This is a genomic window from Streptomyces caeruleatus (assembly GCF_001514235.1).
Taxonomy (GTDB): Bacteria; Actinomycetota; Actinomycetes; order Streptomycetales; family Streptomycetaceae; genus Streptomyces; species Streptomyces caeruleatus.
Genome location: NZ_KQ948928.1, coordinates 1 through 57,671 on the forward strand (window position 1 = coordinate 1; position 57,671 = coordinate 57,671).

At 70.9% G+C, this 57,671-nt stretch carries 37 protein-coding genes, 1 tRNA gene and 1 pseudogene (1 of these 39 running past the window's edge); 25 read left to right on the forward strand and 14 right to left on the reverse strand.

From position 1 onward, the window contains the following. The first annotated feature begins 107 nt into the window (after window positions 1–107). Together AQJ67_RS15700 and AQJ67_RS15705 are read left to right on the forward strand one after the other, a co-directional pair. Window positions 108–770 (forward strand): DegT/DnrJ/EryC1/StrS family aminotransferase, encoded by a 663-nt coding sequence (locus AQJ67_RS15700; RefSeq protein WP_062719388.1) that lies wholly within the window; start codon window positions 108–110, stop codon window positions 768–770. Between the two features lie 76 nt (window positions 771–846). Beyond that, a tRNA-Thr gene (locus AQJ67_RS15705) sits at window positions 847–922 on the forward strand. Window positions 923–980: 58 nt separating this feature from the next. Here AQJ67_RS15705 and AQJ67_RS15710 read toward each other — a convergent pair. Further along, complete coding sequence (locus AQJ67_RS15710; RefSeq protein WP_062719389.1) at window positions 981–3,725, reverse strand: SpoIIE family protein phosphatase; 2,745 nt, start codon at window positions 3,723–3,725, stop codon at window positions 981–983. A 378-nt stretch (window positions 3,726–4,103) separates the two neighbouring features. Between AQJ67_RS15710 and AQJ67_RS15715 the strand changes: the two genes are divergently transcribed. The 9 genes from AQJ67_RS15715 (at window position 4,104) to AQJ67_RS49275 (ending at window position 18,460) form a co-directional block, all read left to right on the forward strand. After that, window positions 4,104–9,578, forward strand: a complete 5,475-nt coding sequence (locus AQJ67_RS15715; RefSeq protein WP_107122889.1) for a HAMP domain-containing protein — start codon at window positions 4,104–4,106, stop codon at window positions 9,576–9,578. A gap of 244 nt (window positions 9,579–9,822) precedes the next feature. Then, the gene (locus tag AQJ67_RS15720) at window positions 9,823–10,503 is read left to right on the forward strand and encodes a response regulator (protein ID WP_062719391.1); all 681 of its coding nucleotides are present in this window, start codon (window positions 9,823–9,825) and stop codon (window positions 10,501–10,503) included. Window positions 10,504–10,664: 161 nt separating this feature from the next. Then, the gene (locus tag AQJ67_RS15725) at window positions 10,665–13,409 is read left to right on the forward strand and encodes a DNA translocase FtsK (protein ID WP_062719392.1); all 2,745 of its coding nucleotides are present in this window, start codon (window positions 10,665–10,667) and stop codon (window positions 13,407–13,409) included. A 281-nt stretch (window positions 13,410–13,690) separates the two neighbouring features. Continuing rightward, window positions 13,691–14,521 carry a helix-turn-helix domain-containing protein gene (locus AQJ67_RS15730; protein WP_062719393.1) on the forward strand — a complete coding sequence of 277 codons (831 nt, stop codon included), beginning with the start codon at window positions 13,691–13,693 and terminating at the stop codon, window positions 14,519–14,521. A 94-nt stretch (window positions 14,522–14,615) separates the two neighbouring features. Beyond that, window positions 14,616–16,088, forward strand: a complete 1,473-nt coding sequence (gene rimO, locus AQJ67_RS15735; RefSeq protein ID WP_062719394.1) for a 30S ribosomal protein S12 methylthiotransferase RimO — start codon at window positions 14,616–14,618, stop codon at window positions 16,086–16,088. Next, window positions 16,085–16,849, forward strand: a complete 765-nt coding sequence (gene pgsA, locus AQJ67_RS15740; RefSeq protein WP_062719395.1) for a CDP-diacylglycerol--glycerol-3-phosphate 3-phosphatidyltransferase — start codon at window positions 16,085–16,087, stop codon at window positions 16,847–16,849. The genes rimO and pgsA overlap by 4 nt, the downstream gene beginning before the upstream one ends. After that, entirely contained in the window at window positions 16,846–17,391 is a 546-nt protein-coding gene (locus tag AQJ67_RS15745) for a CinA family protein (RefSeq protein ID WP_062719396.1), read from the forward strand. The genes pgsA and AQJ67_RS15745 overlap by 4 nt, the downstream gene beginning before the upstream one ends. A 109-nt stretch (window positions 17,392–17,500) precedes the next feature. Next, window positions 17,501–17,881, forward strand: coding sequence for a helix-turn-helix domain-containing protein (locus AQJ67_RS15750; RefSeq protein WP_030046881.1), 381 nt, complete (start codon window positions 17,501–17,503; stop codon window positions 17,879–17,881). 300 nt (window positions 17,882–18,181) lie between these two features. Next, window positions 18,182–18,460 (forward strand): hypothetical protein, encoded by a 279-nt coding sequence (locus AQJ67_RS49275; protein ID WP_079055980.1) that lies wholly within the window; start codon window positions 18,182–18,184, stop codon window positions 18,458–18,460. Here the strand turns inward: AQJ67_RS49275 and AQJ67_RS15755 are convergent. The 3 genes from AQJ67_RS15755 to AQJ67_RS15765 form a co-directional block, all read right to left on the reverse strand. Continuing rightward, window positions 18,408–19,172 (reverse strand): SDR family NAD(P)-dependent oxidoreductase, encoded by a 765-nt coding sequence (locus tag AQJ67_RS15755; RefSeq protein WP_062720029.1) that lies wholly within the window; start codon window positions 19,170–19,172, stop codon window positions 18,408–18,410. The genes AQJ67_RS49275 and AQJ67_RS15755 overlap by 53 nt on opposite strands. Before the next feature lie 32 nt (window positions 19,173–19,204). Next, complete coding sequence (locus tag AQJ67_RS15760; protein WP_062719397.1) at window positions 19,205–20,086, reverse strand: DNA-formamidopyrimidine glycosylase family protein; 882 nt, start codon at window positions 20,084–20,086, stop codon at window positions 19,205–19,207. A gap of 95 nt (window positions 20,087–20,181) precedes the next feature. Further along, the gene (locus AQJ67_RS15765) at window positions 20,182–25,194 is read right to left on the reverse strand and encodes an ATP-dependent helicase (RefSeq protein WP_062719398.1); all 5,013 of its coding nucleotides are present in this window, start codon (window positions 25,192–25,194) and stop codon (window positions 20,182–20,184) included. A gap of 269 nt (window positions 25,195–25,463) precedes the next feature. On the opposite strand from AQJ67_RS15765, the pseudogene AQJ67_RS15770 reads away from it, so the two are divergent. From AQJ67_RS15770 to AQJ67_RS15780, 3 genes and pseudogenes are all read left to right on the forward strand, one after another. Then, a pseudogene (locus AQJ67_RS15770) lies at window positions 25,464–26,309 on the forward strand (AraC family transcriptional regulator); the annotation flags it as partial. Window positions 26,310–26,325: 16 nt separating this feature from the next. Further along, window positions 26,326–27,057 carry an AzlC family ABC transporter permease gene (locus AQJ67_RS15775; RefSeq protein ID WP_062719400.1) on the forward strand — a complete coding sequence of 244 codons (732 nt, stop codon included), beginning with the start codon at window positions 26,326–26,328 and terminating at the stop codon, window positions 27,055–27,057. Then, entirely contained in the window at window positions 27,054–27,362 is a 309-nt protein-coding gene (locus AQJ67_RS15780) for an AzlD domain-containing protein (protein WP_062719401.1), read from the forward strand. The genes AQJ67_RS15775 and AQJ67_RS15780 overlap by 4 nt, the downstream gene beginning before the upstream one ends. A 6-nt stretch (window positions 27,363–27,368) precedes the next feature. Here AQJ67_RS15780 and AQJ67_RS15785 read toward each other — a convergent pair whose 3' ends face one another. Beyond that, entirely contained in the window at window positions 27,369–28,325 is a 957-nt protein-coding gene (locus AQJ67_RS15785; RefSeq protein ID WP_062719402.1) for a hypothetical protein, read from the reverse strand. 362 nt (window positions 28,326–28,687) lie between these two features. On the opposite strand from AQJ67_RS15785, the gene AQJ67_RS15790 reads away from it, so the two are divergent. Further along, window positions 28,688–29,758 carry a 3-oxoacyl-ACP synthase III family protein gene (locus AQJ67_RS15790; protein WP_079055981.1) on the forward strand — a complete coding sequence of 357 codons (1,071 nt, stop codon included), beginning with the start codon at window positions 28,688–28,690 and terminating at the stop codon, window positions 29,756–29,758. Window positions 29,759–29,779: 21 nt separating this feature from the next. Here the strand turns inward: AQJ67_RS15790 and AQJ67_RS15795 are convergent, their stop codons facing one another. From AQJ67_RS15795 to AQJ67_RS15805, 3 genes are read right to left on the reverse strand one after another with little or no spacing between them, the layout of a single operon-like run. Next, window positions 29,780–31,201, reverse strand: a complete 1,422-nt coding sequence (locus tag AQJ67_RS15795) for an aldehyde dehydrogenase family protein (protein WP_208614977.1) — start codon at window positions 31,199–31,201, stop codon at window positions 29,780–29,782. 20 nt (window positions 31,202–31,221) lie between these two features. Next, the gene (locus tag AQJ67_RS15800; protein WP_062719404.1) at window positions 31,222–32,601 is read right to left on the reverse strand and encodes an aldehyde dehydrogenase family protein; all 1,380 of its coding nucleotides are present in this window, start codon (window positions 32,599–32,601) and stop codon (window positions 31,222–31,224) included. Continuing rightward, a complete protein-coding gene (locus AQJ67_RS15805) occupies window positions 32,601–33,695 on the reverse strand; it encodes an acyl-CoA synthetase family protein (RefSeq protein WP_062719405.1) in 1,095 nt (364 codons plus the stop codon). Before AQJ67_RS15805 ends, AQJ67_RS15800 begins: the two co-directional genes overlap by 1 nt. 224 nt (window positions 33,696–33,919) lie before the next feature. On the opposite strand from AQJ67_RS15805, the gene AQJ67_RS15810 reads away from it, so the two are divergent. After that, window positions 33,920–35,239 carry an MFS transporter gene (locus tag AQJ67_RS15810; RefSeq protein WP_062719406.1) on the forward strand — a complete coding sequence of 440 codons (1,320 nt, stop codon included), beginning with the start codon at window positions 33,920–33,922 and terminating at the stop codon, window positions 35,237–35,239. A gap of 88 nt (window positions 35,240–35,327) precedes the next feature. Here AQJ67_RS15810 and AQJ67_RS15815 read toward each other — a convergent pair whose 3' ends face one another. Beyond that, complete coding sequence (locus tag AQJ67_RS15815; protein WP_062719407.1) at window positions 35,328–36,569, reverse strand: cytochrome P450; 1,242 nt, start codon at window positions 36,567–36,569, stop codon at window positions 35,328–35,330. A gap of 191 nt (window positions 36,570–36,760) precedes the next feature. Between AQJ67_RS15815 and ccrA the strand changes: the two genes are divergently transcribed. From ccrA to recX, 9 genes are all read left to right on the forward strand, one after another. Continuing rightward, window positions 36,761–38,125, forward strand: coding sequence for a crotonyl-CoA carboxylase/reductase (ccrA, locus tag AQJ67_RS15820; protein ID WP_062719408.1), 1,365 nt, complete (start codon window positions 36,761–36,763; stop codon window positions 38,123–38,125). Then, complete coding sequence (locus AQJ67_RS15825; RefSeq protein WP_063807329.1) at window positions 38,122–39,822, forward strand: 3-hydroxyacyl-CoA dehydrogenase family protein; 1,701 nt, start codon at window positions 38,122–38,124, stop codon at window positions 39,820–39,822. The genes ccrA and AQJ67_RS15825 overlap by 4 nt, the downstream gene beginning before the upstream one ends. A 77-nt stretch (window positions 39,823–39,899) precedes the next feature. Continuing rightward, window positions 39,900–41,483 carry a histidine ammonia-lyase gene (gene hutH, locus AQJ67_RS15830; RefSeq protein WP_062719409.1) on the forward strand — a complete coding sequence of 528 codons (1,584 nt, stop codon included), beginning with the start codon at window positions 39,900–39,902 and terminating at the stop codon, window positions 41,481–41,483. Further along, window positions 41,480–48,703 carry a type I polyketide synthase gene (locus tag AQJ67_RS15835; RefSeq protein ID WP_062719410.1) on the forward strand — a complete coding sequence of 2,408 codons (7,224 nt, stop codon included), beginning with the start codon at window positions 41,480–41,482 and terminating at the stop codon, window positions 48,701–48,703. The genes hutH and AQJ67_RS15835 overlap by 4 nt, the downstream gene beginning before the upstream one ends. Next, window positions 48,700–49,530 (forward strand): SDR family oxidoreductase, encoded by an 831-nt coding sequence (locus AQJ67_RS15840; protein ID WP_244190468.1) that lies wholly within the window; start codon window positions 48,700–48,702, stop codon window positions 49,528–49,530. The genes AQJ67_RS15835 and AQJ67_RS15840 overlap by 4 nt, the downstream gene beginning before the upstream one ends. Window positions 49,531–49,755: 225 nt before the next feature. Next, window positions 49,756–49,950: a DUF3046 domain-containing protein gene (locus AQJ67_RS15845; RefSeq protein WP_062719411.1), complete on the forward strand. Its 195-nt coding sequence runs from the start codon at window positions 49,756–49,758 to the stop codon at window positions 49,948–49,950. A 60-nt stretch (window positions 49,951–50,010) separates the two neighbouring features. Next, window positions 50,011–51,297 carry an AI-2E family transporter gene (locus AQJ67_RS15850; protein ID WP_079056012.1) on the forward strand — a complete coding sequence of 429 codons (1,287 nt, stop codon included), beginning with the start codon at window positions 50,011–50,013 and terminating at the stop codon, window positions 51,295–51,297. 354 nt (window positions 51,298–51,651) lie between these two features. Beyond that, window positions 51,652–52,776 (forward strand): recombinase RecA, encoded by a 1,125-nt coding sequence (gene recA, locus AQJ67_RS15855; RefSeq protein WP_062719412.1) that lies wholly within the window; start codon window positions 51,652–51,654, stop codon window positions 52,774–52,776. 3 nt (window positions 52,777–52,779) lie between these two features. After that, window positions 52,780–53,736 (forward strand): recombination regulator RecX, encoded by a 957-nt coding sequence (gene recX, locus AQJ67_RS45130; protein ID WP_079055983.1) that lies wholly within the window; start codon window positions 52,780–52,782, stop codon window positions 53,734–53,736. 202 nt (window positions 53,737–53,938) lie between these two features. Here recX and AQJ67_RS15865 read toward each other — a convergent pair whose 3' ends face one another. The 5 genes from AQJ67_RS15865 to AQJ67_RS15880 all read right to left on the reverse strand — a co-directional run. Beyond that, complete coding sequence (locus AQJ67_RS15865; protein ID WP_425264160.1) at window positions 53,939–54,364, reverse strand: rhodanese-like domain-containing protein; 426 nt, start codon at window positions 54,362–54,364, stop codon at window positions 53,939–53,941. 56 nt (window positions 54,365–54,420) lie between these two features. Next, window positions 54,421–54,990 carry a cupin domain-containing protein gene (locus tag AQJ67_RS15870; protein WP_425264158.1) on the reverse strand — a complete coding sequence of 190 codons (570 nt, stop codon included), beginning with the start codon at window positions 54,988–54,990 and terminating at the stop codon, window positions 54,421–54,423. A 101-nt stretch (window positions 54,991–55,091) separates the two neighbouring features. After that, a complete protein-coding gene (locus tag AQJ67_RS50680) occupies window positions 55,092–55,178 on the reverse strand; it encodes a putative leader peptide (RefSeq protein ID WP_313960178.1) in 87 nt (28 codons plus the stop codon). Between the two features lie 143 nt (window positions 55,179–55,321). Then, on the reverse strand, window positions 55,322–56,998 hold the full coding sequence (locus AQJ67_RS15875; RefSeq protein WP_062719415.1) for an FAD-dependent monooxygenase: 1,677 nt from the start codon (window positions 56,996–56,998) through the stop codon (window positions 55,322–55,324). 177 nt (window positions 56,999–57,175) lie between these two features. Beyond that, window positions 57,176–57,671, reverse strand: partial view of an amino acid ABC transporter permease gene (locus AQJ67_RS15880; protein WP_062719416.1) — the 3' portion only. 437 nt of this gene lie beyond the right edge of the window; the window shows 496 of its 933 coding nt (coding positions 438–933); its start codon lies beyond the right edge, outside the window; it ends in the stop codon at window positions 57,176–57,178.

The window sequence follows — 57,671 nt, forward strand, 5'->3', positions numbered from 1 at the left end:
AAAAGGGTTGGTCCCGGAACTTCGGTTCCGGGACCAACCCTTTTTTGTTGTGCGTCACCTGAAGTTCACGTTGCGCAACCAACATCCCCCGTATGGGTACTGCTGCAATGCTCAGGGCCGCCGGCGTCGGAGTCGGTGATGAGGTTGTCGTACCGGCCTTCGGGAACGTCGAAGTCGCCGAGGCTGTGGTCCTGGCCGGGGCGCTGCCGGTCTTCGCGGACATAGATCCGCTGACGTACTGCCTGGAGGCCGCCGCTGTGGAGGCGGTCGTGACTCCGCGGACGGCGGCCGTCGTCGCCGTACACCGATTTGGTCGGTCGGCCGATATCGCGCGGTTGCATGGGATCGGCCAGCGGCATGGGCTGTTGGTGTTGGAGCAGGGCGAGTCCGAGGTTCCGTACGACGAGATTGCTCAGCGCAGGCAGCGGGCCTCGTATCTGGACGCGAAGTTGAAGGGTGTGCAGACGCCCGATGGTGGTGACGGGCACACCTATCAGCAATATGTCGTGCGGGTGCTGGGGAATGGGCGCCCGGATCGCGATGCCTTCGCCCGTGCCGTGCGGGCCAAGGGTGTTGAGTGTCGAGTGCCGGTGAAGACGCCTGTGCATCGGCTGCCTGAATATCGGCGCTGTGTGGCGCTGCCGGAGACCGAGCGGGCCGCTGATGAAACGTTGGCTCTGCCCGTCGATGCCGCTCTGACCAAGCGGGATATGCAGCGGATCGTGTCCGCCTGCAACGCGCTCGGAGGGCTGCTCCAGCCGGCCTTCTGATGGGTTTGGGAGCACGGGTGTGTTCGGGGTATGATCTATTCCGTTGCCGCGAGGGGAACTTCGCAAAAGGCAGCAGGCCCCTATAGCTCAGTCGGTAGAGCGTCTCCATGGTAAGGAGAAGGTCAACGGTTCGATTCCGTTTGGGGGCTCCACACAGAAGGCCCCGCCCATTTGGGCGGGGCCTTTCTCATGCCCTTCTTCCCCTCTTCGTCAGTCCTTGTGGATGCCCGGGACGCGCATCGCCAGGATGGCCATGTCGTCGGACGGGGCGTCCGAGGCGAAGCGTTCGACCGCGCGCATGATGCGGGCCGCCACCGCGCCTGCCGTGAGGCCCGTGCAGGTCGTGAGGACGTCGGTGAGGCCGTCGTCGCCCAGCATGCGGCTGCCCTCGCGGCGTTCGGTGACGCCGTCCGTGACGCACAGCAGGACGTCGCCGGGGTCGAGGGTGACCGTCTGCTCGTAGAGCTCCAGGTCTTCCATGACGCCGAGGAGCGGCTGGGGTTCGGCGGCCGGTTCGACCGTGCCGTCCTGGCGGAGGCGGAGGGGGAGCGGGTGGCCGGCGCAGACCACCTTCAGTTCGGCGCTGCCGTCCTCCTGGGGCCTCAACTCGCCGTAGAGGAGCGTCAGGAAGCGGCTGCGGGCGCCCTCGTCCAGGATCGCGGAGTTCAGGCGCTCCAGGACCGCCGGGCCGCTGAGGCCCTCGCGGGCGAGGAGTCGGAGCGCGTGCCGGGCCAGGCCCGTGACCGCCGCGGCGTTGGGGCCCGTACCGCAGACATCGCCGATGGCGAAGCCGTAGGCGCCGTCGCTGATCGGGAAGAGGTCGTAGAAGTCGCCGCCCACCTCGTTGCCCTCGCCGGCCGCGCGGTAGATGACCTCTACCTCGACGCCGGCGATCTCGGGGAGCTCGGGCGGCAGGAGGCTGCGCTGGAGGGACTGGCTGATGGCGGTGCGCTCGGAGTAGAGGCGGGCGTTGTCGAGGGCCAGGGCGGCCCTTCGGGAGAGGTCCTCCGCCAACTCCAGGATTTCCTGGCGGAAGTGTTCGTCCGTCGGTTTGCCGAGGGTCAGCATGCCGATGACGCGGTTGCGGGCCACCAGCGGCAGGACGACCGTCTCGCCGCCGACTGCGGACGCCGTGGCCAGCGTCGGGCCGATGCCCGCGCTGATGCGTCCGATGGGCTCGCCGAGGCCAAGGCTGCGCATGGAGGTGCGCAGGGCCGCCTGGTGGGCCGACTCAGCGGGAGCGGACCAGACGCGGGCGCCCGGGGTGGGGACCGGGTCCGGTGGGGCGATCTTCGACAGCAGGGACTTAATGCCGTCGATGAGTTCCTCGTCCTCGTGGAGGACGTAGGACAGGTAGGGCTCGGAGGCCTGGTCGGCGATCGTGTAGACCGCGCACCAGGTGGCCAGGGTCGGGACCGTCATCTGGGCCATGAGAGCCAGGGTCTGGTCGCGGTCCAGGGTGCCGGCGAGGAGGTCGGAGGCTTCGACGAGGAAGCTGAGGGAGCCGCGGCGCAGGCGTTCCAGTTCGCCGAGGCGGGCGGATTCCACCGCGAGCGCGATGCGGTCGGCGGCGAACTGGAGGCGCAGCGCCTCCTCGTTGGAGTATCTGTTGGGGGCCTCGGCGGCGACGCCGAGGGAGCCGGTGAGGCGGCCCTCGACCTTGAGGGGGACCGTGACGACCGAGCGCATGCCGGTGCCCCTCAGCAGGGGGACGGCGCCGGGGACCATGGTGAGGTCCTCGTGGACGGCCGGCATGCGGGCCGAGCCGTAGCGGCCGGGGCCGGCTTCGACGGGCACGCGCGCGAAGCGCTGGCGGGCCGAGGGCAGGCCGGTGGAGGCGCGGACCTCCAGTTCCGTCTCGTCGTCGGTCGCGAGGAGCAGGAACGCGGAGTCGCCGTCCAGCATGTCGCGGGCGCGTTCGACCGTGCGCTGAAGGAGGCCGTCGAGGTCGTCCGGGGCCGGAGAGCCGATGAAGACCTCGAACGGGTCGGTGCTCTGCGCGTCGGAGGAGGTGTCGGAGGCCGGGATGCGCAACGGGGTCTGCAGGACCGCGCGTTCGTGGTCGCGGACCAGGAGGCAGACCGTGGAGGGTTCGCCTCCTGTGTCGCGGACGCGGAGGTGGGAGGCGTAGACCGGCGTGACGCGGCCGTTGGCGGCCCTTATGCCGTAGCTGCCTTCCCAGCGGGAGAGTTGGAGTGCCTCGGCGATGCCCGTGCTGGTGCCCGGTGTGTGCGGCCAGGCCGCGAGGTCGGTCAGGGGCTTCCCGGTGACCTGCTCCGCGGCATAGCCGAAGAGATCCTCGGCGTCCTCGTTCCAGGACGAGATGGCGCCCGTACGGTCGATCTGGACCACTGCGACGCGGACGCGGCCGTCGGCGAGGGGGAGGAGGTCGGAGGGCAGGGACGGGCCTGCGGCGCGTGTGCCCACGGGGCGTTCGGGAAGGTCCAGTTGGAACCAGACCTGCTTGTGGGTGGGCGTGTACTCGACGCCCCAGCGTCCGGACAGGGCCGCGCACAGCTGGAGGCCGCGGCCGCCCTCGCGGTCGGGGCTGCCCATGTTGACGGGGGAGCCCTGGAGGGGGATCTCGCGCTCCGGATACCGGTCGGCCACCTCGATCCGTACACCGTCGTCACTGCGCAGACACAGAACGTCCGCGGAAGTGCCCGCGTGAACGACGGCGTTGGTCACCAGCTCGCTGGTGAGGACGACGGCGTCGTCGACGATGTCGGCGAAACCCCACCCCTGGAGGGTGTCGCGAACGAACGAGCGGGCGCTCGCCACCGATCGCCCGACGGGATCGAAGCTGGCTGCCGCGCGCGCGGTGATCACAGAACTCCTCGGCCGGTTGTCGACGTGCAGGGCTCCGAGGCCGACCGGCTCGCGCCGCTGCTGCGGCATCTGCGTGCCCGTCGGCCGGTCCGGGGGTTGTCCCCCCGGGATCAGTCCGGTGGTCATGTCCGGCTGTCCCTCCGATGCCCGCTCGTACTCCTCCTGTCACCGCCCAGGCCGGACGGGACCGGCACGGCTGGACAGCCGCATGCAAGGTTACTTACCTTCGCCGTCCATGCGGATGCCGGTCTGCAGTGTTTCCGTCCGGAGGGTGTGCGGACGATGTGCGAAGCTGCCGAACTGTTATGGCCGGGTTCAGCCAGGGTGAAACACTGGGCAAGCTTCTTGTGAAGGTCCGGGCAGGCTGGGTGACATTCGCGTACCGCGGGCAGCAGCCCGTGGAGTGGCCTGGTATATCCGGCAGGAATACCCAGCAGTAACGGGTACGCCGAGCGGTAGCACCCGAGCACAGCAGTAACGGTCGACCCCTGCGGGAGGGACACAGTGGAGTCTGGCGCAGCGACGCGGGGCACTAAGACGCGCGCGAAAGGCGGACAGTCCCTGAGGAACGAACGCAAGACGCAAGGCGGTACCACTGCGGTGGACACGGCTGCCCTGAACCGGCTGCTGGCGGCCCTGGTGTCGATGCGGGACGGGAACTTCCGGAAGCGGCTCACGGTGTCCGGGGACGGCGTGATGTCGGAGATCGCCGCCGTTTTCAACGAGGTGGCCGACCGCAATCTCCACCTCACGGGTGAGTTGTCGCGGGTACGGCGCATGGTGGGACGTGAGGGCAAGCTCACGGAACGGCTGGAGACGGGTGCCTGTGAGGGCTCCTGGTCGACCGCCATCGACAACTCCAACGCGCTCGTCGACGACCTCGTACGGCCCGTCTCCGAGGTCGGCCGGGTGCTGTCCGCGGTGGCCGAGGGTGATCTGTCGCCGCGCATGGAGCTGCGGACGCAGGCACCGGACGGGACCGGGCATCCGCTGCGGGGTGAGTTCCTCAAGGTCGGGCGGACTGTAAACAACCTTGTCGATCAGCTGTCGACGTTCACCGACGAGGTCACGCGCGTGGCCAGCGAGGTGGGGACCGAGGGCAAGCTCGGCGGGCAGGCACGCGTGCGTGGCATGTCGGGTTCGTGGAAGGACCTCACGGACTCGGTCAACACGATGGCGTACCGGCTGACGGCCCAGGTGCGGGACATCGCGCTCGTGACCACGGCGGTCGCCAAGGGTGATCTGTCGCGGAAGGTCACCGTGCACGTGGCCGGCGAGATGCTGGAGCTGAAGAACACCGTGAACACGATGGTGGACCAGCTGTCGTCCTTCTCGTCCGAGGTGACGCGAGTCGCGCGGGAGGTCGGTACCGAGGGCGAGCTGGGTGGTCAGGCACAGGTGCCGGGTGTGGCCGGCACGTGGAAGGACCTCACCGATTCGGTGAACCTCATGGCCGGCAACCTGACGGCGCAGGTACGGGGGATCGCCCAGGTGACGACGGCGGTCGCCAACGGTGACCTGTCGCAGAAGGTCACGGTGTCGGCGCGCGGCGAGGTCGCGCAGCTCGCCGACACGATCAACCAGATGACCGAGACGCTGCGGATCTTCGCGGACGAGGTCACGCGCGTGGCCAACGAGGTCGGCGCCGAGGGCCGACTCGGTGGCCAGGCGAACGTGCCGGGTGCGGCGGGGACATGGAAGGACCTGACGGACTCGGTCAACACGGCGTTCCGGAATCTCACCGGACAGGTGAGGGACATTGCCGCCGTCACGACGGCCGTGGCCAACGGTGATCTGTCGCAGAAGGTCACCGTGGACGTCTCCGGCGAGATGCTGGAGCTGAAGAACACCGTGAACACGATGGTGGACCAGCTGTCGTCGTTCGGTTCCGAGGTCACGCGCGTGGCGCGTGAGGTCGGTGTCGAGGGTGAGCTCGGCGGGCAGGCACAGGTGCCGGGTGCGGCGGGGACGTGGAAGGACCTGACGGACTCCGTCAATACGGCGTTCCGGAACCTCACCGGACAGGTGAGGAACATCGCGCAGGTGACCACGGCCGTGGCCAACGGTGATCTGTCGCAGAAGGTCACCGTGGACGTCTCCGGCGAGATGCTCCAGCTGAAGAACACCGTGAACACGATGGTGGACCAGCTGTCGTCGTTCGCCGACCAGGTCACGCGCATGGCCCGGGACGTGGGCACCGAGGGCCGGCTGGGCGGGCAGGCGGTCGTACCGGGTGTGGCGGGTACGTGGAAGGAGCTCACCGACTCCGTCAACGGAATGGCAGGAAACCTTACGGCCCAGGTGCGCAACATCGCGCAGGTGACCACCGCCGTGGCTCGGGGTGACCTGTCGCAGAAGATCGACGTCGATGCGCGCGGTGAGATTCTGGAGCTGAAGAACACCATTAACACGATGGTCGACCAGCTCTCCGGATTCGCCGACCAGGTGACCCGGGTGGCCCGTGAGGTGGGTACCGAGGGCCGTCTCGGCGGGCAGGCGCAGGTACCCGGCGTCGCCGGTGTGTGGCGGGACCTGACCGACTCCGTGAACGGAATGGCAGGAAACCTTACGGCCCAGGTGCGCAACATCGCGCAGGTCGCCACCGCGGTGGCCCGAGGTGACCTGTCGCAGAAGATCACCGTGGACGCGCGCGGCGAGATCCTGGAGCTCAAGAACACGCTGAACACGATGGTGGACCAGCTGTCGTCGTTCGCGGAGGAGGTCACCAGGGTCGCCCGCGAGGTGGGCACGGAGGGACAGCTCGGTGGTCAGGCCGAGGTGCAGGGTGTCTCCGGCACCTGGAAGGACCTCACCCAGTCCGTGAACTTCATGGCGAACAACCTGACCATCCAGGTGCGTCAGATCGCCGAGGTCACGACCGCGGTCGCCAAGGGTGACCTGTCGAAGAAGATCACCGTCGACGCCAAGGGCGAGATCCTCGAACTCGTCACGACCGTCAACACGATGGTCGACCAGCTGTCCAGCTTCGCCGAGCAGGTGACCCGCGTGGCCCGTGAGGTGGGCACCGAGGGCATCCTGGGCGGCCAGGCGCATGTGCCGGGTGTCACGGGCATCTGGAAGGACCTCAGCGGCAACGTCAACCTGATGGCCAAGAACCTGACCATGCAGGTGCGGAACATCTCCCAGGTCGCGGCGGCCGTCGCCAACGGAGACCTGACGCGGACGGTGACGATCGAGGCGCGCGGCGAGGTCGCGCAGCTCGCCGACACGTTCAACACGATGGTGAAGACGCTGAGTTCGTTCGCCGACCAGGTCACCAAGGTGGCCCGCGAGGTGGGTACGGACGGCATCCTCGGTGGTCAGGCGCATGTGCCGGGTGTGGCGGGCACGTGGAAGGACCTCACCGAGTCCGTGAACCAGATGGCGTCCAACCTGACCGGACAGGTGCGGAACATCGCCATGGTCACGACCGCCATCGCCAAGGGGGACCTGACCAAGAAGATCGACATCGACGCTCGGGGCGAGATCCTCGAGCTCAAGACGACGATCAACACGATGGTCGACCAGCTGTCGTCCTTCGCCGAGGAGGTCACCCGAGTCGCCCGTGAGGTGGGCACGGAAGGACAGCTCGGCGGCCAGGCACGCGTGCGTGACGTCGACGGCACCTGGCGCGACCTCACCGAGTCCGTGAACGAAATGGCAGGAAACCTTACTCGGCAGGTGCGAGCCATCGCGCGCGTGGCGACCGCGGTGACTCGAGGCGACCTGAACCTGAAGATCGACGTCGACGCGTCCGGCGAGATCCAGGAGCTTCAGGACTACATCAACAAGATGATCGCCAACCTGCGCGACACCACGATCGCCAACAAGGAGCAGGACTGGCTCAAGGGCAACCTCGCCCGGATCTCCGCGCTGATGCAGGGCCGCCGGGATCTGGAGGACGTGGCCTCGCTGATCATGAGCGAGCTGACGCCGGTGGTGACCGCGCAGCACGGGGCGTTCTTCGTCGCGATGCCGCTCCTGGACGGCAAGGACCTGGCGGCCGAGAGCGAGGACCAGTACGAGCTGCGGATGCTCGGGTCGTACGGCTACTCGATGGGTTCCATGCCGACGTCCTTCCGGCCGGGTGAGGCGCTGATCGGGACGGCCGCCGAGGAGAAGCGCACGATCCTGGTGGAGAACGCGCCCAGCGGCTATCTGAAGATCTCCTCCGGGCTCGGCGAGGCGCCGCCCGCGCAGGTGATCGTCCTTCCGGTGCTGTTCGAGGGCAAGGTGCTCGGCGTGATCGAGCTGGCCTCCTTCACGCCGTTCACGCAGATCCAGAAGGACTTCCTCAACCAGATCGCCGAGATGATCGCGACCAGCGTCAACACGATCTCGGTCAACACCAAGACCGAGGTGCTGCTGAAGCAGTCGCAGGAGCTGACCGAGCAACTCCGCGAGCGGTCGGCCGAGTTGGAGAACCGGCAGAAGGCCCTCCAGGCGTCCAACGCCGAACTGGAGGAGAAGGCCGAGCTGCTGGCCCAGCAGAACCGGGACATCGAGGTGAAGAACACCGAGATCGAGGAGGCGCGGCAGGTCCTGGAGGAGCGTGCCGAGCAACTCGCGGTCTCCATGCGCTACAAGAGCGAGTTCCTCGCCAACATGTCGCACGAGCTGCGTACGCCGCTCAACTCCTTGCTGATCCTGGCCAAGCTGCTCGCCGACAACGCCGAGGGCAACCTCTCGCCGAAGCAGGTCGAGTTCGCCGAGACGATCCACGGCGCGGGCTCGGACCTGCTCCAGCTGATCAACGACATCCTGGACCTGTCGAAGGTCGAGGCGGGCAAGATGGACGTCTCGCCGACGCGTATCGCGCTCGTCCAGCTCGTGGACTACGTGGAGGCCACCTTCCGGCCGCTGACCGCGGAGAAGGGCCTGGATCTGTCCGTACGGGTCTCTCCGGAGTTGCCGGCCACGCTGCACACCGATGAGCAGCGGCTGCTGCAGGTGCTGCGCAACCTGTTGTCGAACGCGGTGAAGTTCACCGACTCCGGGTCGGTGGAGCTGGTCATCCGGCCCGCCGGGATGGACGTGCCGCAGAAGATCCGGGAGCAGTTGCTGGAGGCCGGTTCGCTGACCGAGGCGGACGCGCCGCTGATCGCGTTCTCCGTGACCGACACCGGCATCGGGATCGCGGCCAGCAAGATGCGGGTGATCTTCGAGGCGTTCAAGCAGGCGGACGGCACGACCAGCCGCAAGTACGGCGGTACGGGTCTGGGGCTGTCGATCTCGCGGGAGATCGCCCAGCTGCTCGGCGGGGAGATCCACGCGCAGAGCGAACCGGGGCGTGGCTCGACGTTCACGCTGTATTTGCCGCTGCACCCGAGCGAACTGCCTCCGCACGGCTACCAGCAGCAATTGCCGCCCTTGGACGCGGGCGCCCTGGTGGCCTCGGCAGCCGAGCTCGCGGAGCTGGCCGACGTGGAGGTCGAGACGCCGGCGGAGGTGCGGTCGTACCGGGAGACGCAGAACGGCGCCGCGGCGCTCTTCAGGCGCCGCCGCAGGGCGGCGAGCGAGCTGGAGCAGCGGCCGGCGCAGCAGGAGCAGTGGTCGCCGGCGGAGCCGGCCGCGGCGCCGCAGTCCCGCCCGGGCATCCGGTTCGGCGGCGAGAAGGTGCTGATCGTCGACGACGACATCCGTAACGTCTTCGCGCTGACCAGTGTCCTGGAACAGCACGGCCTGTCCGTGCTGTACGCGGAGAACGGCCGAGAGGGCATCGAGGTCCTGGAGCAGCACGACGATGTCGCGGTTGTCCTGATGGACATCATGATGCCCGAGATGGATGGGTACGCCACGACTACGGCGATCCGCAGGATGCCGCAGTTCGCCGGGCTCCCGATCATCGCGCTGACCGCCAAGGCGATGAAGGGCGACCGGGAGAAGGCGATCGAGTCGGGTGCATCTGATTATGTGACCAAGCCGGTCGATCCTGATCATCTGCTGGCGGTGATGGATCAGTGGATGAGGGAGCAGTGACCGGAGCCGACAGTGTTCACGCGGAGTTGCTGACTCAGTGTGCTCGAGGCCGTGTAGAAGTGCGGGATTCGGGGAACCTTCTGGTCTCCTGCTGCGTTTCTGCTACGTGCACAGTGACATCGCGGTGACAGGGTGTGGCGACAGGCGGGGTGCGGCTACCATGACCGGCACGAGGGCGGGCGGCGTAAGGGAGTCGTCCCCTGGGGCGGAGCCCGGTGCACTGCCGGGGCGAGGAGGGCGGGCCATGGTGCAGAAGGCCAAGATCCTCCTGGTCGATGACCGGCCGGAGAATCTGCTGGCGCTGGAGGCGATCCTCTCTGCGCTCGATCAGACCCTGGTGCGGGCATCGTCCGGGGAGGAAGCGCTCAAGGCACTTCTGACGGACGACTTCGCGGTCATTCTGCTGGACGTCCAGATGCCGGGAATGGACGGTTTCGAAACCGCGGCGCACATCAAGCGGCGGGAACGGACCCGGGACATCCCGATCATCTTCCTCACCGCGATCAACCACGGCCCGCATCACACCTTCCGGGGTTACGCGGCGGGCGCGGTGGACTACATCTCCAAGCCGTTCGACCCGTGGGTGCTGCGGGCGAAGGTCTCGGTGTTCGTCGAGCTGTACATGAAGAACTGCCAGCTGCGTGAGCAGGCGGCGCTGCTGCGGCTCCAGTTGGAGGGCGGCGGCAAGGCCGCGGGCGGCGACTCGAAGGAGCCGGCCGGGCTGCTGGCCGAGCTGTCGGCGCGGCTCGCCGCCGTCGAGGAGCAGGCCGAAGCGCTGTCCAAGCAGCTCGACGACGAGTCGGCGGACGCGGCCGCGGTGGCCACGGCGGCCCATCTCGAACGCAAACTCACGGGGTTGCGGCGGGCGCTGGACGCGCTGGAGCCGGGCACCGGGAGCACGTCCTCGGTCACCTCGCAGAACTGACATCGAGGGGGGCGCGTGTTGACGCGCGCCGTCTCGGGGCCGACCGGCGTGTGACCGGTCCGTGAACCGGCGTCAGTTCGCCGCCTCCGCAAGGGCGACACGAACGGGTGAAGCAGTAGGCACACGTGTCCGCTGCCGTCTCCACCGGTAACCTCACACCCATGGCCTCACGTCCCTCCGCAGCCAAGAAGCCGCCCGCGAAGAAGGCGGCCGCTTCCGCGAAGGCCCCGGCGAAGAAGGCCGCTGCCAAGAAAGCCCCCGCGAAGAAGGCGCCGGCCAAGAAGGCCGCGGCGAAGAAAGCCGCGCCCCCGCCCAAGCCGGCGCCCAACCCCACCGGGGGCATCTACCGGCTCGTGCGCGCCGTCTGGCTCGGGCTGGCGCACGCGGTCGGCGCGGTGTTCCGCGGCATAGGGCAGGGCGCGAAGAACCTCGACCCGGCCCATCGCAAGGACGGCATCGCGCTGTTGCTCCTGGGCCTGGCGCTGATCGTCGCCGCCGGCACCTGGTCCAATCTGCGCGGCCCCGTCGGCGACCTCGTCGAGATCATCGTGACCGGTGCCTTCGGCCGGCTCGACCTGCTCGTGCCGATACTGCTCGCGGTCATCGGCGTACGGTTCATCCGGCACCCCGAGAAGCCCGAGGCCAACGGTCGTATCGTCATCGGCCTGTCCGCGCTCGTCATCGGCGTGCTCGGCCAGGTCCACATCGCCGTCGGCTCGCCGGCCCGCAGTGACGGCATGCAGGCCATAAGGGACGCCGGCGGCCTTATCGGCTGGGGTGCGGCGACCCCGCTGACGTACACCATGGGCGAGGTCCTCGCCGTACCGCTGCTCGTGCTGCTCACGATCTTCGGGCTGCTGGTCGTCACGGCCACGCCGGTCAACGCCATCCCGCAGAGGCTGCGGCTGCTGGGCATCAAGCTCGGCATCCTGCCCGACCCGGACGAGGACGACGACGAGGTCACCGAGGACGACCTGCGCTACGACGACCAGTGGCGCGAGGCTCTGCCCGCGGCGCGCGGCCGTAAGCGCCGCCCGGCCCCCGAGGCGTACGACCCCGACAGCGCCGAGCAGGAGGCCCTCTCGCGGCGTCGCGGCCGTCCGAGGCGCTCCGCGGTGCCACAGCCCGAGATGAACCGTCCCATGGACGCTGTGGACGTCGCAGCGGCCGCCGCTGCCGCGCTCGACGGAGCCGTCCTGCACGGGATGCCGCCGTCGCCGATCGTCGCCGACCTCACCCAGGGCGTCAGCGTGGGCGACCGCGCGGAGACCACGCCGGTGCCGACGCCGGTCCCGGCCGCGCGGCCCAAGCAGGAGAGGCTCCCCAAGAGCGAGGTCGCGGACCTGACCAAGGCCGAGGTCCCGGACCTCACCAAGGCCGCGCCCGACGAGGCCCGCGACCTGCCTCCGCGCGCCGAACAGCTCCAGCTGTCCGGCGATATCACCTACTCGCTCCCGTCGCTCGACCTCCTGGAGCGCGGCGGTCCCGGCAAGTCGCGCAGCGCCGCCAACGACGCCGTCGTCGAGTCGCTCACCACCGTCTTCACCGAGTTCAAGGTCGACGCCCGGGTCACCGGCTTCACGCGCGGGCCGACGGTCACGCGTTACGAGGTCGAGCTCGGGCCCGCCGTGAAGGTCGAGCGGATCACCGCGCTGACGAAGAACATCGCGTACGCGGTCGCCAGCCCGGACGTGCGGATCATCAGTCCGATCCCCGGCAAGTCCGCGGTCGGCATCGAGATCCCCAACACCGACCGGGAGATGGTCAACCTCGGTGACGTGCTGCGTCTCGCGGCCGCCGCCGAGGACGACCACCCGATGCTGGTCGCGCTCGGCAAAGACGTCGAAGGCGGCTACGTGATGGCCAACATCGCGAAGATGCCGCATGTGCTGGTTGCCGGTGCGACCGGTTCCGGTAAGTCGTCGTGCATTAACTGCTTGATCACTTCGGTGATGATGCGGGCGACTCCGGAGGACGTCCGGATGGTCCTCGTCGACCCCAAGCGCGTCGAGCTCACCGCCTACGAGGGCATCCCGCACCTGATCACCCCGATCATCACCAACCCCAAGCGGGCCGCCGAGGCGCTCCAGTGGGTCGTACGGGAGATGGATCTTCGCTACGACGATCTGGCGGCGTACGGATACCGGCACATCGACGACTTCAACGAAGCCGTGCGGGTCGGCAAGGTGAAGGCGCCGGAGGGCAGTGAGCGCGAGCTCCAGCCGTATCCGTACCTGCTGGTGATCGTCGACGAGCTCGCCGACCTGATGATGGTCGCCCCGCGTGACGTCGAGGACGCGATCGTGCGCATCACGCAGCTCGCGCGCGCGGCCGGCATCCACCTGGTGCTCGCCACGCAGCGGCCGTCGGTCGACGTCGTCACCGGTCTGATCAAGGCGAACGTCCCCTCAAGGCTCGCGTTCGCCACGTCGTCGCTCGCGGACTCGCGGGTCATCCTCGACCAGCCCGGCGCCGAGAAGCTGATCGGCAAGGGCGACGGGCTGTTCCTGCCGATGGGCGCCAACAAGCCCACGCGTATGCAGGGCGCGTTCGTGACCGAGGAGGAGGTCGCGGCCGTCGTCCAGCACTGCAAGGACCAGATGGCGCCCGTCTTCCGGGACGACGTCACCGTGGGCACCAAGCAGAAGAAGGAGATCGACGAGGAGATCGGCGACGATCTCGATCTGCTGTGCCAGGCGGCCGAGCTGGTGGTCTCCACGCAGTTCGGGTCGACGTCCATGCTCCAGCGCAAGCTGCGGGTCGGGTTCGCCAAGGCAGGGCGGCTGATGGACCTCATGGAGTCGCGGGGCATCGTCGGACCGAGCGAGGGTTCCAAGGCTCGTGACGTTCTTGTGAAACCTGATGAGCTGGACGGCGTGCTCGCCGTGATCCGCGGGGAGGCTTAAAGGGAGTCCGGGGCGGAAACGGGACGCAGTGATCGCCTTGCGGACGGGTGGGTGACGGGTCGATGTCCGATCGTGACTCACCCGTAAGGGATCATTGAGCAACCGTTCCCCTTCGGCGTACGTCAAGTTGAGGGAAGCGCGAGAATCTCGTACTCCGTCGTCGGCGTGTCCGGCCATTCCGATGGCGTACAAAGTCCTACCGCCCGGTTGCCCCACCCTTTCGTACCCCCCCTAGACTGAACCTCCAGCACAGGTGGCTTAAACGCTCGAAAGGCGCCCCCGTGTCCATCGGCAACTCCCCTGAAGACGAGCGTCCGTTCGAAGACGTGTCCGACGAAGTCCGTCCCTCGATCGGTCGTGCCCTCCAGCAGGCGCGCATCGACGCAGGGCTGACCGTCGACGACGTCAGTAACGCCACCCGGGTCCGCATCGCCATCGTGCATGCCATCGAGGACGACAACTTCGCCCCCTGCGGCGGCGACGTGTACACCCGTGGCCACATCCGGACCCTGGCCAAAGCCGTCCACCTCGATCCCGCCCAGCTTCTCGCCCAGTACGACGACTCGCACGGCGGACGGCCGGCGCCGACCCCGGCGGCCCCCCTGTTCGAGGCGGAGCGGATCCGTCCGGAGCGGCGCGGGCCCAACTGGACCGCGGCCATGGTCGCCGCGATCGTCGCCGTGATCGGGTTCGTCGGGTTCACCGCGTTCAAGGGCGAGGACGAGGGCGGCAGGGCGGCGGTCGCCGAGGGCGGCTCGACGCCGACCGCCGACAAGACGACGCCCACCCCGAAGACCGACAAGCCCAAGGACCCCAAGCCCTCGGACAGCGCCATCGCCGCTGTCCCGCAGGACAAGGTGACCGTCCAGGTCAGCGCCGCCGACGGCCGGAGCTGGATCTCGGCCAAGGACCACAACGGCAAGCTGCTCTTCGACGGCCTCCTCAAGCAGGGCGACACCAAGACCTTCCAGGACAGCGAGAAGATCAACCTCGTCCTCGGTGACGCGGGTGCGATCGACCTGTACGTCAACGGCAAGAAGATCGAGGACGACTGGCAGCCGGGCGCCGTGGAGCGCCTCACCTACACGAAGGGCGACCCGCAGGCCGGATAAGTCAGGCCGAAGGGTTGAGCTGTGGACGGGGTTGGCCAAGATCGGCCAACCCCGTCGACGTGGGCTGTCAGTGAGACAAAGTAGTCTTGAGCCCATGCCTGAACGCCGTACCGTCGCACTCGTCACTCTTGGCTGCGCCCGCAACGAGGTGGACTCGGAGGAGCTCGCAGGCCGTTTGGAGGCGGACGGCTGGGATCTCGTGGAGGACGCCGAGGACGCGGACGTCGCCGTCGTCAACACGTGTGGCTTCGTCGACGCCGCCAAGAAGGACTCCGTCGACGCCCTCCTGGAGGCCAACGACCTCAAGGGCCATGGAAGAACCCAGGCCGTCGTGGCGGTGGGCTGCATGGCCGAGCGGTACGGCAAGGAGCTCGCCGAGGCCCTTCCCGAGGCCGACGGCGTGCTCGGCTTCGACGACTACGCGAACATCTCGGACCGCCTCCAGACCATCCTGAACGGCGGCATCCACGCCTCCCACACCCCGCGTGACCGCCGCAAGCTGCTGCCGATCAGCCCGGCCGAGCGGCAGGAGTCCGCAGCCGAGGTCGCGCTGCCCGGGCACGCGCCCGTGGATCTTCCGGAAGGGCTCGCTCCGGCCTCAGGGCCACGCGCGCCCCTGCGCCGCCGCCTCGACGGCGCCCCGGTGGCCTCGGTGAAGCTCGCCTCCGGCTGCGACCGGCGCTGCTCCTTCTGCGCCATCCCGTCCTTCCGCGGCTCCTTCATCTCGCGCCGCCCGAGCGACGTGCTGAACGAGACGCGGTGGCTCGCCGAGCAGGGCGTCAAGGAGATCATGCTGGTCTCCGAGAACAACACGTCCTACGGCAAGGACCTGGGCGACATCCGCCTGCTGGAGTCGCTGCTGCCCGAGCTCGCCGAGGTCGACGGCCTCGAGCGGGTGCGCGTCAGCTACCTCCAGCCGGCCGAGATGCGGCCCGGCCTCATCGACGTGCTGACCTCCACGCCGAAGATCGCCCCGTACTTCGACCTGTCCTTCCAGCACTCCGCGCCCGACGTGCTGCGGGCGATGCGCCGCTTCGGTGACACCGACCGCTTCCTGGAGCTGCTCGACACGATCCGCAGCAAGGCCCCCCAGGCCGGCGTGCGCTCCAACTTCATCGTGGGCTTCCCCGGCGAGACGGAGGCCGACCTCGCCGAACTGGAGCGGTTCCTGAACGGCGCGCGCCTGGATGCCATCGGTGTCTTCGGGTACTCCGACGAGGACGGCACAGAGGCCGCGACGTACGACAACAAGCTCGACGAGGACGTCGTCGCCGAACGGCTGGCACGTGTCTCCCGGCTGGCCGAGGAACTCGTCTCGCAGCGGGCCGAGGAGCGTGTCGGGGAGACCGTGCACGTGCTCGTCGAGTCCGTGGACCCGGCCGAGGGCGTGTACGGCCGTGGAGCGCACCAGGCGCCGGAGACGGACGGCCAGGTGCTGCTCACGAGCGGCGAGGGGTTGAGTATCGGTCGTATGGTCGAGGCGAAGGTGGTCGGCACCGAGGGTGTCGACCTGGTGGCCGAGCCGCTTCAGGGCATGCTCGCGTGTAGTGAGGAGGCGGGCAGATGACCGGAGTTCCGGCGTCCGCCGCGGGTGGCTCCTCCCCGGCGGGTGCGGCGGGCAAGGCGAGCGCGGTGGGTTCGTCGAAGGCCCCCGGGCCGAAGGCGGGCGGCGCCGAGCCGGGTGTCGCGGGCGGTGCCAAGGCCGCGCGCGGCGGGAAGATCGCGGCCGCGGCCGTCAACCAGGCCAGCGTCTGGAACATCGCCAACCTCCTGACCATGCTCCGGCTGGTCCTGGTGCCGGCCTTCGTCGCGCTGATGCTGGCCGACGGGGGCTACGACCCGGCCTGGCGCTCCCTGGCCTGGGCGGCCTTCGCCATCGCCATGATCACCGACCTGTTCGACGGCCACCTGGCACGGACGTACGACCTCGTCACCGACTTCGGGAAGATCGCCGACCCCATCGCCGACAAGGCGATCATGGGGGCGGCGCTGATCTGTCTGTCGGCCCTCGGCGATCTGCCGTGGTGGGTCACGGGCATCATCCTCGGCCGGGAACTCGGCATCACGCTGCTGCGTTTCATCGTCATCCGGTACGGCGTGATCCCGGCGAGCCGGGGCGGCAAGCTCAAGACCCTCACCCAGGGCGTGGCCGTCGGGATGTACATCCTGGCGCTGACGGGGTGGCTGGCCACCCTGCGGTGGTGGGTGATGGCCGCTGCGGTCGTTCTGACCGTGGTGACCGGGCTCGACTATGTGAGACAAGCCATTGTGCTGCGCAGGCAGGGAATCGCCGAGCGCAAGGCCGCGTTGGAGGAGGCGGAAGCGTGAGTTCCCCGGCCGCCGACGTGGTGCGACTACTCGCAGTGAAGGGCGAGACGGTCGCTGTCGCTGAGTCACTGACCGGCGGACTGGTTGCGGCGGAAATCACAGCCGCCCCTGGGGCCTCCAAGGCCTTCCGGGGTTCGGTGACCGCCTACGCCACCGAGCTGAAGCATGAGCTGCTCGGCGTGGACGCCACTCTGCTGGAGCAGCACGGAGCGGTGAACCCGCAGGTCGCGGCCCAGATGGCAGCCGGCGTACGGAAGGCGCTGGGCACCGACTGGGGTATCGCCACGACCGGTGTCGCGGGCCCCGAGGAGCAGGACGGACAGCCCGTGGGCACGGTCTTCGTGGCCGTGGCCGGACCAGTCGACCAGGGTTCCGGTTCCGCCGGTGGCGGAAAAGTAGAGGCCCTGCGGTTGAACGGCGACCGTGCGGAAATTCGTATGGAGAGTGTACGGAGCGTACTCGCACTGCTCCTGACGGAGCTTGCGAGCGAACACAGTGGGAATGAGCGGGCACAGGATACGGAACGGAACGGGGGGTTTTGATGTTTGCAGCCCTGAGTGAACACGACATCGCTCCCCGCACGGCCGCGGCGCAAGGCGGTACGGTGGGGCGTGAAGGATGCGGCTACGCGGTCCGAGGAGGGAGCCACCGATGATTCTGCTCCGTCGCCTGCTGGGTGACGTGCTGCGTCGGCAGCGCCAGCGCCAGGGCCGTACTCTGCGCGAAGTCTCCTCGTCCGCCCGAGTCTCACTCGGCTATCTCTCCGAGGTGGAGCGGGGGCAGAAGGAGGCTTCCTCCGAGCTGCTCGCCGCGATCTGCGACGCGCTGGACGTACGGATGTCCGAGCTCATGCGGGAAGTGAGCGACGAGCTCGCCCTCGCCGAGCTGGCCCAGTCTGCTGCGGCCACACCCAGCGAGCCTGTACCGGCGTCGGTCCGCCCGATGCTGGGATCCGTGTCGGTGACCGGTGTGCCACCGGAACGGGTGACCATCAAGGCGCCTTCCGAGGCGGTGGACGTGGTCGCCGCCTGACGGTGACCAGGGTGCGCGTGGGCCGACCACGTGCCGAGAGTTGTGTGAGGCCCCGGCCGGGCCTTCTCCAGGGAGACCTGGGGGAGTGCGGTCGGGGTTTCGTGCTGTTGAGGACCTCTCGTGTCCGTGTCCGAGGCCTGCCCGGTCCGTTTGCCGGTGCGTGGCCCGGCGGTCATGGTGGAGGGGTGTGACGGCGCCTGACGCGCTGTGACGACGTTGGCCCGCGCTGCATCCGTGTGCCGTTGGTGCGCCCTCCCGGCGGGTGAACGGGCGGCCTAGCCTCGGGCTGGAGGTGAGCGGATGGCACGGCCGATAGCGCGCTGGGGGGTGGCCCTGGGGCTCGGGGCGCTGTGGTGGTGGGCCGTGCTGAGGCTCGCGCTGGCGCCCGGCGCGGGGGCACTGGAGGCGGCCGTCGCCGCGGGAGGGTGGGGGTTGAGCCTGCTGCCGGTGCACTGTGTGCCCAAGGCGCGGGCCGCGGGAGCCGTCGACCCGCGGCGGTGGGCTCAGGCCTGGCAGGCGGGGCGGGCTACCACGGCATCGCCACACCGCCGTTCGGACGCAGGATCTGCCCCGTGGTGAACGCCGAGGCGCCGGACGCCAGGTGGAGCACCGCGTGCGCGATGTCCTCCGGTTCGCCGACCCGGCCCAGGGGTGACATCCGGGCCATGAACGCCTCGGTCTGCTTCTGTGCCGCGGAGTCGTGGCGGTCGGTCATGGGGGTGCGTATCCAGCCTGGGGCGACCGCGTTGACGCGGATGCCGTGCGGGCCCATCTCCGTCGCCAGCGTCTTCGTCAGCTGCACGACGGCCGCCTTGGCCGCGCCGTAGCAGAGCAGACCGGGGCCGCCGGTGTCCACGGCGCCCGAGGCCATGGTGACGATGCTGCCGCCGATGTGCTGGGCGAGCATCGCGCGAGCCGCCTCCTGACAGGCGTAGAGCACTCCCTTGAAGTTGACGCTCAGTACACGGTCGAGGTCGTCGTCACGGGTCTCCAGGACCGTGCTGCTGTGCATGATCCCGGCGACCGCGGCCATGACGTCGAGTCGCTCGCACGAGGTGACGGCCTGGTGGAGCTGCTCGCGGTCGGTGACGTCGAGATGGTGGGTGCGGGCGGTGCCGCCGCTCGCCTTGATCAGGGCCGCCGTCTCGTGCAGGCCCTGTGCGTCACGGTCGGCGCAGTGCACGGCGGCGCCGGCCTCGGCGAGCAGAACGGCCGAGGCGCGGCCGATGCCGCTGGCGGCGCCGGTGACGAATGCGGTGCGTCCGGTGAGGTCGTACGCCTTGACGGCCATGAAGGGACGGTACGAGGGTTTCTGACGGATCGTCAATTAGTCGTACGGCGTGGAGTGCTGGGCCGGGCCTCTCGGGGAGTTCGGGGAGCCGTGTGCCGTGGGGCGGGGCTCGGGGCCGGGCCGGCCTGGCAGTTCGGGCACCAGTAGGTGGGGCGCTCGCGGGAGCCGTCACCCTGGTTCGCCAAGCGGATCGGGGTGGTGCAGCGCAGACAGGGGCGGTTCGCCCGGCCGTACACGAAGAGGTCCTGGCCGCGGCGGCCCGTCGTACTGCGGATCGGACGGTCGCGGTTGGCTTCCAAGAGCTTCTTGGCGAGCACGGGTAGCTGGGCGGTGTGCTCGGCGGGGAGTGCGCCTACGGGGAGCCACGGGGTGGCGCGGAGCAGGAAACAAAGCTCGCTCTTGTAGACATTGCCGATGCCGGCGAGATTGCGCTGGTCCAGGAGGGCCTCACCGAGGGGGCGGGCGGGGTCCGCGAGGAGATTGCCGAGAGCGCGGTCGGGGGACCAGTCCGGGCCCAGCAGGTCGGGGCCCAGGTGGCCGACGGCGTTGTCCTCCTCGGCGGTGCGCAGGAGGTCGAGGACGGGGAGGCGGTAGCCGACGGCCGTGCGGGCCGCAGAGGCGTCGGCGGCGGCGAGGATCACCCGGATCTGGTGGGCGGGGCCGCCGGTCCAGCGCTGCTCGTCGGCGTAGACCTTCCAGGAACCTTCCATCCCCAGGTGGGTGTGGACTGTCAGGCCGCCTTCGATACGGGTGAGGAGGTGCTTGCCGCGCGGGGTGATGTCCAGCACGGAACGGCCGGTGAGGTCGACGGTGGCGTACTTCGGCACCCGGAAGTCGCTGAGGGTCAGCACCTTGCCCGCGAGGGCGGAGTGCAGCCGTTTCGCGGTTTGCCAGACCGTGTCTCCTTCGGGCATGGGTCAAGGGTGGCACGGGTGTGGAGGCGCGTGCGGGGTCGTGCGGGCTTGGGCGGGGCTGCGGGCGGGGTTGGGGCGGTCCCTGGAGGTTCGGGTCAGGCGCGCAGGCGCAGGCCTCGGGGGGTGGCGATGAAGCCCGCTGCTTCCAGGAGGGTGCCTATGGGGGACGTCAGCGCCGCGGCGCCGTTCACGCGCTCCACCGTGACCGTGCCCAGGGAGCCGGCGCGGGCCGCCGACGCGAGGGTCTCTGCCGCGGTGTGCAGGCGGGGGTCGTCGGTGGGTTCGGTGTCCGGGGCGGAGGGCCAGGCCAGCAGGGTCTTGCCGCCGCGTTCCATATAGAGGGTCAGTTCGCCGTCGACGAGGACCACGAGGGAGCCTGCCTTGCGGCCCGGCTTGTGTCCGGCGCCGGTGGGGGGTTCGGGCCAGGTCAGGGCGGCGCCGTACGCGTTCGCCGGGTCGGCGGCGGCGAGTACGACGGCTCGGGTGTCGGGGGTGGGGCGGGGGCGGCGGGAGGCGGGGCCGGGGCCGTAGGGGGTGCCGCCGTTGCGCCACGCGGTGCCCTGTGGGGTGCGTGGGCCGCCTCGCGGGGCGCGGTCGCGGGGCGAGTCGTAGTCGCCGGGGCCGAGGTGGGCGTCCAGGAAGTCGTGGTCGAGGTCGGGGATGTCGTAGGCGGGAGTGCCGTCGGGGTGGTCGTATGCGGGGGTGTTTGGCTGATCGGTGTCCGGGGCGGGAAAGCCGTCGGAGGAGCCGAGGCCCCTGGAGCCGCCGAAACCGTCTGGGGTGCTGTACGGGGCAGGTGCGCCGAAGGGGTCGGGGGCGTCGGTGGTGTCTCGGGCGGCGGGGCCGGGCAGGTCCTCGCCCCGGTCGCGGGCGTTGGCCACCGCGCGCAGTCGGTCCACCGCGCCGTCCATGGCGAACTGTGCGGCGCCGAGCCCCTCGACCACGTAACCGCGTCGTGCCTGGCCGCTGTCCTCGAAGGCGGACAGGATGCGGTATGTCGCCGAGAAGCCGCCCTCGACGCCTTCCGCCGCGACCGCGCCCCGGGTCACCACGCCGTGTCGGTCGAGGAGGGTGCGGGCCAGGGCGTGGGCTCGCACGGTGGGGTCCGGTTCGTGGGCCGGGAGCAGGGACCAGCGGCCGGCGACGGTCGGCGGGCCGGAGCGGGAGGCGGGGCGGGCGGTGGCCGTGAGGGAGCCGTAGCGTCCGCGCGGGACCGTGCGCTTGGCGCGGTGGGCGGTGGAGCCCGCGGTGCGGCCGGAGCCCAGCAGGGAGCGCATGGGGGCGAGGGTGTCGTTCGTCAGACGGCCCGACCAGGCCAGCTCCCAGAGAGCGTCGGCGAGTTGGGGGTCGGTGACGTCGGGGTGGGTGGTGGCGCGGATCTGGTCGGCGATCTGACGGAAGAACAGGCCGTAGCCGCCGGACAGGGCATCCAGGACGGACTGGTGAAGTGCCGTCAGCTCCAGGGGGTGGGGCTGCGGCAGCAGCAGGGGGGCCGCGTCCGCCATGTACAGGGAGACCCAGCCGTCCTTGCCGGGGAGCGAGCCGGCTCCGGCCCAGACGACCTCGCCCGCGGAGGTGAGTTCGTCGAGCATCGCGGGGGTGTAGTTCGCGACGCGGGACGGCAGGACGAGCTTCTCCAGAGCGGATGCCGGCACGGACGCGCCCTGCAACTGCTCGATGGCGCGGACCAGTCCGTCGATGCCGCGCAGCCCGTGGCCCTTGCCGATGTGCTGCCACTGCGGCAGGAACTGGGCGAGCGCGGCCGGCGGCACCGGCTCCAGTTCATGACGAAGGGCGGCGAGGGAGCGGCGGCGGAGGCGGCGCAGGACAGTGGCATCACACCACTCCTGGCCGATGCCGGCCGGGTGGAACTCGCCCTGCACGACGCGTCCGCTCGCCGCCAGCCGCTGGAGCGCGCCGTCCGTGATCGCCACGCCCAGGCCGAAGCGGCCCGCTGCGGTGGCCGAGGTGAACGGGCCGTGGGTGCGGGCATAGCGGGCGAGGAGGTCGCCGAGCGGTTCCTTGACCGGCTCGGTGAACGCCTCGGGGACGCCGACGGGCAGGGCCGTGCCGAGGGCGTCGCGGAGGCGGCCCGCGTCCTCGATCGCCGCCCAGTGGTCGGTGCCTGCGATACGGACCTTGATGGCGCGGCGGGCGGCGGCCAGCTCCTGGGCCCAGTGGGGTTCGGCGCCGCGTTCGGCCAGTTCGGCGTCGGTGAGCGGGCCGAGGAGACGCAGGATGTCCGCGACGCCTTCGTGATCCTTGACGCGGCGGTCCTCGGTGAGCCACTGGAGTTCCCGCTCCAGCTCGGTCAGGACCTCGGCGTCGAGCAACTCGCGCAGCTCCGCCTGGCCCAGCAGTTCGGCCAGCAGCCGTGAGTCCAGCGAGAGGGCGGCTGCGCGGCGCTCGGCGAGCGGGGAGTCTCCCTCGTACAGGAACTGGGCGACGTAACCGAAGAGCAGGGAGCGGGCGAAGGGGGACGGCTCTGGGGTGGTGACCTCGACGAGGCGTACCTTGCGGGACTCGAGGTCGCCCATCAGCTCGACGAGTCCCGGAACGTCGAAGACGTCCTGCAGGCACTCGCGGACCGCCTCCAGGACGATCGGGAACGAGCCGAACTCGCTCGCCACCTGGAGCAGTTGGGCGGCGCGCTGACGCTGCTGCCACAGCGGGGTGCGCTTGCCCGGGTTGCGACGCGGCAGCAGCAGGGCGCGGGCGGCGCACTCGCGGAACCGGGACGCGAACAGGGCCGAGCTGCCGACCTGGTCGGTGACGACCTGGTCGACGTCGCCCTTGTCGAAGACGACGTCCGCCGCGCCGACGGGCGCCTGGTCGGCGTCGTACTCCAGGCCGGCCTTCGTCGGTTCCTGGTCGAGGAGGTCCAGGCCCATGAGATCGGCGTCGGGCAGGCGCAGGACGATGCCGTCGTCGGCGTGCATGACCTGCGCGTCCATGCCGTAGCGCTCGGAGAGCTTCGCGCCGAGGGCGAGCGCCCAGGGGGCGTGCACCTGGGCGCCGAAGGGGGAGTGGACGACGACGCGCCAGTCGCCGAGTTCGTCGCGGAAGCGCTCGACGACGATCGTGCGGTCGTCGGGGACGTGCCCGCAGGCCTCGCGCTGTTCGTCCAGGTACGACAACACGTTGTCGGCAGCCCACGCGTCCAGGCCGGCCGTGAGGAGGCGGAGGCGGGCGTCGTCCTTGGGCAGCGCGCCGACCTCGCGCAGGAACGCGCCCACCGCGCGGCCAAGTTCGAGCGGGCGGCCCAGCTGGTCGCCCTTCCAGAAGGGCAGGCGGCCCGGGACGCCCGGGGCGGGGGAGACCAGGACACGGTCGCGGGTGATGTCCTCGATGCGCCAGGAACTGGTGCCGAGCGTGAAGACGTCCCCGACGCGGGACTCGTAGACCATCTCCTCGTCGAGTTCGCCGACCCGGCCGCCGCCCTTCTTGGGGTCGGATCCGGCGAGGAAGACACCGAAGAGGCCGCGGTCGGGGATGGTGCCACCGGAGGTGACGGCGAGGCGCTGGGCGCCGGGGCGGCCGGTGATCGTGCCGGCGACCCGGTCCCACACCACGCGCGGGCGGAGCTCGGCGAAGGCGTCGGAGGGGTAGCGGCCGGCCAGCATGTCGAGGACCGCGGTGAACGCGGACTCGGGGAGGGAGGCGAAGGGGGCGGCTCGGCGGACGGCGGCGAGGAGGTCGTCGAACTGCCAGGTGTCCATCGACGTCATGGCGACGACCTGCTGGGCCAGGACGTCCAGGGGGTTGGCCGGGACCTTGAGGGACTCGATGGACCCGGTGCGCATCCGTTCGGTGACCACGGCTGCCTGGACGAGGTCGCCGCGGTACTTCGGGAAGACGACGCCGGTGGAGACGGCACCGACCTGGTGGCCCGCGCGGCCGACGCGCTGGAGGCCGGAGGCGACGGACGGCGGTGATTCGACCTGGACGACCAGGTCGACGGCGCCCATGTCGATGCCCAGCTCAAGACTGGACGTGGCGACGACTGCCGGGAGGCGGCCCGCCTTGAGGTCCTCCTCGACCAGAGCGCGCTGTTCCTTGGAGACCGAGCCGTGGTGGGCGCGGGCGATGACCGGGGGCGCGCCTTGGGCCGCGCCCGAGCCGCCCATGAGCTCGGCCGGTGCGTGGTGCTCGTCCAGGGTTTCGCCGGTGGCGCGCTCGTAGGCGATCTCGTTGAGACGGTTGCAGAGGCGCTCCGCGAGGCGGCGGGAGTTGGCGAAGACGATGGTGGAGCGGTGGGACTGGACGAGGTCGGTGATGCGCTCCTCGACGTGGGGCCAGATCGAGGGGCGTTCCACGCCTGCGCCTTCGCTGCCGTCGGCGACCGGGGAGCCGCCGAGCTCGCCCAGGTCTTCGACGGGGACCACGACCGAGAGGTCGAACTCCTTGCCCGACTTCGGCTGGACGATCTCCACCTTGCGGTGGGGGGAGAGATAGCGGGCGATCTCCTCGACCGGGCGGACGGTCGCGGAGAGGCCGATGCGGCGGGCGGGCTTCGGGAGCAGTTCGTCCAGCCGCTCCAGGGTGAGCGCGAGGTGGGCGCCGCGCTTGGTGCCCGCGACCGCGTGGACCTCGTCGAGGATCACCGTCTCGATGCCGGTCAGGGCGTCGCGCGTGGCCGACGTCAGCATCAGGAAGAGGGACTCGGGGGTGGTGATCAGGATGTCCGGGGGGCGGGTCGAGAGGGCTCGGCGCTCTGCGGCGGGGGTGTCGCCCGAGCGGATGCCGACCTTTACCTCCGGTTCGGGGAGGCCCAGGCGGACGGACTCTTGGCGGATGCCGGTCAGGGGGCTGCGGAGGTTGCGCTCCACGTCGACGGCCAAGGCCTTGAGGGGGGAGACGTAGAGGACACGGCAGCGCTTCTTGGGGTCGGTCGGCGGGGGTGTGGCCGCGAGTTGGTCCAGGGCGGCGAGGAAGGCGGCCAGGGTCTTGCCCGAGCCGGTGGGGGCCACGACCAGCACGTCCGATCCCTCGTGGATGGCCTGCCACGCGCCTGCCTGGGCTGCGGTGGGCGCGGAGAACGCCCCCGTGAACCAGCCGCGGGTTGCGGGGGAGAAGCCGTCGAGGGCTCGGTGCGGGTTGCTGACCATGCGTCCATCCTGCACCCGGGGACTGACAATGGGGCTGAGCTGGGCGGATGTCTTCTGCTTGCTGGTTGGGTGGGGGGTGGGGGTGGCTGTGGTGGTTGAGCGGGGGATGCCTGCGGCGGTCTGTTGCTGTTCGGTGGGGGATGCCGGCCGCTGCGGGCGGACACCCCGACACGGCCCCTTGCCGCCGTACGCGGCTGCGGCGCCGTGACGAGCCTGCCCGATCGGCATCCGCCCGATCGGCATCCGCCGTCCTCACCCAGAATGGATGTATGGCAGGTTCAGGCGAGCGGGCGCGGCACTGGCGGTACGCCGAGTTGCCCGGGGTCGATCTGCTGCGGGCGCGGTACATCCGGAAGACGTTTGTGCGGCATACCCATGAGCACTTCGTGATCGCCGCCATCGCGGACGGTGTGGAGGTTTTTCACCATCGCGGGGCCGATCAGTACGCGGGGGCAGGTGCCCTTGCGTTGGTCAATCCGGATACGGCGCATACCGGGCGGGCCGGGGTTCCGGAGGGGTGGCGGTACGGGGCCGTGTACCCGTCGCCTGAGGTGGTGGCCGAGATCGCGGCCGAGACCACCTTGATCCGGGGGACACCGGGGTTCGTGAGGCCGGTGCTGGATGACCGGTACGCGGTGGGGCTGGTGCATCAGGTGCTGCGTGCCGCTGATGAGGGCAACGCGTTGGCTGCCGACACGTTGCTTCGGGTTGCGGTGACCCGGCTGCTGCGGTTGAACGGTGGGGCCCTGCCGCAGCGGGAGGTGCGGACGGCGGGGGCCCAGGTCGCTGTACGCGCGCGTGAGGTGCTGGAAGGGCGGATGGCCGAGCCGCCGAGTCTGGAGATGCTGGCTCTTGATCTTGGCAGTAGTCCGTTCGCCTTGCTGCGGGCGTTTCGGGAGCTCTACGGGATGCCGCCGCACGCCTGGCTGACCGATGCGCGGGTGCGGGAGGCTCGGCGGCTGTTGGACGTGGGTGTCTCGCCGGCGGAGGCGGCCGTCGAGGTGGGGTTCACTGATCAGCCGCATCTGAACCGGCATTTCACCCGGATCGTCGGCGTACCTCCGGGGGCGTATCAGCGGGAGCGCAAGAACGTACAAGACGCGCGGGAGTGGCCGGCCTAGCGTCGCGGGTGTGGCAGAACAGAAAGCTCTCGAAGATCTCCGTGTCGAAGGAGACAGGCCGGATGGCGTCGTCGTACGGGACGCGCTGGGCGTCGGTGTCGCCGTCGGCCTGTCCGGGTTCGCGTTCGGAGTGACGTCGGCGGGCAGTGGGCTCACGCTCGTGCAGACCTGCGCGCTCAGTTTGTTGGTGTTCACGGGAGCGTCGCAGTTCGCGCTGGTCGGGGCGCTTGCGGCCGGCGGTGCTCCGTTGACCGCGGCCGCCGGTGCTTTCTTCCTGGGGGTGCGCAACGCCTTCTACGGGTTGCGGCTGTCGCAGTTGCTGAGCCTCACGCGCGCGGTGCGGCCGTTCGCCGCGCAGTGGGTGATCGACGAGACGGCTGCTGTCGCGCTGGCACAGCCGACCCGGCGCAGTGCGCGGATCGGGTTCGTGGTGACCGGACTCAGTCTGTACGTCCTCTGGAACGTCACCACGTTGCTCGGTGGACTCGGCGCTGAGGCCATGGGCGACACCGATGCCTGGGGGCTGGACGCGGCCGGGCCCGCTGTCTTCCTGGCGTTGCTCGCGCCGATGCTGAAGTCCGCGACCGAGCGGGCTGTCGCCGGTCTCGCCGTGGTGCTGGGGCTCGGGTTGCTGCCTGTGCTGCCTGCCGGTGTGCCCGTTCTGGTGGCCGCCCTCGCGGCGCCGGCCGTGCTGTGGGCGCAGGGGCGTCGCGGGGGAGACGTACGGGAGGGGGAGCGGTGAGTACCTGGATCGCGATCGGTGTCACCGCTCTCGGTTGTTATGCCGTCAAGCTCGTCGGGCTGCTGGTGCCCGCGGGTGCTCTGGAGCGGCCTCTCGTACGGCGTCTTGCCGCCCTGCTGCCCGTCGCCCTCCTCGCTGCCCTCACGGCTCAGCAGACGTTCGGGGACGGGCATGAGCTGGTGCTGGACGCGAGGGTGGCAGGAGTCGCCGCGGCTGCCGTGGCACTCGTCCTGCGGGCACCGTTCCTGCTGGTCGTCGCGGCGGCCGTGGTGGTGACGGCTGGGGTGCGGGCCCTGGGTGCGTGAGGCTCGTCAGCCGATGTGGCGGCCGTACGCGCGGAGTGTGCGCAGCGCCTCGATCGTCACCGCGGGGCGTGCCTCCAGGGCGGTGCCCGGCGCCCACTGCCGCCATCGGATCGGCCAGCCGCCGTCCTCCTGCTGCTCGCCGGCCAGGTGGTCGAGGGAACGGGTCATCTCGTCGTCCGTGAACCACGCGCGCGCGAAGGAGCGCGGTGTCCTCGCGAAGTGGTGCGGGAAATGGTGCGGGAAATGGTGCTCGTCGGGGGCGTAGCCGGGGGAGACCGGGTACGCCCCGAGGTCGTCCGGGTCGAGGACCGCAAGGCGCTGTTCGCGCACCAGGCGGCCCAGCCGGTCGGCGGCCGCCTCCGCGCGCGGGCGGTCGGGAGCGGAGTCCAGGAACGCCACCGCTGCCTCGATCTCGTACGGATGGGACTTCTCCAGGGACTCGACCGCCTGCCAGCAGAAGTCCGTGGCCCGGAACAACCAGGCGTGCCAGACCTCGTTGCGGTGCAGCAGACCGACCACCGGCCCGGTGGCCAGGAGCGAGCTGGGAGCGTCCTCCACGACCGGGATGAAGGGCGCCGCCGGGTAGCCGCGCTGGCTGGGGTGGATCGCCGGGAGGGCACCGTCCGGGGTGGAGACCGAGGTGAGGTAGCGGCACACGCGGTCCACGCGCTGTCCGCCGCAGCGCTCGACGGCGTCCAGGACGTGCAGTGCGCGACCGGTGTGCAGCGGCTGGCTGACCGGACCGCGCAGATCCGGCTCCAGGGCGTGGCCGTACCCGCCGTCCTCGTTGCGGTACGCGTCCAGCGCGGTCTCCACCGGGTCGGCGGCGCCGTTCAGGAAGTGGTACGCGAAGAGGCGCTGCTCGAGTACGCGCGCGGTGAGCCAGACGAACTGCTCGGCGCGGAAGAGAGGGGAGCGCGCCGGGGGCGTCGGGGGGAGGGGGGAAGCTCCGGTTTCGGGCATGCGACAGACCGTAGGGCGGAAAGCGGTCTCGACAAGCGGTCCTGGCACAGGCCCACTCTCAGGGGCGGGATACTGGACGCATGCGGTTGACGGTCCACCTACCGTGAAGTCACCAGAGGCTGGGCCGCGGCAACAGCCCGGCTGCTGTCCGGCGTGGAGACTGAAGCCGTGGCCCTGTTACATCGGCCCAGGTCGCGGCTACCGGAGGTCCACTCAGCACTGGAGGGTGCTGCGGCGGGGTTCCGAGGTACACCTGACCTGCGACGGCATGCAAGATCCAGGACCCGGTCTCCGCCCCTGCCGTGCCGCCCCGTGGCATGGACGGATGACGGGGACAGGGACGAGGTCGTCTCCTTGACGTCATGCGTGACGCGACGGCGGGCCGCCGCCCTGCTGACCAGCCCTCCTGCGGGACCGTGTACGCGCCCGCCGTGGGCGCGCTGGGCATCCTTGGCACCGGCTCGTACCTGCCCGAACAGGTCGTCGGCAATGAGACCGTGGCTGAGCGGGCCGGGGTGAGTGCCGAGTGGATCGAGCGGAAGACCGGGATCGTGGAGCGGCGGTACGCCGCCGAGCACGAGGCGGCCTCCGACCTGGCCGCCGAGGCCGCGGCGCGCGCACTGGCCGACGCGGGGGCCGGTCCTGACGACGTGGCCTGGATCGTCGTGGCCACGTCCACGCCCGACCAGCCCCAGCCGGCCACCGCTGCCTTCGTGCAGCACCGGCTGGGTGCCCGGCGTGCGGCCGCGTTCGACGTCAACGCCGTGTGCGCCGGATTCGTCGCCGCGCTGCACACCGGGACCCGGCTGCTGGCCGCGCCCGAGGCGGACGGCGGGCGCAGGCTGGCGCTGGTGGTCGGCGCCGAGGTGTACTCGCGCATCCTCGACCGGGGTGACCGCAGGACGGCGCCGCTGTTCGGTGACGGCGCGGGCGCGGTGGTGGTCGGGCCGGTGCGTGAGGGTCGCGGGTTCGTCGGCACCGGGATGCGCACCGACGGGCATCTGCACGACCTGATCGGCGTCACCGCGGGTGGCAGCAGGGCGCCTGCCTCGGAGAAGACGCTGGCCCAGGGCGACCACTACTTCCGTATGCAGGGGCGTGCCGTACGGCAGTTCGTGGAGCGGGAGCTGCCGGCGGCGGTCGCGGGCACGCTGGCCGCTTTCGGGGTGGCGGGCCGCGACGTGGCGCACTTCGTGCCGCACCAGGCCAACGGGGAGATGCTGCGCTCCGTCGCCGGGCGGCTGGGCCTGGGCACGGCCCGGACCCATCTGCCGGTGGACCGGCACGGCAACACCGGCGCCGCGTCCATCCCGCTGGCCCTGGACCACGCACGGCGCGGCCCCGACGCCCCCGCCGACGACGAGCTGGTGCTGCTCGCCGGGTTCGGCGGGGGCATGACGGTGGGGACGACGCTGCTGCGCTGGGGCCGCTGAGCCGCACGGCGCGCCCGCGCCTCACGACCGGATCGACAGCACCTGTGTGTCCGTGTGCTCCCGCACGCCTTCCACGCCGTTCTCCACCCCGAGGCCCGAGGACTTGTGACCGCCGAACGGCAGGTCAGGTGCCGGGATCGCCTCCTGGTTGATCCAGACGGTGCCGACCTCGATCCGCGCGGCCAGTTCCTCGGCCGCGGCGAGGTCGCGGCTCCAGACGGTGCCGGAGAGCCCGTACTCGGAGTCGTTGGCGCGGCGTACGACGTCGTCGAGGTCCCGGAACCGCAGCAGCGGGACGACCGGGCCGAACGGTTCCCGGGTGACGATCGCCGAGTCGTCGGCGGGGTCGTCCACCACCGTGGGGTGCACGAAGTAGCCGGGGCCGTCCGGGATCGCGCCCTCGACGAGCAGCCTGGCGCCGGAGCCGACGGTCTCCTTGATGAGGCCGACGACCTTCTCGTACTGGGCGCGGTTCTGGAGCGGGCCAAGTTGGACGCCGTCCTCCAGGCCGTTGCCGACCTTGACGGACCGTGCGAGCGAGGCGAAGCGTTCCGCGAAGGCGTCGTAGATCTCCTCGTGCACATAGACGCGTTTGGCGGCGATGCAGAGCTGGCCGCTGTTGGCGAAGCAGGTCCAGAAGACCCGCGGCACCACCTCGTCCAGGTCGACGTCGGGCAGCACGATCGCGGGGTCGTTGCCGCCCAGCTCCAGGGTGACGCGGGCGAGGGTGCGGGCGGCGGAGGCCATGACCTCGCGGCCGGTCGCGGTGGAACCGACGAAGGCGATCTTGCGGATGCCGGGATGCCCGGTGAGCCGCGGGCCGAGGCTGTCGCCACCGCTGACGGTGTTCAGGACACCGGCGGGGACGACGTCGGCCAGCAACTCGCCGATGCGCAGTGTGGTGAGGGGAGTGTGCGGCGAGGGCTTGAGCACGAGCGCGTTGCCGGCGAGCAGCGCCGGGGCGATCTTCTTGGCGGCGATGACGACCGGGTAGTTCCACGGCACGATGCCGGCGACGACGCCGAGCGGTACGCGGCGTATCCGGACGCGGTGGGTGCCGGTCTCGGTGATCTCTTCGTCGGTGTACGGCAGGGCGGCGTGCGCGTCGAGCCAGTCGGCGAAGGCCGCGATCTCGACGCGCGCGTCGGCCAGGGGCTTGCCCTGCTCGGTGGTGAGGAGCACGGCCAGTTCCTCGATGTGCCCGCGGACGGACGCCGCGCAGGCGGTCAGGACGGCCCGGCGCTCGTCCACCGATGTCGTACGCCATGTCTCGAAGGCACCTCGCGCGGCCGAGACGGCGGCATCCAACTGGGCGTCGGTGGCGTCGGGGACGTGGCCGACGGTCTCCTCGGTGGCGGGGTTGAGCACGCCCAGCGGGTCGCCTTCGGCGCCGACGAGCCGGCCGCCGATCAGCATGCGAGGGGTGAATGACGGGTGGATCAACGTCCCTCCTTCACAACGGGTCAGCGGATACAGGCCTTCGTACGCATCAGGAACGACTCCAGGTAGTCGTCGTGCGGGATGCCCGGGGGCAGCCAGTACGTGGGATGGTCGCCGAGATAGACGTTGGCGATGCTGGGCTCGGCGAAGAGCCGGTCCACCAGTGCCTCGTCGTCGGTGACGGCGGTGAGCACCACGGTGTCCCTGAGCGGCGCGACCCCGGCTTCCGGGCTCCACGGCGCCACCCACACACAGGGAAAGCGCTGCTCGATCCGGGTCTGCGGGGCGTCGGGCCGGGCCACCTGGTGCACGGCCGGCCGCAGTACCGCGGTGCCGTCCCCGAGATCGTCCACGATGCCGTCGCCGCCCAGCCACGGCGTCGTACCGGCGGCCTTGGCCAGCAGGAACCGCTCGATCCCGCGGGCCTCGGCGAGCGGCTTCACGGGCAGCACCGCCTTGGGGTCCTGGGGCGGCAGGCTGGGCAGCGCGGCGAGCCGCTCGGCGAGCGCCCGGGCCAAGGGTGCCGGGTCGCCCTCGACGTACACCGTCGTGGTGTTGATGCAGGCCGCGCCGCCGTGCGCGCTGACCGAGGAGACGACGGTGTCGAGATACGACGTCCAGTCGGCGTCCTTGGTGAGGAGGAACTTCGACCGCCCCGGACCCTGCGGCAGCACCGTCGCCGACGAGGCGTACTTGCGCACCACTTCGTCGTCGCCGTACACCATCGCCAGGTCCGCGCCCCGTACCACCTCGTCGGCCGTGGCGTGGTCGGTCGGCAGCAGGGCGACCTGGTCGGGGCCGAAGCCGGCGTCGCGCAGTGCGGTGATCCAGCGGTGCGGGCTGAACGGCTCGCGGCTCGACGGCCGCAGCGCCACCCGGTAGCCGAGGGCCAGGGACTGCAGCCACAGGGTGTGGGCGCTCGGGGTGTTGCCAGGGGCGTGGACGGCGAACACGTGGCCGCGCCGCGCCCATACGCCGCTGCCGTGCCGGGTGCGCGGGTCGCGCCAGTCGTTGACGGCGCCGGCGGGCCGGGCCAACTGGGAGCTCAGATAAGCACGTTCCGTGTACTGCGCGGTGAACTCCAGGGCCATTTCCGTAGTGACCCAGGGCAGGCCGGACACCCGGCACACGGCGTGCTGGTACTCCTCGGCGGACAGTCCGCCGACGGTCCCGGTCGCGAAGGCCCGGCCCGCCGCCGCTATCGCGTCCAGGCGCTGTTCCAGCGGCAGCGGGTCGGCCTTGCGCAGCGCCGCCATCGTCCTGGCGACGAACAGCGGGGGGACCAGGCTCAGTTCGGCGTACGGCGCACCATGGATGTCGTTGACGGTCTGGACGTTCCTCGACCGGTACGCGCCGCTCGGGCCCAGTGCGTCGAGCCGTACGAGGTGGCTCGTGGCGCTCACTAGTAGACCCCCTCGATGACCGCTTCACCGTCGAAGACCTGAACCGGCGTCACATCCGCCAGGGAATCGCCCACCTGTCCCGGCGGCCCCGGTACCCGGGTGGCCTCGTCGCGGTCGAGATTGTTGGGGAGCAGGAAGCTCCGGCTGACGTGGTTCACCACCACCCGGCCGCGTGTGCCGTACTCGACCGGCTTCCCGTCCTCGTCCACGACCCGGAAGGTGATGAAGGGGGCCGGCGGATCGAAGACGCACGCGCCGGGGTCCTCGGTGCCCCGCTGGCCGCAGCTGTGCAGCATCATCGTGCTGCCGAAGAAGCCCACGATCGGGATGCCGGGGAAGACCTCGCCGCCGAGCAGGTCACGGGTGGCGGCGTCCATGTGCGCACCGGCCCAGACGATCGCCCCGACCTTGTCCCGTACGAGAGCGGTCAACTCCTCGTCGACGGCCAGGCGTTCGAGCACCGGCGGGGTGATGGCGAGGACACCCACGTCCTGACCGCGTAACACGTGCCGGGCCTGTTCGAGGAGATGCCCGGCATAGGCACGGGCGTCCTCGGTGCGACCGGCGGCGATGAGCTGCTTGACCCAGCGCGGGTCCATGTCGATCGAGAAGGCGTGGCTGCCGCGGTCCCTGGCCAACCGCGCGTACGCGTAGCCGCCCATGTGGGGCCCGGTGGGGAACATCATCAGCCAGTTCGCGCCGCGCGGCACACCGTGCGCGTCCAGGGTCGCGCCGAGCCACGCCTGCGACTTGTCGAACCAGTCCCGTAGCAGGACCACGCGCTTCGGCCGGCCGGTGGTGCCGCCGCTCTCGTAGATCCCGCAGATGTCAGGGCGGTCGCCGTAACCGCGGGGGACGAGATCCTCGGCGCGTACGTCGCGCAGCTCGTCGCACACGTTCGGGAACAGCGCCAGATCATCGACGCCCTTCACATCGGTCAGCGGATCGAAGTCGAGGGTCCTCGCCCGCGCCAGCCAGAACGGCGAACCGGTCCTGGGGTCGAAGTGCCAGCGCATCGCCGCCCTGATGAACTCACCCGGGTCGGGATGGTCGCCGATCGGCGCGTCGAGAACGGTGTCGATGTCGTGGACCATGAAGCCTCCGATGTCTCGCTCCGCCGGCGGACCGCGCTCGGTGATGTCAATCCGGTGCGCAGTCATTGCAGTTGGGGTGGGGGAGGCCTAGAAAGCGCGCGTGCCGAGGGGCGGCACGCGCCAACTCCCGGCGTGGGACGGGCCGTTACAGTCCCGGCTCAGCTCTCCCTGGCGTGTGTCCTGGATCACTGAGCCTGCGGGCCTGATCGGAAGTGAGCCGCTCCATGTCCGAGATCACCAGAGACGTCCAACCCGTCGCCGTCCCCGCGACCGCACGAAAGTCCCCCGCGTCGCGGGTCGCCGCCGCCAGTCTCGTCGGCACGATCATCGAGTACTACGACTTCGCCGTGTACGGCACGGCCGCCGCCCTCGTCCTCGGCCCGGCCTTCTTCCCCGCCGGCAATGCCACGCTGTCCACGCTGGCCGCCTTCCTCACCGTGGCCGCCGCCTTCGTGGCCCGCCCGCTCGGCGTGGTGGTGTTCGGCGGCATCGGCGACCGGGTCGGCCGCAAGCGCGCGCTGTTCCTCTCCCTGGTCCTGATGGGCGTGTCCACGGTCGGTGTGGGGCTGCTGCCCACGTACGAGACCGCCGGTCTCGCCGCGCCCGTGCTGCTGGTGGCCCTGCGCCTGCTGCAGGGCGTCAGCATGGGCGGCGAATGGGGCGGAGCCGTGCTGCTGGCAGCCGAGCACGCGCCTCCCGGACGCCGCGCGCTGTACGCGGCGATCCCGCAGGCCGGGCCGCCGCTCGGCTTCCTGCTGTCCAGCGCGGTGATCCTGCCGACGCTGGCGATCGCGGGCCGGGACGGCTTCGCCGAGTGGGCCTGGCGCATCCCGTTCCTGCTGAGCACGGGCCTCATCGTCGTCGGCCTCTGGGTCCGGTCCCGGATCGCCGAGTCCCCCGTCTTCGAAGAGCGGCCCACCGCCGACACACCCCGCTTCCCGCTCGGCGCCCTGATCCGGGAGCACCCGCGCACCCTGCTGCTCGGTGTGGGCGCTGCCCTCGGCGGCTCCGCGATGTACTACCTGGCCACCGTCTACAGCCTCTCCTACGGGCCGGCCGCCCTCGGCATCCCGCAGCCCACGATGCTCACCGTCACCAGCATCGCCGCGGCGGCCGACGTGGCCGTCACCGTGCCGGTGGCGTTGGCGGCCGACCGGTACGGCAGACGGCCGGTGATGCTGGCCGGCGCGGCGGGGTGCGCGCTGTGGGCGCTGCCCATGTTCGGAGCCCTGGAGACCCGGAACGCCGTACTGATCACGGGGGCGTTCACCGTCGGGCTGGTCCTGATCGTCATGATGTTCGCGCCCATGGCGGCGTTCCTGCCGGAGCTGTTCCCGGCCCGGCTGCGCTACACCGGGGCCTCGGCCACCTTCATCCTCGCCGTCACCCTCGGCGGCGGCTTCGCCCCGCTGGTCGCGACCTGGCTGACCTCGCACTGGCAGTCACCGCTGGTGCTCGGCCTCTACGCCGGGGTGTTGTGCCTGGTCAGCCTGGGGTGTGTGCGGGCGCTGCCGGAGACCCGCGACCGGGACTTCGGGGTGTGACGCCCTTGAACGAGACTTCGGCGTCTGACGAACGCGAGCCGCCCGCCGTGCTGTTCAAGCACGGCGGGCGGGTTTCGTCCGATGATCCTCAGGTCGTCCTCGGCAGCGCCGGCCCGTCGAAGACCATCTCCAGCGTCCGGAACCGCCGCAGCACCGCCCCCGGCAGCAGTTCCGGTTCGAAGCCGGGCCTCACCCGCAGGCCAGGCATCCGCTGATACAGCTTCGCCGCGGCGACCTGCATCTCCAACAGGGACAGATTCATGCCGACGCAGAAATGAATCCCCTGCCCGAACGGCAGGTTCATCGGCAGGTTCGCCCAGTCACGCTCGATGAGGAACTCGTCCGGCCGGTCGAAGACCAGCGGATCATGATTCGCGGCGCTGATCACGACGAACGCCTTCTCACCCGGCTCGACATCGAGGTCCCCGATCCTGGTCGGCCTGGAACAGGTCCGCCACAGCCCCGAGATGGGCGACTCGAACCGCAGCGACTCCGCCGCCAGGGAACGCGCGAGACCCTCGGGGTCGGACAGGAACCGTGCCTTCTGCGCCGGGTAACGGTCGAGCAGATAGGCGGTGTTGCCGATCGCCCCGATCGTCGTGCCGATCCCGGCCACGTTCAGCAGCTGGATCACGCGGGCGATCTCGCCCACCTCGAAGTAGTCGCCGTCCACGCGGGCGAACGACAGCTGGGTGATCAGATCGTCGCTGCCAGGGCCGGCCGCCCGCTTCGCCCGGATCATCTCGCCGAGGTAGTCGAGCCACTCGTTGAGCTCGGAGCCGTACCCGCCCTCCGCCCGGCCGTCCATGGTGTCGGTGACCAGCTCCTCCATCCGCTGCGCCGACCGCGCGTACTCGTCGCGCTCGCCCTCAGGCACGCCCAGCAGCTCACAGACATGGCCTGCCGCCATCCGGGCCGCGAAGTCGTCGTACATCTCGAACGAGCCCCGTTCGGAGAGCTCGTCGATCAGGTCGTCCGCGAAGCGTTCGCTGAACGGGCGCATATGTTGGATACGGGACGCCGACAACGCCTTGACCAGCAGCTTCCGTTGGCGGGTGTGGCGCGGCGGGTCGGCCCAGCCCAGCACCTGCTCCTCGGGTGGCAGCGGCTCCTTGAGCGGCCAGATGTTGCCGAGCGCGCTGGACCACGACTGGTGTTCGGACAGTACCTCCTTGACGCCCTCGTAGGTGGTGACCTGGACGGCCTCCAACTCGGCGTTGCGGGCCACGGGACAGCGGGCCCGGTCGTGCGCGAGTTCCTCCCAGGGCTCACTGGCCTTGGCCGTGTAGGGCCGGTACCGCGGCTGCACATCCTCGGGCCGACTCGTCATGTCGATCTCCCTCTCAGACATCAACTCCGGTGACTGCTAAGGAACTTCTCACCTCTGACCGAAGACTGCCGCCGCCCTCGAAGGCCCGCTTCCGCTTGTGCCGCTCCGTGGCACGGGCGGGTGACATGTGAATCTTCAAGGAGATCTACTCGGCCATCACTCGACAGCCACTCGACACTCACGGATGGCCCATGGATGAGATCATCGGCGCTCTCCTCTCGGACCCGGAGGACGTCACGTCGCGGGATGTGGCGGCTCTGCGCCTGCCGGAGTACTACCGGGGCAACGTGGTGCGCCGGGAGGACACCGCGATGTTCGAGGGGATGGACTCCAGAGAGAAGGATCCCCGCAAGTCGCTCCAGGTGCAGGAGGTTCCGACACCGGAACCGGGACCGGGCGAGGCACTGATCGCCGTGATGGCGAGCGCGATCAACTACAACACCGTGTGGTCCTCGATCTTCGAGCCGCTGCCGACCTTCGGTTTCCTGGAGCGCTACGGCCGCCTCAGCGAGCAGGCCCGGCGCCATGACCTGCCGTACCACGTACTGGGATCCGACCTGGCGGGCGTGGTGCTGCGTACCGGGCCCGGCGTCAACCGGTGGCGCGCCGGCGACCGGGTCGTCGCGCACTGTCTGTCCGTCGAGTTGGAGAGCCCCGACGGCCACGGCGACACGATGCTCGACCCCGAGCAGCGCATCTGGGGCTTCGAGACCAACTTCGGCGGCCTCGCCGAGCTCGCCCTCGTCAAATCCAACCAGCTGATGCCCAAACCGGAGCACCTGACCTGGGAGGAGGCCGCCGCTCCCGGGCTGGTCAACTCGACCGCGTACCGCCAACTGGTCTCCCGTAACGGCGCACAGCTCAAGCAGGGCGACAACGTGCTGATCTGGGGCGCGAGCGGCGGACTCGGCTCGTACGCCACCCAGCTGGCGCTCGCCGGGGGCGCCAACCCGGTCTGTGTCGTGTCCTCGCCCCAGAAGGCGGACATCTGCCGTGCCATGGGCGCCGAGGCGGTCATCGACCGCAGCGCCGAGGGCTACCGGTTCTGGAAGGACGAGCACGACCAGGACGCCAGGGAGTGGAAGCGGTTCGGCAAGCACATCCGTGAGCTGACCGGCGGCGAGGACGTCGACATCGTCTTCGAGCACCCCGGGCGCGAGACCTTCGGCGCCTCCGTCTACGTCACGCGAAAGGGCGGCACCATCGTCACCTGCGCCTCCACCTCCGGCTACCGGCACGAGTTCGACAACCGCTACCTGTGGATGTCCCTCAAGCGCATCGTCGGCTCGCACTTCGCCAACTACCGCGAGGCCTGGGAGGCCAACCGGCTGGTCGCCAAGGGCCGCATCCACCCCACGCTGTCCAGGGTCTACCCGCTGGACCAGGCCGGGCACGCGGCGTACGAGGTCCACGCCAACCTCCACCAGGGCAAGGTCGGCATCCTCTGCCTGGCCCCACGAGAGGGCCTCGGCGTGCGCGACCACGCGTTACGCGCGCAGCACATCGACGCCATCAACCGCTTCCGCCCGCGGACGCGGAAACAGGAGGCGTCGTGACGATCGGCCTGACCGGCATCATCGGCCTCGGCACCGTCGGCGAGGCCTTCCTCCGCCTCGCCCACCAGGCCGGCCATCGCATCGTCGCCGTCGACACCGACCTGGACGTACTCGCCCGCGTCGGCAACCGCCTCAAGGCCCTCGCCGCGGACTCGGTCGTCCTCACCGACGACCTGGCCGCACTCAAGGACGCCACCGTGATCATCGAGGCGGTGCCCGACGAACTCGCCCTCAAGACAGCGGTGTTACGCCGTCTCGGCGAGGTCTCGCAGGCTCCCGTGCTCACCACCGCCTCCGCCCTCTCCGTCCCTCACCTCGCCATCGCCTCCGGCCGCCCGGAGACCGTCGCGGGCCTGCGCTTCCTCGTGCCGCCCGGCCCCGGCGGCACGGTCGAACCGGCGCCCACCGCCCTGACCTCCCCGGCCACCGCGAGCGCCGTCGACTCGCTGATCGCCGAACTGGGCCTGACCCCGGTCGAGATCGGCGCCGGACCGGCCGAGGACGCCACCGCGCTCGTGATGGCGTACCTGAACCGGTCCGTGGCCTTCCTCGAAGCCGGGCACGCCACCCGCGACGACATCGACACCGCGATGCGCCTCGGCTGCGGACTGCCGTACGGGCCGCTGCGGCTCCTCGACACCCTCGGCCTCGACACGGCCCACGCGACCCTGACGCGACTGCGCCGGCAGACCGGCGACCCCTCCTTCGCCCCCGCGCCACTGCTGACCCGACTGGTCGACTCCGGACGGCTGGGCCGCAAGACCGGCGAAGGGTTCCACGCATACGACGACGAGGGCGGCACATCCTCGGAGGCACCCCGCGACAGCCCCGTGGGCCGCCCCGTCCGTACCGTCGCCGTCCTCGGCTCCGGCGTCATGGCCCGAGGGATCGCCGAGGTCACGGCGACCGCCGGTCATCCCACCGTGCTGGTGGCACGCGGCCGGGACAAGGCCGACGCCGCCCTGGCGGCGATTGCCGACTCCCTGACCCGCGCCGTCCGCCGCGGCAGGACCACCCCGGAGCAGAAGGCCGCGGCCCTCGCCCGACTCACCCCCGCCACGGACCTGCAAGCGGTCGCGGACCGCGATCTGGTCATCGAGGCGGTGGCGGAGGACCTGGACGTCAAACGCCCGCTTTTCGCCCGGCTCGGCACGGTCGCCAAAGCGGACGCCATCCTCGCGACGACCACCTCCAGCCTCTCCGTGACGGCCTGCGCGCAAGCCTCCGGACGGGCCGCCGACGTCGTCGGCATGCACTTCTTCAACCCGGCACCCGCACTGCGCCTGGTCGAACTGGTCCGCACCGACGCCACGTCCGACGACGCGTTCACCGGCGCCGACGCCTTCGCCGCCGGTCTCGGGAAGTCCACCGTGACCTGCCCCGACCGCGCCGGCTTCATCGTCAACTGCCTCCTCTTCCCCTACCTCGGCGCCGCCGTCGGCCTGCTGCGCCGCCCCGGCACCGACATCGAGGCGACCGACAACGCCGTCCAGCAGGGCTACGGCCATCCCATGGGCCCCTTCGCCCTCCTCGACACGATCGGTCTGGACGTCGCGCTGGCCATCCAGCGCCGCCTGTACGACCAACTCGCCCAGCCGGAGCAGAAACCCGCCCCCCTTCTGGCCGACCTCGTCGCCGCCGGTGCGTTGGGCCGCAAGAACGGCAGGGGCTTCCGTACCGCGGGCGGCCGACGCTGATCCGGCAGGAGCCCGCCCGAGTTCCGCCTCCGCCTCCGCCGCCTCCCTTGACGACCGGTTCGATTGGAAGAGACGCGATGACCAAACAGCTGGAGTGGGGCTCGGCCCGGCCCCGGACCCTTACCGTGACCGTCGGGACCCGCCCGCTCGCCTTCGTCGAGGTCGCCGCCGTCGCACGGGAGGGCGCGCCGGTCCGTCTCGGTGACGACGCCTTCTCGGCGTTGGAGAAGGGCCGGGCCGTGGTGGAGGAACTCGCCTGCGCGCCCACTCCGTCGTACGGCATCTCGACCGGGTTCGGCGCCCTCGCGACCCAGCACATCCGGCCCGAGCAGCGGTCCCGGCTGCAGCGGTCGTTGGTCCGCTCGCACGCCGCCGGCACGGGGCAGGAGGTCGAGCGGGAGGTCGTACGCGGCATGATGCTGCTGCGGCTGTCGACGCTGGCGACCGGGCACACCGGGGTGCGTGCCGAGACCGCGGAGCGGCTCGCCGCCATGCTGTCGGCCGGGATCACGCCGGTGGTGCGGGAGTACGGCTCGCTCGGCTGCTCCGGCGACCTGGCACCGCTCGCGCACTGCGCGCTGGCGCTGATGGGCGAGGGCGAGGTGCGTGACGCCTCCGGTGCGCTGATGTCCGCCGCCGAGGCGCTCACCGCCGCCGGGCTCAGCCCGGTCGACCTGTGCGAGAAGGAGGGCCTCGCCCTCATCAACGGCACCGACGGCATGCTGGCCCAACTCGTCCTCGCCGTCACCGATCTGCGGCGGCTGCTCAAGACGCTGGACATCGCGGCCGCCATGTCCGTCGAGGCGCTGCTCGGCACCGACCGGGCGTTCGCCCCCGAGCTCCAGGCACTGCGGCCGCATCCGGGGCAGGCCGCCGCCGCGGCCAACCTGGTCGCGATCATGGCCGGTTCCGGTGTCGTCGCCTCCCATCGAGGGCCGCACTGCACCCGCGTACAGGACGCGTACTCGCTGCGCTGCACTCCCCAGGTGCACGGCGCCGTCCGCGACACCGTCGAGTACGCCGCCGTGGTCGCGGGGCGTGAACTGGCCGCGGCCGTCGACAACCCGGCCGTCCTGCACAGCGACGGACGGGTGGCGTCCAACGGCAACTTCCATGGCGCACCCGTCGCCTACGCGCTCGACTTCCTGGCCATCGCGACCGCCGACGCCGCCTCGATCAGCGAACGCCGCACCGACCGGTTCCTGGACACCGCCCGCAACCACGGCCTGCCGCCGTTCCTCGCCGACGACCCCGGCGTGGACAGCGGCTACATGATCGCCCAGTACACCCAGGCCGCGATCGTCTCCGAACTCAAACGCCTCGCGGCCCCCGCGTCCGTCGACTCCATACCGTCCAGCGCGATGGCCGAGGACCACGTGTCCATGGGATGGGGCGCGGCCCGCAAACTGCGCCGTGCCGTCGACGGCCTCACCCGCGTCGTCGCCATCGAGATCCTGACCGCCGCCCGCGCCCTCGACCTACGTGCCCCTCTGCCGCCGTCCGCCGCCACCGGCGAGGTCGTCGCGCTGCTGAGGTCCTCCGGTGTGCCCGGCCCGGGCCCTGACCGGTATCTGGCACCCGAGATCGACGACACCGTCGAACTCGTCGGATCGGGCGCCGTGCTCGCCGCGGTCGAGTCCGTGACGGGAGCCCTCTCATGACCGAGCCACGAGCGCCCCGCGGCGCCGGTGCCGATGTGATCCGCCCGCTGCCCGAACTGCTGGGCACTCACGCGGAGTCGCGCGGAGACAAGGTCGCGTTCTCCGACGTACGGGGCGCGGTGACGTATCGGGAACTTGAGCGCCGTACGGCCCGGCTCGGCGGCCATCTCGTCGCCCTCGGTCTGCCCCGGGGCGCACGGGTGGCGATCCTGCTGGGCAACCGGGTGGAGATGGTCGAGAGCTACCTCGCCGTCAACCGCGCCGGCTGCGTCGGCGTACCCGTCAACCCGCACTCCTCCGACGCGGAGCTGCGGTACGTCCTCACCGACAGCGACGCCCAGGCGGTGATCACCGACACCGCGCACGCGGAGCAGGTACGCGCCATCGGACCACGGCACCTCGTCGTGGCCGGCGCAGAGCTGCCGGACACGCTGTCGTACGACGACCTGTCCACCCGCGAACCCGCCGTCCCTCCCCGCGACGACCTCGGCCTGGACGAACCGGCGTTCCTGCTCTACACCTCGGGCACCACGGGCCGCCCCAAGGGCGTGCTGTCCACGCAGCGCGCGGCGCTGTGGAACGCCGCCAACTGCTACGTCCCGATGGTCGGACTGTCCGCGGCGGACACGCTGCTGTGGCCGCTGCCGCTGTTCCACACCCTCGGCCATCACCTGTGCGTGATGGCCGTTACGGCGGTCGGTGCCACGGCCCATCTGATGGCGGGGTTCTCCGCCGCCGAGGTCCTCGACGAGCTGCGCTCCCGGCCGTACACCTTCCTGGTCGGCGTGCCGACGATCTACCACAACCTGGTCCACGCCGCCGGTGCGGAAGGGCTCACGCTGCCCGCGCTGCGGGTCTGCTTCATCGCGGGTGCGGTCAGCACGCCCGCGCTCGCCGAGGCGTTCGAGGCGGCCTACGGTGTCCGGCTCACCGACAGCTACGGCAGCACCGAGACCAGCGGGACCATGACCGCCATGCGGCCGGACGGCGAGCGCGTCCCCGGTTCCTGCGGCCCGCCCGTGCCCGGCCTCGACCTGCGCGTGGTCGACCCGGACACCGGCGTCGAGGTCCCGACCGGCGAGGAGGGCGAGGTCTGGGTCAGCGGACCGAATGTGATGCTGGGCTACCACAACCTGCCCGAGGCCACCGCAGAGGTGCTGCGCGACGGCTGGTACCGCACCGGCGACCTCGCCCGCCGCAACGACGCCGGCTACCTCTGGATCACCGGCCGGCGCAACGACGTGATCATCCGGGGCGGGGAGAACGTCCACCCCACCGAGATCGAGGCCGTGCTCGCCCGGGTGCCCGGTGTGCGCGACGCGGCCGTGACGGCACTGGCGGACGACGAGTTCGGCCAGGTCCCGGTGGCGCTGGTGGTGCCCGAACCCGACGGCCTCGACTGCGCGGAGCTGTTCGCGTGGTGCCGCCGGGAACTCGCCTACTTCAAGGTGCCGGTGGAGGTACGTGCCGTCACCGCGCTGCCGAGGACGGCCACGGGCAAGGTCGCCCGCAAGGCGCTCGCCGAGCTGCCCGGGCGGCTGCTCGCCGTCGCGGGCTCCCACACCGGCCTCCATCTCATGGGGGCGGGCGGTGAGTTGGCTCCGCTCCCGGGCGGCGAACTGCCCGCCGCGGCCGGGTCGCTGGCCGGCCGCGAGGTGGTCCTGGCGGGAGACGCCGGGGAGCCGGCGGACCTGATCGCCCGTCACCTCGTGGCCTACCACGAGGCGTGGCGTGTGGGCCTGCCCGGGCCGGAGCACGGCGCCACGGTCACCGTCACGGTGGCCGGCGCCACCGTGACGATCACCATCGCCGGTTTTGCTCCCACCACCCTGGTGCTGGCGGAGGGGCTGACCGAGCACCGGATCCGCAACGCCGTCGACGTCGCGCTGAGCCGGCCGGGCAGCACCCTCGTCGCAGCCGTGCGATCGGCGCCCGCCGCCGCACAGGACCGGCTGCCGGACCGGGTTGACCTGACCGGGATCACCGGGACCGACCTCGGCAGGAGGCTCGTCGACCTCGTGACCGGCCAGGTCACCGAGGTGATGGGCGACACCGTCGGGATCGACCCGGACCGGGCCCTGCGCGAGTACGGGCTCACCTCGGTGGACGCGGTCCGGCTGCGGGACCGGGTCGCCGCCGCCACGGGGCTGCGCCTGCCCACGACGCTCGCGTTCGAGTACCCGTCGGTGCGGGCTATCGCCGGATTCCTGCGGGACGAACTCACCGGTTCACCCGAGCCGCAGGCCATCACCGGCGCGCGCACCGCCGTACCGACCGGCACCGACCACGATCCGGACGACGATCCCGTGGTACTCGTGGGCATCGGCTGCCGCTACCCCGGCGGGGTCGCCACCCCCGACGAGCTGTGGCGGCTGGTGGCCGACGGGGTCGACGCCACCTCCGAGTTCCCCGACGACCGGGGCTGGGACCTCGACCGGCTGTTCGACTCCGACCCCGGCCGCAGCGGCACCTCGCGCACCCGGCGGGGCGGGTTCCTTCGTGACATGGCCGACTTCGACCCCGAGTTCTTCGGGATCTCGCCGCGCGAGGCGCTGGCGATGGACCCGCAGCACCGGCTGCTCCTGGAGACCTCCTGGGAGGCGCTGGAGCACGCGGGCATCGACCCGACGTCCCTGAAGGGCGCGCGGGTCGGGGTGTACGCGGGCCTGATCTACCACGACTACGTCACCGACCCGGACCGCGTGCCCCGTGAGGTGGAGGGCTATCTCGGCACCGGTACCGTGGGCGCCGCCGCCACCGGGCGGATCTCCTATGTGCTGGGCCTGCGCGGTCCGGCGCTCACCGTCGACACGGCCTGCTCCTCGTCCCTGGTGGCCATCCACCTCGCGGCGCAGTCGATCCGCCGGGGCGAGTGCGAACTCGCGCTGGCCGGCGGGGTGTCCGTGATGGCGACGCCGCAGACGTTCGTGGAGTACAGCAGGCAGGGCGCGCTGGCCGAGGACGGGCGGTCCAAGGCGTTCGCCGCGGCCGCGGACGGCACCGGCTGGGCCGAGGGCGTCGGGATGGTCGTACTGGAACGGCTGTCCCATGCCCGTCGCGCCGGGCACCCGGTACTGGCCGTGATCCGAGGCTCCGCGGTGAACCAGGACGGCGCGTCCAACGGCCTCACGGCGCCGAGCGGCACGGCACAGCAGCAGGTGATCCGGCTCGCCCTGCGGGACGCCGGGCTGACACCCTCCGACGTGGACGCCGTCGAGGCACACGGCACCGGCACCCGGCTCGGCGACCCGATCGAGGCCGGTGCCCTGCTGGCCGCCTACGGGCAGGACCGCGTCACTCCGCTCTGGCTGGGGTCGCTGAAGTCCAACATCGGGCACACCCAGGCAGCGGCCGGGGTCGGCGGCGTGATCAAGGTCGTCCAGGCCATGCGGCACCGCGTCCTGCCGAAGACACTGCACGTGGACGAGCCGTCGCCGCATGTCGACTGGGCGGCGGGCGATGTCCGGCTGCTCACCGAGAGCATGCCGTGGCCGCAGCGGGACCGCCCTGCGCGCGCGGCCGTCTCCTCCTTCGGGGTCAGTGGCACCAACGCGCACGTGATCCTGGAGGCACCACCCAAGGAACCGGCACCTACGCCCGTCGCCGAACCGTCCGTCGCCGAACCGTCCGTCGTCGCCTGGACGTTGTCCGGGAAGACCCCCGAGCGGCTACGGGAGTGGGCGGCGCGACTGCTCCCGGTGGCCGGGGACGCCGCACCGGCGGACCTCGCGCACTCACTCGCCGTTTCCCGAGGTCACTTCTCCCACCGGGCCGTCGTGGTCGGCGGCGACCGCGAGGAACTGCTCGCCGGGTTGCGGGCCGTGGCCGAGGGAAAGCCGGCGCGGAATGTGGTCGTCTCCAGCGGATCCACCGCAGACGGGAAGGTCGCGTTCGTCTTCCCCGGCCAGGGTACCCAGTGGTTGGGCATGGCGGCCGGGCTGATGGGCGAACCGGTGTTCGCCGAATCCATCCACGCCTGCGAACGGGCCCTGAAACCCCACGTGGACTGGTCGCTCACCGAGGTTCTGGCCGGTGACGCCGACCGGCTGAAGCGGCTGGAGGTCATCCACCCCGCCCTGTTCTCCGTGATGGTGTCGCTGGCCGCCCTGTGGCGCTCCCGTGGCGTCGAACCGGACGCGGTGATCGGGCACTCCATGGGCGAGGTGGCCGCCGCGTGCGTCGCGGGCGCACTGTCCCTGGAGGAGGCCGCTCGGGTCGTCGTGGTGCGCAGCCAGGTCATCGCCGAACTCGGCGTCAGCGCCGGCATGGCATCGGTGACCGCGTCCCGCGCACAGGTCGACTGGCTGCTGGAACGCTGGCCGGACCAACTCTGGATCGCCGCCCTCAACGGCCCCTCCAGCATCGTCGTCGCCGGAGACGACCGGGCCGTCGACGGGCTGCTCACCGAGTGCGCGCTCGACGGCGTGCACGCCCGCCGCATCCGCGTCGACGTCGCCTCGCACTGTCCGAAGATGGAGGCGCTGCGCGATGAACTCGTCGCCCGCCTCGGGGAGGTGCACACCAGCGCGCCCTCCGTGCCGATGTACTCCACCGTCGACCTGGACTGGGTCGGCGACGCCACGCTCACCGGCACCTACTGGTACCGCAACCTCCGCCAGCCCGTGCGGTTCCAGCCCGCCGTCGAGCATCTCGTCGGCCAGGGCTTCCGGGTCTTCGTGGAGTCCAGTTCGCACCCGGTGCTGACCTCGGGTATCGAGCAGACGCTGGAGGAGTGCGGCACGGCCGGGGCCGTCACCGGGACCCTGCGGCGTGACGACGGCGGACTCGCACGGTTCCTGTTGTCCGCAGCCGAGTTGTACACGCGAGGTGTGCGTCCGGCCACCGGTGAAGGGCGGTTGGTGCCGCTGCCGACCACACCGTTCCAGCGGCGCCGCTTCTGGCTCACGACGACCGCCGCGTCCACGGCACGCACCGGGCACCCGCTGCTCGGCCCGCCGGTCGAATCGGCCCGCAGCGGCGAGTCGGTCGCCACCGGCCGTCTCTCACCGGCAGAGCAGCCATGGTTGGCCGACCACGCCGTGAACGGCACCTGCGTCCTGCCCGGCACCGCCCTGCTCGACCTCGCGCTACGCGCCGCGCGGGGCACCGGAATCGGCGAGTTGGTCATCGAGGAGCCTCTGGCCCTGTCCCAGCAGGGCACGGCGGAACTCCAGGTCGTGGCCGACCCCGTCCGGCGCACCGTCGAGGTCTTCAGCAGGCCGGACCAGCCCGGCAGCCCGTGGCGACGCCACGCACAGGGGACGATCGCCGACACCACCGAGCCGTCCACCATGCCGCTGCCCCCAGCCGACGCCGACGCCGACGAGATCGACGTCGACTACGCGTCACTCGCCGAGCGCGGCTACGAGTACGGTCCCGCCTTCAGGGCCGTACGCAGACTGTGGCGGCGCGGCGGCGAACTCTTCGTGGAGCTACGGCTGCCCGAAGAGGCACCCGGCGGATTCACCGGCCCCGGCCTGCACCCCGTGCTCGGCGACGCCGCCCTGCACGCCCTCGCCCTGACCGAACAGCGCCCGGACGGGCACGTCGGGCTGCCCTTCGTATGGCACGACGTATGGGCGAGCGACCGGCACTCCACGCACGCGTACGCCCACCTCGCCCCCGCCGGCCGGGACGAGTTCACCGTGAGCCTCACGACCGCCGAGGGCGATCCCTTCTTCCACGGCACCCTCAGCCTGCGCACCGTGCCGCTGCGCGAGCTGAACGGCACACTGGCGCCGGACTCGGTGTACCGGATGCGGTGGACGGAACTGGACGGACCGGCCGGGGCACCCGCATCGGACGCCGTCCTCTTCACCCCACCCCCCGACGACGTCCGCGCGGCGACCCTTGAGACCCTCTCCCGCATCCAGCACTGGCTGGCGGCCGACCACCCGTCCGACGCCCCCCTCGTAGTCCTCACCCGCACCCACGACCTCGCCCACGCCGCCGCCCGCGGCCTCGTACGGTCGGCCCAGTCCGAGCACCCCGGCCGATTCCTGCTGGTCGAGACCGACGACGACCCCCGTTCCCCGGCCCGCCTCGCCGACGCCGTGGCCGCCGGAAAGCCACACCTGCGCATCAGCGAGGGCCGACTCCAGGCACCGCAGCTCACGCGTGCCGCGCCGGGCCGGAACGCCCGCCCGGACCTCAGCGGCGGCACGGTGCTGATCACCGGCGGCACCGGCACCCTCGGATCACTGCTGGCACGGCACCTGGTGACCGGGTACGGCGTCCGCAGCCTCCTCCTCACCAGCCGCAGCGGGGGTCGCGGCGCCGACTCCCTCATCGCCGAACTGACCGGGCTGGGCGCCGAGGTGCGCGTCGCCGCCTGCGACGCCGCCGACCGGGGCGCCCTCGCCGACGCCCTCGACCTCGTGCCCGCGCGGCATCCGCTGATCGCGGTGGTGCACGCGGCCGGGGTGCTCGCGGACGGCGTGGTGACCGGGATGACCCCCGACCAGGTCGAGCACGTACTGCGCCCCAAGCTCGACGGCGCCCTGAACCTGCACGAACTGACCCGGGACACCGACCTGGCCGCCTTCGTGCTGTTCTCCTCGCTGGCCGGTGTGCTGGGCAGCCCGGGGCAGGGCAACTACGCGGCGGCGAACGGATTCCTGGACGCGTTCGCCGAGCACCGCAGGGCCGCCGGGCTGCCTGCCCAGTCCCAGGCGTGGGGGCTGTGGGAGGAGGCCTCCGGCATGACCGACGTACTGCGCGAGACCGACCGCGACGGCACCCTCCCGGACTCCACCCTGCCCATGCCCACCGCGTTCGCGCTGGCCCTGTTCGACGAGGCGCTGCGGCAGGACGACGCGGTTCTCACCCTCGCCAGGTTCGACCTCGCCAAGCTCCGCACCCGAGGGGCGCCCGAGCTGCTGCGCGGCCTGGTGCCCGCCGGTCCTGCCGCCGCCGTACCCACCGTCCGACTGCGTGACCTGGCCCCGGCCGAGCGGGCCGAACGGCTCCTCGCCGAGGTGCGCGCGGCCGCCGCCGAGCTGCTCGGCCATCGGGACGGTACGGCGCTGCCGCCGGAACGGAGCCTGTACGAGGCCGGGTTGGACTCACTGACCTCGGTGGAACTGCGCAACCGGCTGAGCGCGCTGACGGGGCTGCGGCTGCCCGCGACGCTCGTGTTCGAGCATCCCTCGCCGCAGCTGCTGGCCGACCACCTCGACCGGGAGCTGGCCACCCCGAGCACCCCAGGGAAGTTCACATGATCAAGACGGAGGTTGCGATGCCGCAGGACATGGGTGGCCCGACGGGGCTGCGCGTCATGGTGACCGGCGCGGCCGGTGGCCTCGGCCGGGCCATCGCCGAGGCGCTGCACGCCGAGGGCGCGCACCTGGTGCTGACCACCCGGGACGCCGACTCGCTGCCCAGGGCCGCCGCCGGACTCGACCGGGGCCCCGAGGTCGTCACGGCCGTGGCCGACGTCACCAACGACGTCGAGCTGGCCAAGGCCGTGGAACTGGCCACCGCACGGCTCGGCGGCATCGACGTGCTCGTCAACAACGCCGGTGTGCCCGGACCGGCCGGGCCCGCCTGGGAGAACGACGCGGCCGAGTGGTGGCACGCCATGGAGGTCAACCTGGGCGGCGCGCTGGCGGCCTGCCGTGCGGTGCTGCCCGGCATGGTCGAGCGCGGCCGGGGGCGGGTCGTCACCATCTCCAGCCATGCGGGGCACACCCGTTGGCCGCACGTCAGCGCGTACTCGGTGTCCAAGGCGGCGGTGAACAAGCTGACGGAGAACATCGCCATCGAACTGCTGCCGCACGGCGTCACCGCGTTCAGCTACCACCCCGGCATCGTGGACGTCGGCCTCGGCGGGTCCGCCGCCCCGGTCCAGGACAGCGACAACCCGTGGGACCGCCGCATCGTCTCCTGGCTCGACGCACAGCGCGAGGCCGGCAAGTACGTCCCGGTCACCGAGGCCCTCGGCAACCTACTGCGCCTCATCCGGGGCGAGGCCGACACCCTCACCGGCCGCTATCTCACCTACGAGGACGACCTCACGGCCCTCACCGCGGCAACCGGCCGGGGCTGACACGGCTCAGAAGTCGTCTCCCTCGCTCGCTGGCTCGGGCACGCCGATCCTGGCTTTACTCTGCGTACATACACGCACTTCATGCCCGACGCAGGCAGGCGAGGTCGCGCTGGCATGGATGTCTGGTTCAGTGGGGAGGCGAACTCCCTGGAAACCCCCTGACGGTCCTGCGGAGGCGTGAGAGGTGGGAAACATGCAGGTCAAGGTGGGCTTGGAGCGGAACTCATGCGGTTGACGATCTTCTGGGAGCGGATGGCGGATCACTTCGGTCCTGGATACGCCGACACCTTCGCGCGCGACCATGTGATGGCGGAGCTCGGCGGGCGCACGGTGCACGAGGCGCTGAACAGCGGCTGGGAGGCCAAGGACGTGTGGCGCGTGGTCTGCGCCGTCATGAACGTTCCGGGGGAGAAGCGCTGACAGGTCACGAAGATCGCAGGACGGCAGCCGGTTGTCGGTGGCGTGGGCGACACTTGCTCCGTGGCACGCACTGACGAGACCGGGCAGCCCGCCCGGCACGCATCGCCCTTCGGCACGACGCCGCCCACCCCGCCGCCGGGCGAGGGAGCCGCCGGGCCGGACTCCCGCATGCCTCGTTGGCTCCCGCGCGCCATGGTGCTCGCGCTGGCGCTCGTCGGCGCGTTCCAGCTGGGCAGCTGGGCCTTTCACCAGCTCACCGGGCTGCTGATCAACATCCTCATCGCGTTCTTCCTGGCCCTGGCCATCGAGCCGGCGGTGAGCTGGATGGCCTCGCGCGGTATGCGCCGGGGCCTGGCCACCGGCGTCGTCTTCCTCGCCGTGATCACCGTGTCCGCGGGGTTCGTGACGCTGCTGGGGTCCATGCTCGCGGGCCAGATCATCAAGATCGTCGAGGACTTCCCGGACTACCTCGACTCCGTCATCAACTGGATCAACGCGCACTTCCACACCGAGCTGCGCCGCGTCGACGTCCAGGAGGGCCTGCTCCGGTCCGACTGGCTGCGCAACTACGTGCAGAACAGCGCCACCGGCGTCCTCGACGTGTCCGCCCAGGTCCTCGGCGGCCTCTTCCAGCTGCTGACGATCACGCTGTTCTCGTTCTACTTCGCCGCGGACGGCCCGCGACTGCGCCGCGCGCTGTGCTCCGTACTGCCGCCCGCCAAGCAGGCCGAGGTACTGCGCGCGTGGGAGATCGCCGTCAACAAGACGGGCGGGTACCTGTACTCACGCGGCCTGATGGCGCTCATCTCCGGCATAGCCCACTACATCCTGCTGGCGAGCCTGGATGTGCCCTACGCACCCGTGCTCGCCGTCTGGGTCGGCCTGGTCTCGCAGTTCATCCCCACCATCGGCACGTATCTCGCGGGCGCCCTGCCCATGCTGATCGCCTTCACGGTCGATCCCTGGTACGCGCTGTGGGTGCTGATCTTCGTCGTGGTCTACCAGCAGTTCGAGAACTACGTCCTGCAGCCCAAGCTGACCTCGAAGACCGTCGACATCCACCCCGCGGTCGCCTTCGGTTCCGTCATCGCGGGCACCGCCCTCCTCGGCGCGGTGGGCGCGCTGATCGCCATCCCGGCCATCGCCACGCTGCAGGCGTTCCTCGGGGCGTACGTGAAGCGTTACGACGTCACGGACGATCCCCGGGTCCATGGGCACCGGGGCCGGGGAGCGGGACGGGGTCTCGTCACGCGCGTGCGTGCGCTGTGGGCCCATCGGCCGGGATCGGCGAAGCCAGGATCGGGAGCCGGGGGTTCCGGGGGGAGCTCCACGGAGAACTCCGGCTGAGTAGAGCCGGGGGCCTGGGGGCGTGGGGTCTGCGTGAGGGATGGATCCGGCCGGACGGGCCGAGAACCGGGCGACTCAGGCCGGGAGACTCCGGGAGGGCTCAGGGTGAGATTCCGGGGCGTCTCCGGCTGCGAACGTAGTCTCGTAGGTGACGTGTGGTGCGCTTGACACGAAAATCGAACATCCATTCTCATGGAGGCTCCGGCGAGGCGCTCGGCGGGCATTTCGCCCCGCTTTCGATGGAGATGTTCCCGAGTTATCCACAGGCCGGACGGGCGTCGGGGCGCATTGTCAGTGGCAGGCGTTAGCGTCTTTGACGTGAAGCGATCGACTCAAGCAAACCGGGTGGAACCCATGGCAGGAACCGACCGCGAGAAGGCCCTGGATGCCGCGCTCGCACAGATTGAACGGCAATTCGGCAAGGGCGCGGTCATGCGCATGGGCGAGCGGTCGATGGAGCCCATCGAGGTCATCTCGACCGGGTCGACCGCGCTCGACGTGGCCCTCGGCGTGGGCGGCCTGCCGCGCGGCCGTGTCGTGGAGATTTACGGCCCGGAGTCGTCCGGTAAGACGACCCTGACCCTGCACGCGGTGGCGAACGCGCAGAAGGCCGGCGGCCAGGTCGCCTTCGTGGACGCGGAGCACGCCCTCGACCCCGAGTACGCGAAGAAGCTCGGCGTCGACATCGACAACCTGATCCTCTCCCAGCCCGACAACGGCGAGCAGGCCCTGGAGATCGTGGACATGCTGGTCCGCTCCGGCGCCCTCGACCTCATCGTCATCGACTCCGTCGCCGCGCTCGTCCCGCGCGCGGAGATCGAGGGCGAGATGGGCGACAGCCACGTCGGTCTCCAGGCCCGCCTGATGAGCCAGGCCCTGCGGAAGATCACCAGCGCGCTCAACCAGTCGAAGACCACCGCGATCTTCATCAACCAGCTCCGCGAGAAGATCGGCGTGATGTTCGGCTCCCCGGAGACCACGACCGGTGGCCGCGCGCTGAAGTTCTACGCCTCGGTGCGTATCGACATCCGCCGCATCGAGACCCTGAAGGACGGCACGGAGGCAGTCGGCAACCGCACCCGCTGCAAGGTCGTCAAGAACAAGGTCGCGCCGCCCTTCAAGCAGGCCGAGTTCGACATCCTCTACGGCCACGGCATCAGCCGCGAGGGCGGCCTGATCGACATGGGCGTGGAGCACGGCTTCGTCCGCAAGGCCGGCGCCTGGTACACGTACGAGGGCGACCAGCTCGGCCAGGGCAAGGAGAACGCGCGCAACTTCCTCAAGGACAACCCCGACCTGGCCAACGAGATCGAGAAGAAGATCAAGGAGAAGCTGGGCGTCGGCGTGCGGCCGGAGGAGCCGGCTGCCGAGCCGGGTGCGGACGCCGCGGTCTCCGCCACTCCGGACGACGCCGCGAAGACGGTCCCCGCTCCGGCGGCCAAGGCAGCCAAGACCAAGGCTGCGACCGCCAAGAGCTGACCCTTGACACGGCGAACGGACTGGGCCGAGTACGCCGCCTACCCGGACGCTCCGCGTGAGCGGAGACGAGGCGGTGACGCGGACTCCTCCGGGATGGGCGGCCACGCCCATGCGGGAGACACGGCCCATGACGCGGACCGGGGGAACGACGGCACGGCGCCGTACGGCGCAAGCAGGTCCTTCGGCGGGTACGGCGACGAGCCGGGCCTGGCTTACGGCGACGAGTCGGGCCTGGCTTACGGCGACGAGCCGGGCCATGGCGCGGTGGACGGCGAAGCGTGGGCGGAGGACGGTTCGGTGCACGGCGCCAGTGCGCCCGGTGATGGCTCACGCCGCGGTCGGCGTGGGGCTCGGGGGTCGGACGGCTCACGCGGGCGTCGTCGGCCCGGTCGTACGGAGCCGCCCGGAGAGGACGGAGGCGCCTCTTCCTCGTCGAGGGCCGAGGAGAGGACGCCCCCAGCGGACCCGGTGGAGCAGGCGCGGGCGATCTGTCTGCGCCTGCTGACCGGGACCCCGCGCACGCGCAAGCAACTCGCGGATGCCCTGCGCAAACGCGAGATCCCGGACGATGCCGCCGAGGAGGTGCTGTCGCGGTTCGAGGAGGTCGGCCTCATCAACGACAGCGCGTTCGCGGACGCCTGGGTGGAGTCCCGGCACCACGGCCGGGGGCTCGCCCGACGTGCGCTCGCCCGGGAACTGCGCACCAAGGGCGTCGACCCCACACTGATCGACGAGGCTGTCTCACAACTCGACTCCGAACAGGAAGAGACGACGGCACGCGAACTCGTGGCCCGCAAACTGCGTTCCACGCGTGGCCTCGACCGCGACAAACGCCTGCGCCGCCTCGCGGGCATGCTCGCCCGCAAGGGCTACTCCGAGGGCATGGCCCTACGGGTGGTCCGGCAGGCCCTGGAGGAGGAGGGCGAGGACACGGAGTTTCTCGGGGACGAGGGGTACTGATCCCGACGGCCGCGCACCCGTGGCGGGACTGGCATGGGCCTGGACAAAGGGCCTGGGTATAGGCGAGGGCCGACGACGATCGCGGGATTTCCGGCCCCGGACACGGTGGACGCGCGGGGGCGCCCATCGCGTCGGGGGCCGGGCAGCGATCAGTCGCAGGGCGTGGCGCGGCACGAGCCCGCTCCACTGCCCTTGAGCACCCTCAGGCCTGAGCCCCCGCCCCCGACGTCACCGGCAGTCCCTCCGCCCGCCACGCCTGGAAACCCCCGACCAGGTCGGTGGCCCGGTGCAGCCCCAGCCGCCGTAGCGACTCCGCTGCCAGGCTCGACGCGTACCCCTCGTTGCAGATCACCACGACCAGAAGGTCGTGACTCGTTGCCTCGGGGGCGCGATGGCTGCCCTGAGGATCGAGCCGCCACTCCAGTTCGTTGCGCTCGACCACGAGGGCATCGGGGATCAGACCGTCCCGCTCACGCAGGGCCGCGTACCGGATGTCGACCAGCAGAGCTTGGCCGGACTGGGCGGCCTCGTACGCCTCCTGCGGCTCGATCCGCGTGTAGCCCGCGCGTACCCGCTCCAGCAACTCGTCGATGCCGACCGGCTGTTCATCCACGTTGCCCACGTCCACGCCCGCCCGAACCTTCGACTCGCCGCTGCCGCCGACCGGCCGCTCACTCACGCCGCTCACTGCCAGTCCTCCGGACGCTCCACCTGCTCCAGCCGCAGGATCGGTCCGCTGCGGCTGAAGCGGCGGATCCGCGGCAGCGGCGGGTAGTAGGCGTGCACGGAGATCGCATGCTGGTCGGAGGACTCGTTGAGGACCTCGTGCACATGGTGATGGCCGAAGGAACGGCCCTTTCCGGTGGGCAGCCGCCGTTCCCGGTCCACGTCGTCCGTCAGTTCCAGCGTCTTCCAGCCGTCGGCGGGCAGCCGGACGGCGAGCGCGTTCTCCTTGAGCTCACCGGCCGCGGTGACGAAGGCCCCGACCGAGTCGGCGTGGTCGTGCCAGCCGGTGCCCGTACCGGGCGGCCAGCCGATCAGCCAGGCCTCGCTGCCACCGGGACCTTCGAGCCGTACCCACGTACGGCCTTCCGGGTCGAGTGGGAGCGAGGCGATCAAGTCGGCATCGGCGGCCGTACGCCGTACGAAGTCGAGAAGGTCCGCCTGCGTAGGCGTGGAGGTCACCGCGGAATTCGGCGTGGGAGGCGGGGCAGCCGTATTGGAAGCGGTAACGGCGGCAGGGGAGACAGACACGGACACCGTCCTGAAGAAAGTTCGCGAAGTGCGCGCGACGGCACCGGCGACAGGAATCAGGAGGCCAGGAGTGGCGCGCGCGAGAAGAAAGAGCGGCGAGATCAGCAGGACGGGCGACACACGCAGCCCGCATAGCGGACGAGGTCCATATGGACCCTCCGCCACAGGCGCACACAGGTGTCGGTCACGATCCGGAGTACACCATGCCGGTGCGGGCCGGTCAACTCACTGTCACTATGCGGACCGCACAGTGACAGTGAGTGCCGCCTCCGGGGCAGGAGCGGTTAGCTTCGGGTGAGGAGTTGGTTCGTTCTGATCACCGGCGAGGGCATCAGCGCGAGCCGGCCGCAGCCTCCGCCTCCTCGGTCTCCTTGTCTGCCTTGGCCTTCTTGCTCGTCTTGGTCGCCTTGACCGGCCCACCCAGCGCCGCCTCGGCCGCCGCGTACAGATCGGCCGGCCGCACCCCGCTCAAAGCGGTCACCAGGTGGCCGTCGGGTCGGACGAGCAGCACGCTGTGCGCGGACGCCCCCGGATAGCTCTCCGCGACCAGGAGTTCGGCCGGATACGGCAGCGCCGTCACCGCGGCAGCCAGTCGAGGCATGATCCCGGCGGTCGCCCAGTGCTTGCGGTCCCACACGCCCGTGCCCGGAGCGATCAGCAGAACCAGCAGCGCGCCCCGTCCTAGCCGCTCCCGCAGCTGTACGAAGGAGCCGTCCTCGGCCGTGACGCGTACGTCCATGACCGGCGCACCGCGCGGCGTGTCCACCGGCACCTCGCCCTCCAGGGGCGGGGGCGCGAGCGGCGAGTCGGCGTACGTCCCCGGCGCACCGATCGCTCCCTGCCCGAGGTGGCCGTCGATCAGCAGCGCGTCATGGCCTCGGGCGGAGCCGGGGACGTACGCGCGCAGCCCTCCACCGCCGCGCAGCAGCGGCAGCGCCTGGTCGGCCGCGCGCAGCCGGGCGGCGACGGCCGCGCGACGCTCCGTCTGGTAGCTGTCGAGCAGCGCCTCGTGCAGCCCGTGGTGCCACGCCGACGCCAGCTTCCAGGCGAGGTTGTCGGCGTCCCTCAGTCCCTCTTCGAGCCCATGCGTGCCGAGCGTACCGAGGCAGTGCGCCGCGTCTCCGGCGAGAAAGACGCGGCCCACGCGCCAGCGGCGAGCCAGACGGTGGTGGACCGTGTGCACTCCGGTGTCGAGCAGCTCGTACGGCGGTGTCGGGCCGGTGGACCAGCCGGCGAGTGTCTCGCGGACGTGCGTCACCAGCAGCTCGGGTGTGACCAGGTCCTTGCCTGGTGGCAGCAGCCAGTCAAGGCGCCAGACGCCGTCCGGGAGCGGCCGTCCGGTCACCTCCCCGCCCGAGGGTCCGGACGTCCGCCATGGCGGCATCCGATGGAGCAACGCCTGGCCCTCCCACGGAAGTTCCACATGCAGCGCCGCCACGGCATGTCGCTCCACCGCCGTACGGCCCGGAAAGCGGATGTCCTGGAGTTTGCGCACGGTCGAGCGGGGGCCGTCGCAGCCGACCACGTAACTGCCACGCCACCAGGTGCCCTTGGGTCCCCGGGTGTGGACGGTGACGCCCGAAACCTCCTGCTCGATGGCGTCCAGGCGACTGTCCACGGCGACCTTGACGAGCCGTTCGTCGGCGAGGGCGGCGCGCAGGGCACCGGTCAGCACGTGCTGGGCGATGTGCAGGGGCGCGGCGTTCGGGACGCCCTCGCGTCCCTCCGTCTCCTCCACGGTGTCGTCGAACGTGACCTCGCGCATCACCTGCTTGCGCCGCATCGCCCGCCATCCGGCCCAGTGGGCCCCGGCCTCGGAGAGCGGCGTGCCCGTCAGGCGTTCCAAGAGGGCGGTGGTGTCCTCGCGCAGGACGACGGTGCGCGCGAGACGGGGTTCGTCCTTGCCGGGCCCCTCGTCGAGAACGACGGACGGCACCTCCTGACGGGCCAGCGCCAGGGCGAGCGTGAGCCCGACGGGCCCCGCTCCGACGATGATCACCGGGTCCACGGCGCGGCGCCCCCTGCCCGCAGCGGTGTCCCGAGGGACGCAAGTGAACAGGAAGTTGGAGCAGGGTGCACGATCACAGAACGTATGCAACCCATTGCCGGTGCTTGCGTCAAGTGACGGAGGGCAGTGGCGATCATGCCACTGCCCTCAGGGTCGTTCATGCTATTTGACTGCTCGTCAGAGATAGGTCCTGGAACCGGGTAGACCGCCGCCTTCGCCGCCGGTCCCGAAGGAGCCGCCCACCGCAGCGGGGTTGAGTTCCTCCATGTCCTCGGCGCTGAGGACCGCGCCCGTGCTCTTCTTGCTGCGGCGCAGCCGCTTCTCCAGCCAGCTCGCGAAGCTGGTGAGGATGAAGTTCAGGACGATGTAGATGAGCGCCACCACGATGAAGCTGGGAATGACGTTCGCGTAGAAGGACGCCATGGTCGCGCGAGAGTTGAGCAGCTCGGTGAACCCGATCATCACGCCGCCCAGGGCCGTGTCCTTCACGATGACCACGAGCTGGCTGACAATGGCCGGCAGCATGGCGGTGACGGCCTGCGGCAGCAGGATGGTCCTCATGGTCTGGTTCTTGCGCAAACCGATCGCCATGGCGGCCTCGTTCTGCCCCTTGGGCAGGGAGAGGATGCCGGCCCGTACGACCTCGGCGAGGACGGACGCGTTGTAGAGGACC

Bases quoted from the DNA above. Each gene is read 5' to 3' on its own strand.
- AQJ67_RS15810 (WP_062719406.1), top strand. From the start codon at position 33,920: ATGTCCGAGATCACCAGAGACGTCCAACCCGTCGCCGTCCCCGCGACC.
- AQJ67_RS15785 (WP_062719402.1), bottom strand. From the start codon at position 28,325: ATGCCCGAAACCGGAGCTTCCCCCCTCCCCCCGACGCCCCCGGCGCGC.
- AQJ67_RS15805 (WP_062719405.1), bottom strand. From the start codon at position 33,695: ATGGTCCACGACATCGACACCGTTCTCGACGCGCCGATCGGCGACCAT.
- AQJ67_RS15700 (WP_062719388.1), top strand. From the start codon at position 108: ATGCTCAGGGCCGCCGGCGTCGGAGTCGGTGATGAGGTTGTCGTACCG.
- pgsA (WP_062719395.1), top strand. From the start codon at position 16,085: ATGACCGGAGTTCCGGCGTCCGCCGCGGGTGGCTCCTCCCCGGCGGGT.
- AQJ67_RS15760 (WP_062719397.1), bottom strand. From the start codon at position 20,086: ATGCCCGAAGGAGACACGGTCTGGCAAACCGCGAAACGGCTGCACTCC.
- AQJ67_RS15790 (WP_079055981.1), top strand. From the start codon at position 28,688: ATGCGTGACGCGACGGCGGGCCGCCGCCCTGCTGACCAGCCCTCCTGC.
- AQJ67_RS15840 (WP_244190468.1), top strand. From the start codon at position 48,700: ATGATCAAGACGGAGGTTGCGATGCCGCAGGACATGGGTGGCCCGACG.
- AQJ67_RS15845 (WP_062719411.1), top strand. From the start codon at position 49,756: ATGCGGTTGACGATCTTCTGGGAGCGGATGGCGGATCACTTCGGTCCT.
- recA (WP_062719412.1), top strand. From the start codon at position 51,652: ATGGCAGGAACCGACCGCGAGAAGGCCCTGGATGCCGCGCTCGCACAG.
- ccrA (WP_062719408.1), top strand. From the start codon at position 36,761: ATGGATGAGATCATCGGCGCTCTCCTCTCGGACCCGGAGGACGTCACG.
- AQJ67_RS15835 (WP_062719410.1), top strand. From the start codon at position 41,480: ATGACCGAGCCACGAGCGCCCCGCGGCGCCGGTGCCGATGTGATCCGC.
- rimO (WP_062719394.1), top strand. From the start codon at position 14,616: ATGCCTGAACGCCGTACCGTCGCACTCGTCACTCTTGGCTGCGCCCGC.
- AQJ67_RS15755 (WP_062720029.1), bottom strand. From the start codon at position 19,172: ATGGCCGTCAAGGCGTACGACCTCACCGGACGCACCGCATTCGTCACC.
- AQJ67_RS15720 (WP_062719391.1), top strand. From the start codon at position 9,823: ATGGTGCAGAAGGCCAAGATCCTCCTGGTCGATGACCGGCCGGAGAAT.
- AQJ67_RS15750 (WP_030046881.1), top strand. From the start codon at position 17,501: ATGATTCTGCTCCGTCGCCTGCTGGGTGACGTGCTGCGTCGGCAGCGC.
- hutH (WP_062719409.1), top strand. From the start codon at position 39,900: ATGACCAAACAGCTGGAGTGGGGCTCGGCCCGGCCCCGGACCCTTACC.
- AQJ67_RS15765 (WP_062719398.1), bottom strand. From the start codon at position 25,194: ATGGTCAGCAACCCGCACCGAGCCCTCGACGGCTTCTCCCCCGCAACC.
- AQJ67_RS15725 (WP_062719392.1), top strand. From the start codon at position 10,665: ATGGCCTCACGTCCCTCCGCAGCCAAGAAGCCGCCCGCGAAGAAGGCG.
- AQJ67_RS15710 (WP_062719389.1), bottom strand. From the start codon at position 3,725: ATGACCACCGGACTGATCCCGGGGGGACAACCCCCGGACCGGCCGACG.
- AQJ67_RS49275 (WP_079055980.1), top strand. From the start codon at position 18,182: ATGGCACGGCCGATAGCGCGCTGGGGGGTGGCCCTGGGGCTCGGGGCG.
- AQJ67_RS15815 (WP_062719407.1), bottom strand. From the start codon at position 36,569: ATGACGAGTCGGCCCGAGGATGTGCAGCCGCGGTACCGGCCCTACACG.